This window comes from Lysobacter sp. DMC97, assembly GCF_056313745.1.
In genome coordinates, this window is record NZ_JBQUZR010000001.1 from 403,701 (window position 1) to 461,371 (window position 57,671).

Consider the following 57,671-nt stretch of genomic DNA (forward strand, 5'->3'; position numbering starts at 1 on the left):
CGAGGGCTTCGGGCAGGTTGCGGGGCTGGCGCACGAGGCGGCCGCCCACCACGCCGATGGCGTAGGGATTGAACGCCGACTCCACCTGCACCACGTGGTGCATGACTTCGTTCGGCACGGACAGCCCTTGGCAGCCCATCAGCTCCATTCCCGGCAACAAGGCGCCCCCCTCCCTCCAGCGACTGCATCCATCCTGCAGCGATAGTGATCGATATGACGGGACATGCCCGACGTCTCCATTTCCCCTCGGCAATAGTCCACAGCGCCGGCAGCACTGTCAACGAAACTTGCGAGACAATCATACCTGAAAGCATGCATTGCGTCTCAGATTTGGCTCTCAACGCACGCCGGCGTATCCAAATCGGGCACGACATCGTATGCGCTCGAGACGGTTGCGGCAGCCCCCTGCCGATGCCGTAAGATCGCCTTCCGTCGAAAGGGGATGCACGGCATGGCGCGGGCGCTGGAAACGGTTGCAACTGAAACGATTCCGCGCACGGCCTCGCCTTTCCGTTTCCGCTTCGGTCGGACGCCCCTTCCCGACGGCCGCGCAGGGGCGGAACGCCGCCCGATGACGCCCTCGTCCCGGTCCGCCGGACACCGCCGCCCTTCCCTCTTCCGGATCCCTGGGTCTTCGCAGGACGCCACGCCGTGAGCAACGACTCCTCCAACACCAAGGCCAAAGTGGCCTTCCTCGGCGTCCTGCTGGTCGCCGCCATCGCCATGGGCCTCTACCTGTCGGGCTACATCGTCCTGATGATGCTGAAGCTCCATGGCAGCAAGCCGCACTGGAACACCTGGCTGACCTACTTCCAGGCCATCCACCAGCCGCAGGTCCTGCCCTACGCCAAGAAGATCAAGATGGCCGGCGCGATCGGCTTCGGCCTGCCGATCGGCGGCTGGCTGGTGCTGACGATCATGGCCCTGATCCCGAAGCAGCGCGCGCTGCACGGCGACGCCCGCTTCGCGACCGGCGGCGACCTGGCCGCGAAGGACATGTTCAAGCCGCACAAGAACGGCATCGTCGTCGGCAAGTTCGGCGGCAAGCTGGTGCGGCTGGGCGGCCAGCAGTTCGTGATCCTCGCCGCGCCGACCCGCTCGGGCAAGGGCGTGGGCATCGTGATCCCGAACCTGCTGGACTACCAGGAATCGATGGTGGTCCTGGACATCAAGCAGGAAAACTTCGACCTGACCAGCGGCTGGCGCGCCAGCGTCGGCCACGAGATCTTCCTGTTCAACCCGTTCGCCGAGGACCGCCGCAGCCATCGCTGGAACCCGCTGACGTACGTCTCGAACGACCCGGCGTTCCGCGTGTCCGACCTGATGAGCATCGCGGCGATGCTCTATCCGGACGGCGCCGAGGACCAGAAGTTCTGGGTGAGCCAGGCCCGCAATGCGTTCATGGCCTTCTCGCTGTACCTGTTCGAGAAGTACGACGACGACCAGAAGATCGGCTTCCCGTTCTCCAAGCCGCCGACCATCGGCGCGATCTATCGCCTGTCCGCCGGCGACGGCAAGCAGGAACTCAAGCCGTTCCTCAAGGACCTGTCGCAGCGGCCGTTCCTCAGCAGCCATGCCAAGACCGCGTTCGCCGGCATGCTGTCGCAGGCGGACGAGACCTTCGCGTCGATCCTCGGCACCTTCAAGGAGCCGCTGAACGCCTGGATCAACCCGATCCTCGACGCGGTGACCAGCGCCGACGACTTCCTGCTCACCGACGTGCGCAAGAAGAAGATGACGATCTACATCGGCATCCAGCCGAACAAGCTGGCCGAGAGCCGGCTGATCATCAACCTGTTCTTCAGCCAGCTCATCAACATCAACACCAAGGAGCTGCCGCAGAACAACAAGGAGCTGAAGCACCAGTGCCTGCTGCTGATGGACGAGTTCACCTCCATCGGCAAGGTCGACATCATCTCCACCGCGGTCTCGTACATGGCGGGCTACAACATCCGCCTGCTGCCGATCATCCAGAGCATGTCGCAGCTGGACGCGACCTACGGCAAGGACCTGTCGCGCACGATGATCACCAACCATGCGCTGCAGATCGTCTACGCACCGCGCGAGCAGCAGGACGCCAACGACTACTCCGAGATGCTCGGCTACACCACCGTGCGCAAGGACAGCTTCACCCGCGGCCGCGAATTCAGCCGCAGCGAGTCCGAGGAACGCCGCGCGCTGATGCTGCCGCAGGAACTGAAGGCGATCGGCTTCGACAAGGAAATCTTCTTCTACGAAGGCATCCCGTTCCCGGTGATGTGCGACAAGATCAAGTACTTCCAGGACAAGTACTTCACCCAGCGCCTGCTGCCGGCGGTGAAGGTCGCGCCGATGGAAATCAAGCTCTGACGGTACCGGTTCCGGCACCGTCCGGATGCGGGCGCCGGTCGCGCCGCGACCGGCTATGATCGCGGGATGTCCTCCGGGAGTCCCGCCATGCCTCGTTCCCCTCTCGCCGGCGCGCTCGCGCTGGCCTGCGCCCTGGTTCCCGCACTCGTCCCCGCCGCCGCGTCCGCCGCGGATTCGACGACCGACTACGCACTCGACTGCGGCCAGGTCTTCGACAGCCGCAGCGGCAAGCTGATCGGCCCGCGCACGATCGTCGTGCGCGCCGGCAAGGTCGCGGAGGTGCTGTCGGGCCGCACCGAACCGGTGTCGAACGCGACCCGGATCGATCTCTCCGGCCAGACCTGCACGCCCGGCTGGACCGACCTGCACGTGCACCTCAGCGACCAGTCCAGCCCGAAGAGCTACGAGGAGGAATTCCGGCTCGACGAGGTCGACTTCGCGCTGCGCGGCGTGGCCTTCGCCCGGCGCACGCTGATGGCGGGCTTCACCAGCGTGCGCGACCTCGGCGGCACGCCGGCGCTGCACATCCGCGACGCCGTGAACCAGGGCCTGATCCCCGGCCCGCGCATCTGGGCCGCGGGCACCGCCATCGCCACCACCGGCGGCCACGCCGATCCCACCAACGGCTACAACGCGACGCTGTCGCACCTGGTCGGCCCGCCGGGCCCCACCGAAGGCGTGATCAACTCCGTCGACGAAGCGCGCCAGGCCGTGCGCCAGCGCTACAAGGACGGCAGCGACGTCATCAAGATCACCGCCACCGGCGGCGTGCTCAGCTACGCGCGCTCCGGCGACGCGCCGCAGTTCACGGTCGACGAGATCCGTTCGGTCGTCGAGACCGCGAAGGACTACGGCTACCGCGTCGCCGCGCACGCGCACGGCGCGGAAGGCATGAAGCGCGCGGTGCTGGGCGGCGTGACCAGCATCGAGCACGGCACGTACATGAACGACGAGATCATGGCCCTGATGAAGCAGAAGGGGACGTGGTACGTGCCGACGATCACCGCCGGCCGCTTCGTCGCCGACAAGGCGAAGATCGACGGCTATTTCCCCGACGTCATCCGCCCGAAGGCGGCGCGCATCGGCGCGCTGATCCAGGACACCGCGGCCAAGGCCTACAAGGCCGGCGTGAAGATCGCCTTCGGCACCGACATGGGCGTCGGCCCGCACGGCGAGAACGCCCGCGAATTCGGCTACATGGTCGATGCCGGCATCCCGGCGTCGTACGCGCTGCAGTCGGCCACGTTCTACGCCGCGCAGGTGCTGGGCGTGGACGACCAGGGCGTGATCGAACCGGGCAAGCGTGCCGACATCGTCGCCGTGCCGGGCGACCCGCTCGCCGACATCTCGGTGACGATGAAGGTCGACTTCGTGATGAAGGACGGCGTGGTCTATCGCAACGATGCCGACGCCCGCGGCGCGGAGGCGCGCTGATGTCGATGGAATGGGCCGGCTACCTCGCGGCGACGCTGACCACGCTGTCGTTCGTGCCGCAGGCGGTGAAGACCATCCGCAGCCGCGACACCCGCGGGCTCTCGCTGGGCATGTACGTGGTGTTCACCGCCGGCGTCGCGATGTGGCTGGTCTACGGCATCGCGCTGCACTCGATCCCGATGATCCTGGCGAACGTGGTGACCTTCCTGCTGTCGGCGACGATCCTCGGCCTGAAGCTCAAGCACGGCTAGGCGCAGCGCGACCCGGAAAACCGGTCGCCCACGCGATCCACGCCAGCCACAGGCCGAACGCGAGGCGTTCGGCCAGCGCCGGCGGAACCACCCAGCCGCCGGCCACCGCGATGACGGGCACCAGCACGGCGGCGATCAGCGTGACGCCGCGCGCGGGCACGCCCGGCGCCGTCGCCCGCAGCAGGCCGCCGACGCCGAACGCCAGCCACCACGATGTCCAGGCGATCCCGTGCAGCCCGGTCGCGAGGCCGTCCGGCTGGCGGGGATCGAGCGGCCACGCGCCCTGCGCCGCGAACGCCAGCGCCGACAACCACAGCAGTTGTGTGCCGATCCGCGCCGTCCAGCGCGCCGGCGACGGCAGCGACGCGCGCAGCGGCCACAGCGCGATCGCCGCCAGCACGCCGCACAGCCCGAAACCGAGCACGTTGAACCAGGTCGCCGCAGGCATGCCGATCGCGCCCAGCCAGGCCAGCGGATGACGCGACTGCGTGAAGCCCGTCGCACGCACGGCAGGCAGCGCGCCGCAGGCCAGTGCCACGGTCGCGAACACCGGCAACGCGGCACGGCCGGCGAAGACCGGCCAGCGGGACGAGGGCGACATCGGAACTCCGGTCGAAGGACGCCGCGCACGCGCCGCGACGGGCCGGCAGTATAGCGACGCGCCCCCGGCCGCCCGCGACGCTGCACCGTCGGCGTGCCATGCTGCGGCCTCGACCGACGCCCGCCTTCCGGCCACCGATGTCCGCCTCGCCCGCTCCGCCGACGCTGCCCGCCCTCGCCGTTTCGCCCGCACTCGATCGTCCACGCTGGCGCAACGCCGCGCTGTATCTCGCCGCCGGCTGGAGCGGCTGCTTCGTGATGGGCGTGGAACTGCTGGGCGGACGGCTGATGGCACCGTACTTCGGCAGTTCGATCTTCGTGTGGGGCGCCCTCATCGCCGTGTTCATGGCCGCGCTCGCGGTGGGCTACCTGCTGGGCGGGCAGCTGTCGCTGCGGCGACCCTCCATCACCGGGCTGGGCCTGCTGCTGATCGCCGAGGCCGTGCTGTCGCTGCCGATCGTGTTCTGGAGCGACGCGCTGTTCGATGCGCTGTCCTACGCCATCGACGATCCGCGCTACGGCGCGCTGCTGGCCTCGCTGCTGATGTACACCGCACCGACCGTGGTCTGCGGCATGGTCTCGCCGTACGCGGTGCGCCTGCTGGTCGACGACGTGGCGCGCTCGGGGCATTCGGCCGGACGGCTGTATTTCGCGTCGACGCTCGGTTCGGCCGCGGGCACGCTGCTGACCACGTTCTACCTGGTGCTGCTGTTCGAGATCGACACCATCGTGCTGGGGCTGATCGCGGTGTCCTGCGTGATCGGCGCCGGCCTCTGCGCGGGCGATCGGCGGCGTGCGCGCTGAGTCGCGCCGCCTGCCCGCGCTGCTGGCGCTGGTCGCGCTGCTGCTGGCGGGCTGCGGCCCGCGCGGGCTGCCCGACGGCGGCCACATCGTGCATCGCGAGAAATCGATGTACCGCGACATCATCGTCGCGGAGACCGGCGGTTACCGCTGCCTGTCCTTCGCCCGCCGCAACGGCATGCAGACCTGCGTCTACAAGGGCGCGCCCGACCTGCTGGCCGTGCCCTACACCCGTGCCGTGTTCGCCGGGCTGATGGCCCGCCCCGGCGCGAAGCGGGTGCTGATCATCGGCGCGGGCGGCGGCGTGATCCCGCGCGCCATGCACCGCTTCGACCCGACGCTGCAGATCGACGTGGTCGAACTGGACCCGGCGGTCGTCGCAGTCGCAAAACGCTGGTTCGGCTATCGCGAGGACGCCCGGGTGCGCACCCACATCGGCGACGGACGGACGTTCGTGCGCCGCAGTGCGCGCGCGGGCGTGCGCTACGATCTGGTGGTGATCGACGCCTACGAGCGTGTGTACGTGCCCGAGCACCTGCTGACGCGCGAGTTCCTGTCGCAGGTGCGCGATGTCCTCGCGCCACGCGGCGTGGTCGCGTCCAACACCTTCGCCCGCGGCGCGCTGGCGCCGTACGAGGCCGCCACCTACGCCGCGGTGTTCGGCCCCATCCAGCGCGTCGACGTCGAGATGGGCAACCGCATCCTGCTGGCCGGCCGCGACGGGCTGCCCTCGCCCGCCGCGCTGCACGCACGCGCCGAGGCGATGCAGCTGCGCCTGCTCGCCCTCGGCGTGCTGGTCGACGAACTCCGGTCGCGTCCGCAGGCGCCGCCGCAGGGCATCCGCCCGCTGACCGACCAGTACGCGCCGGCGAACCTGCTGTTCCGCGCCCCCGAATGACGCGGCGCGGGTCGCCGCCGCGCCTTGGAATCCCGCGCCGCCGCCGCCATGATGACGGCCCCCGCCGACGGAATTCGCCATGACCGCCCTCCACGTCTTCGACGCCACCGCACAGAACTTCGAGGCCGAAGTCCTGCAGCGCTCCCTGCAGACGCCCGTGCTGATCGATTTCTGGGCGGACTGGTGCCAGCCGTGCAAGACGCTGGGTCCGATCCTGGAGAAGCTGGCCGAGGAATTCGGCGGCGCATTCCGGCTGGCGAAGGTCGACGTGGAGGCCGAGCAGGAGCTGGGCGCGGCGTTCCAGATCCGCTCGATCCCGACCGTCGTGCTGGTGAAGGACGGACAGCTCGTCGACGGCTTCCAGGGCGCGCTGCCCGAGGGCCAGCTGCGCGAGTTCCTGAAGCACCACGGCATCGAGCCCGGCGCCGCCGCGCTGGTCGAGGAAGAGGCCGCGGAACCGGCCGCGGTCGACCCGCAGGCCGAGGTCGCGCGCCTGCGCGAGGCCGTCGCCGCCGAGCCCGACAAGGGCGAACTGAAGCTCGACCTCGCCCTCGCCCTGCTCCAGGCCGGCGTCGCCGACGAGGCCGAGCGCCTGCTCGACGCCCTGCCCGCCAACCTCGCCACCGACGACCGCGCCGTGCGCGCCCGCGCCCGCCTCGGCTTCGCCACGCTGCTGAAGGACGCGCCGTCCGCGGATGCGCTGCAGGCCGCGATCGACGCCGACGCCGGCGACCTCCGCGCCCGCCACCTGCTGGGCGTGCGCCACCTCGTCGCCGGCCGCTCCGAGGAAGGCCTGGAGCAGTTCATCGAGATGCTGCGCCGCGACCGCACCTTCGACGACGGCCTGCCGCGCAAGACGCTGATCGACGCGTTCCGGGTGATCGAGGACGAGGATCTGGTCGGCCGCTACCGCCGCAAGATGTCGTCGCTGCTGCTGGTCTGACCGGCGATGCCGCGGGCACTGACGCCGCGCACCCTGCGGCGCCTCCTCAATCTCTGGCCGCCCTACCTCTTCGCCGGCGTGCGCGTGCGCAGCATCGGCGAGGACTGGCGCAGCGCCGAGGTCGAACTGCGCGCGCACTGGTGGAACCGCAACTACGTCGGCACCCACTTCGGCGGCAGCCTGTTCTCGATGACCGACCCGTTCTGGATGCTGCTTGCGCTGCATGCGCTGGGCCGCGACTACATCGTCTGGGACCAGGCCGGCGAGATCGTGTTCCGCAGGCCCGGGCGCGGCACCGTGCGCGCCCGCTTCGCGCTGGACGACGCGGCACTCGACACCATCCGCGCCGCGACCGCCGGCGGCGGGAAATACCTGCACTGGTTCGACACCGACGTGGTCGACGCCTCGGGCGAGGTCGTCGCCCGCACGCGCAAGCAGCTCTACATCCGCCGCAAGCCGCGCGAGGCGGACAAGGCACAGGCCGCGACGGCTGATTAACGCGGCGTCTGGAAGTACGGCGGCAGCGGCACCCGCCAGCAGACGTCGTCGGGGCGGACACGATGGTTGTCGAGGCATAGCGCGCGGCCGTCGTCGACGAGGCGCAGCTTGCGCGACGCTGCGCCGATCTGGGCATGTCGCGCTTCAAGGCGCTCCAGTACCGATCCGGTCTCCGATGTCGCCGCGCGCAGGCGCAGCAGTTCGGCGATCAGGCGGATGCGCGCATTCGTATCCTCGATCTGCGCGGCGTAGTCGTTGTCGACGTGTTTCCCGATCTCGCCCAGGATGCAGCCAGCCATGTCCGAGACGCATTCCAGACGCGCCAAGGGAACGGCAATGCCGCTACCCACCACGAACGCCTCGTCCGCGCGGATCTTCAGCGTGGTCTCCGACGCGCAGAACGGGATGAAGCGCATCGCCTGCTCGGCAACGGCCATGCGCCCGTCGTAAGTCAGGGTTTCGTCGAGGGCATCCAGCACGCCGCCAGCACGCCGGTGCACCGACGGCGAGACCCGGGACCGTGCGTAGGCGAACTCGCCGCGGGCGGCATTGCACAGCGAGAACTCGGCGGCCGTCGTCGGCGCGAAGGCCGCGTCGCACGACGATGGCAGCACGAAGTCGCGCGGCACCTGCGCCAGCATCGACAGGAACAGCTCTGCGTAGCTGGCACGGACGTACCCGGCGGCCACGAGGCGCGTGATCAGCGCGTCGCTGTCCGCACCCAGCCGCCGCCACGTCGCGATCGCCCGGCAGGTGCCGTCGAAGGCGGCATCCCGGCGCCCCTGGACGAAGTCGAGCGCGTAGCGGGTGCGCAACTGGCCGCCGAACTGGAGATGGTCCGGCAACGGCATCGCGGAGGGGTAGCCGAACGGGTCACGCAGGCCGGTGTAGGCCGACAGCGATTCGAGCCGGTCGAACCAGTCGCGGTTGCGGGCAACCACGTCGGCGTGGGCCGCGGGATCGGCCTGCACCTGGGCCAGGCACTCGCGGCCGGAGGTGCACAGACGCGCGCGGTCGGCCTCGGACAACGAGGCCGGGTAACGCCCGACCGCCACGCTCGCTGGCTCGGGCACCGCGGCCGGATCCGCGGCGGTGGCCCGCCAGCGGCGCACGTCCTCGGCGAAGACCGCATCCCGCTCGGCGGCCGGGATGGCGTAGGCCAGCTGCCACAGCGTCTGGAACGCGTTCGGCCCGTCCAGCGCCGGCAGGGCCGACAGTTCGGCCACGGCCGCCCGCTGGGCCGGGCTCGGGCCGCGGATCCTCGAGACGGTCCAGAGCAGGGCCAGTGCGAATGTGACGGCCAGCGCGGTGCCGCCCAGGACCATTGCCCATTTCCGCATGCCTCGCTTCCTCGCGTTCGAAAGGATGAGAATCCCGTCATGGATCGGGCGGGAAGGGCCGATTCCCGACGCCGTCCCGGGCGGGTATCCTCGCAGGTGAAACAGGGGAAAATCGAGATGGGATCGACGCGAACGGAGCCTCAGGAGGGCATGCCGGACATCGCCGGGTATCGGCTGATCCGCGTGCTTGGCTATGGCGGCATGTCCACCGTGTACCTCGGCCAGCAGTTGTCGCTGGGCCGGGACGTGGCGATCAAGGTCATGCGCCAGGAGGTGGTGACCGACGAAACCGGCCGTCGCCGGTTCGAGAACGAGGCCCGCACCATCGCCCGCCTCGACCATCCGCACATCGTCCGCATCCACGAGGTCGGCCGCACCGCCGAGGGCCAGCCCTACTACGTCATGCCGGTGTTCCCGCGCGGCCACCTCGGCCGGCGCAACCTCACCCGCGACGAGAGCCGCGTGCGCGAGATCCTCGAAGTCCTGCTGTCCGCGCTGGCCTACGCGCATGGCCGCGGCGTGGTGCACCGCGACGTGAAGGCCGAGAACGTGCTGTTCGACGAAGCCGAGCGGCCGATGCTCACCGACTTCGGCATCGCCCTGCGCCGCGGCTACGGCGCGCGCGTGACCACCGCCGGCGTCGCCGTCGGCAGCACCGCGTACATGGCCCCGGAGCAGGCCCGCGGCGGCGACGTCGACCTGCGCGCCGACCTCTACAGCCTCGGCGTGCTGGCGTGGGAAATGCTCAACGGCAGCCTGCCGTACAAGGCGCACGACGGCCTGTCGATGGCGCTGAAGCACGTGCAGGACCCGGTCCCGCGCCTGCCCGCGCACCTCGCGCAGTGGCAGCGCTTCTTCGAGCGCGCGCTGGCCAAATCGCCGGGCGAACGCTTCACCGACGCCCAGGACATGCTCGATGCCCTGCGCGCCGTGCCGCATGCGCAGAAGCAGCCGCTGCGCGCGGCGTTCGCCCGCCTGCGCAGCCGCACCGGCCCGCGCCAGCTGGCGATCGCCGCGGTGGTCGTGGCGGTGCTGGCGGGCGGCATCACCTGGCTGGTGCGGCTGGACGAGCGCAGCAGCCAGCGCGCACTGGCCGCGATCGCGCCGCCCCAGCAGGGATCGACGACGACGACACCGGCCACCACCGGCCTCGATCCCACGCTCGGCGCGCCGGAGATCGACCCCACCGAATCGCTGCTGCGCGCCGCGCCGGACTCCGCGGCGCAGGGCTTCATCGACGATGCCAAGCGCCAGTTGCAGCAGCGCCGGCTGATCGCACCGGCCGGCGACAACGCCTACGAGAGCGTGATGGCCGCCTGGCACACCGACCCCAGCCACGCCGGCCTGCAGGACACCAGCAACCGCGTCTTCGCCGCGCTGGGCGACGAGGCCGAGCAGCACCTGGGCAAGGCCGAGGAACCGCTGCTGCGCGATCTGATGAGCCGCATGACGCGGCTGGCCGAACAGGACCGCGCGCGCGGCCCGGCGCAGATGACCCAGATGCGCAAGCGGCTGTCGACCACGCTGACGACGCGCCTCGACCAGGCGCAGGCGAAATCCGACAAGCCCGGGGCGCAGCGCCTGCTGGCCTCGGCCCGCACCATCGGCATCGACGGCCCGCAGCTCGCGTCGCTGCAATCGCGCGCCGGCAAGATCGCGCAGCCGGGCGACCGGATGACCGACAACATCGGCGACATGACCCTGGTGCAGGCCGGCGGCAAACTGGTCGCCGTGTCGCGTGCGTCGATCAGCCGCGCCGAATACGCCGAGTTCGCGAAGGCGACCAACCGCGCGGCGTCGCTGTGCCGCGAAAAGGCCTCGCTGCTGCGGGTGCTGGCGCCGCGCACCTGGGATGCCCCGGGCTTCGACCAGAGCACCGGCCATCCCGTGGTCTGCGTGTCCTGGCAGGACGCCGAGGCCTACGCGCGCTGGCAGAGCGGGCGCGGCCGCTACCACTATCGCCTGCCGACCGCGGCCGAGGCACAGGCCGCGGCGCGCAACGACGGCGGCAAGCCGGTGGCCGAATGGCTGAGCGACTGCGCCGGCGGCAGCTGCGTGCGGCGCATGACCTCGGGCCGCAGCTGGCGCGGCGCCGGCGGTGGCCGCCCGCTGGATGCGTCCCGCGGCTACGACGACGTGAGCTTCCGGCTGGTCCGCGAGATGTGATCGCCGCCGCTGCGGTGCCGAGACGGCGGGCCAAGGCCCGCCCTACAATCGCCGCATGTCCACGCCTCCCACGCTCGGCCGCCGGTTGCAGGGCCTGTTCATCGCCGGATTGCTCACCCTGCTGCCGATCTGGCTGACGTGGGTGGTGATCAAGTTCGTGTTCGTGGTGCTGTCGGACCTCAGCCGGCCGTTCATCGACCCGCTGCTGCAAACGCTGGCGCTGTCGTCGCCGAAGACGCTGGGCTGGCTGGCGCAGGCGTGGGTGAAGACCGCGCTCGGCCTGATCGCCACCGTCGGCACCGTGCTGGTCACCGGCTGGCTGACCCGGCGCGTGCTGGGCCAGCGCCTGCTCGGCTGGTTCGAGGCGCTGATCGGGCGCGTGCCACTGGCCAGCACCGTCTACGGCAGCGCGCGCAAGCTGCTCGACATCCTGCAGACCAAGCCCGACGGCACCCAGCGCGTGGTGCTGATCGACTTCCCGCACCACGACATGAAGACCCTCGGTTTCGTCACCCGCGTGATGCGCGAGGCCGGCACCGGACGCGAACTCGCCGCGGTGTACGTCCCGACCACGCCGAACCCGACCTCCGGCTATCTGGAGATCGTGCCGGTGGAACGCATGACCCCGACCGACTGGACCGTGGACCAGGCCATGAGCTTCATCATCAGCGGCGGCGCGGTGGCGCCGGAGACCATTCCCTTCACGCCGCCGGGCGCGTCGCCGGCACCGCAGTCCGCGGCCACGGAGCAAACGCCGGCATGAGCGCGCATCTCCTGCACGACCGCGCGACCCGGCTGTTCATCGCGCTCGCCGCGTTCTTCTGCGTCAACGCCGTGCTGGCCGAATTCATCGGCGTGAAGATCTTCGCGCTGGAAGACACGCTGGGCATCGCGCCGCTGGAGTGGAACCTGTTCGGCCAGACCGGTTCGCTGAGCTTCACTGCCGGCACGCTGCTGTGGCCGATCGTGTTCGTGTTCACCGACGTCATCAACGAATTCTTCGGCACGCGCGGCGTGCGCATGATCTCGTGGATCGCGGTGGCGCTGATCCTCTACGCCTTCCTGTTCGCGTTCGCGGCGATCCACCTCTCGCCCGCCGGCTGGTGGGTCGAGGCGGCGCAGACGCAGGGCGTGCCCGACTACCAGAAGGCCTACGCCGCCGTGTTCGGCCAGGGGCTGTGGACCATCGCCGGCTCGGTGCTCGCGTTCCTGCTGGGGCAGTTGATCGACGTGTCGGTGTTCCACCGCATCCGCCGGCTGACCGGCGAACGCCATGTCTGGCTGCGCGCGACGGGTTCCACGGCGGTGTCGCAGCTCGTCGACAGCTTCGTGGTGCTGTACATCGCGTTCGTGCTCGGCCCGCAGCACTGGCCGATGTCGCTGTTCCTCGCGGTCAGCAGCGTCAACTACCTCTACAAGATGCTCGCCGCGGTCGCGCTGATCCCGCTGCTGTACCTGATGCGCCGCGCGATCGACGCCTACCTCGGCAGGGAACGCGCCGAACAGCTCCGCCACCAGGCCGCACATTGAGCACAGGCGTCGCCGGCCAGACTGCCGGTCGCTTTGCCGGCCTTGGCGTTTCGGGAGCCTCGCGCCCGCAGTGACCTTTGGCCGATGCCGCAACCGGCGTTTCGCGCGACCCTCCCCGGGCTTCTCCCGACCTGCGGCGCCACCGCGCCCGCAGGCGCGTTCCTTCCACGCCCGGAGTCTCCCATGTCCTCGAACTCGTCCGTCCGCCGGCCCGCGCTGCTCGCGCTCGCCGTCGCGGTGGTGCTGGCCGGCGCCAGCGCCCTGCCCGTTTCCGCCTTCGCCGCCGCGCCCGCACAGGCGGCATCCACCGAATCCAGGGCGCAGCAGCTGAACCGCCTCTACGACGAGTACTGGGAAGAAACCCTCAAGCTCAGCCCGCTGCAGGCCACGTTCCAGGGCGACCCGCGCTACAACGACCAGTTGCCGAACTTCCTCACCGAGGACTACCGCAAGCAGTCGCACGACTTCACCGTGCGCTGGCTCAAGCGGATTGAGGCTGTCGGTCCCGCCGGCCTGAGCGGCCAGGATCGCCTGAGCTACGACATCTTCGTGAAGAACGCGAAGGACTCGCTGGAAGGCGAGCAGTTCCCCGGCTACCTGATGCCGATGAACCAGTTCACCAACCTCGCCGGCTTCGCCGCGCAGCTGGGCTCCGGCACCGGTGCGCAGCCGTTCAAGACGGTGAAGGACTACGACGACTGGCGCGCCCGCGGCGGCAAGATGCCGGCGATCTTCGACCAGGCCATCGTCAACATGCGCGAAGGCATGCGCACCGGCGTGGTGCAGCCGAAGGTGCTGATGGTGAAGGTGCTGCCGCAGTTCGACGCGCTGATCAACGACGATCCCGAGAAGACCCTGTTCTGGGGCCCGATCAAGAACCTGCCGGCCAGCTTCTCGGCCGCCGACAAGGCCCGCATCACCGCCGAATACCGCACGATGATCGCGCAGGAGATCATGCCGGCGTTCAAGCGCATGCGCGACTTCATCGCCAAGGACTACCTGCCCGCCTGCCGCGACAGCGCCGGCATGGAAGGCCTGCCCAACGGCAAGGCGTGGTACGCGTTCAACGCCTACCAGAGCATGTCGATCCGGCGCTCGCCGGAGGAAGTGCACAAGATCGGCCTGAGCGAAGTCGCGCGCATCCACGGCGAGATGCGCAAGGTGATGGCGGAGGTCGGCTTCAAGGGCACCCTGCAGGAATTCTTCCAGTACCTCAACACCGACAAGAAGTTCGACTTCGCGTCCGAGGACGCGCTGCTCGCGCATTACCGCAGCATCGAGGCCAAGCTCGAACCCGGCCTCAAGCGCGAATTCCGCCTGATGCCGAAGGCCGGCTTCGAGATCCGCCCGGTCGAGGCGTTCCGCGCGCAGTCCGCCGCCGGCGGCGAATACCAGTCGCCGAGCGAGGACGGCAGCCGTCCCGGCATCTTCTACGTGAACACCTACGACCTGCCCAGCCGCAAGACCTGGGACAGCGAGGACCTGTTCCTGCACGAAGCCAAGCCCGGCCACCACTTCCAGATCGCGATCCAGCAGGAACTCACGGGCATCCCGAAGTTCCGCCGCTTCGGTGGCGAGACCGCGTTCGCCGAAGGCTGGGGCCTGTACTCGGAGACGATCGGCAAGGAACTGGGCATGCTCGACGATCCGTACATGTACGTCGGCATGCTGCAGAACGAACTGTGGCGCGCGATCCGCCTCGTGGTGGACACCGGCTTCCACAGCAAGGGCTGGACCCGCGACCAGGTGATCGCCTACATGCGCGAGAACTCGGCCGTGAGCGAAGTCGACGCCGTCGCCGAAGCCGAACGCTACATGGCCATCCCCGGCCAGGCGCTGGCGTACAAGACCGGCCAGATGAAGATCACCGAGCTGCGCGCCCGCGCCGAGAAGGCGCTGGGCAGCCGCTTCGACATCCGCGCCTTCCACGACGAGATCCTCGGCGACGGCGCGGTGCCGCTGGACATCCTCGACGCCAAGGTCGACCGTTGGATCGAGGCGCAGAAGAAGCAGTGATCGCGACCCGATGATGCGACACGCGAAGGGCGGCCTCGGCCGCCCTTCGTGCGTTCGGACTCGCGACGCGCTCGCGACGGAAACGGAACAGGCTGGGGTACACCTCTCCCCTTGCGGGAGAGGTCGACGCGCATCGCGCGTCGGGAGAGGGGACGCGCGGGAACCGCGCTTCGCATCATGCTTCCCCCTCTCCCCAACCCCTCTCCCGCAAGGGGAGAGGGGCTTTAAGGGCGATCCGACGATGCGGTGACGCGACACACGAAGGGCGGCCTCGGCCGCCCTTCGCGCGTTCGGTTCAGTGCGGTTTGCGATCCGAATCTGGCTTCGACCAGAGGATTTCCTGCGACTCGGCTTCCCCGGGTGACAGCGCGATCCCGGCCGGGCGTTCCGCATTACCGATGGTGACCGTCAGGAAGACCTTGTCGTCGTAGCATCCGGAAAGATTGAACACCACGTCGTCGCCGAAAATGTTGGCGTAGCGCGCACCGATTGACCGCGCCGTGGGCGGGAGCTTCTCGCCTGGCACCACGAAGTCGAGCGCTGCGCTCCGGCGCGCCGCCGCGACCATCGATACCGCTTCCCGATACAGACGCGAGAGCGCCTTTTCGTCGATTTCGCGCGCACGATCGGCCGCCGCCCCGTTTCCGGCGCAACCGATCGATGCCATGTACATCCATGCCGACAGCCAAGACAGCACGGGCACGGCGATGAGGCATCCCGCGATCCCCAGCAACCATTTCGCGCCCCGCGGCATCGATCAATACGCCTTGCTGCCCCGCAGCGTCGACAACCGCTCCGGCGGCGCGAACGTGTCGGGCCGCGCCAGCGTCCAGTAGTCGCGGAACACGGCGTGGTCGCTGATGCGGCCGCCCAGCAGTTCGCCGGGTTCGAGGAAGCGATACAGCACGTTGAGCGAACGCACTTCGGTCGGCGACACGCGGCGCAGGATGTGTTCCGGACCGAGCTGCGACGGATGCTCCAGCCCCGCGGCGCACAGCATCTCGCGCAGCGCCTTGAGCGTGTGGCGATGGAAATTGTGCACGCGCGTCGCCTTGTCGGGCACGTCGAGCTTGCGCCAGCGGCTGGCATCCTGCGTCGCGATGCCGGTCGGGCAGCGATCGGTGTGGCAGCTCTGCGCCTGGATGCAGCCCAGCGCGAACATGAAGCCGCGCGCGGCGTTGCACCAGTCGGCACCCAGCGCCATCGTGCGTGCGAGGTCGAACGCGCTGGTGATGCGCCCCGCCGCGCCGACGCGCACACGATCGCGCAGGCCAAGCCCGACCAGCGTGTTGTGCACCAGCATCAGGCCCTCGTGCATCGGCACGCCGACGTGGTCGATGAACTCCGCCGGCGCCGCGCCGGTGCCGCCCTCGCCGCCGTCGACGACGATGAAGTCCGGCAGCAGGCCGGTCTCCTGCATCGCCTTGGCGATCGCGAACCACTCCCACGGATGGCCGATCGCCAGCTTGAAGCCGGCCGGCTTGCCGCCAGAGAGCGTGCGCATCTTCGCGACGAATTCGAGGAGTTCGATCGGCGTGGAGAACGCCGAATGCCGCGACGGCGACACGCAGTCCACACCCTGTTTCACGCCGCGCGTCGCGGCGATCTCGGCGCTGACCTTCGCCGCCGGCAGCACGCCGCCGTGGCCGGGCTTGGCGCCCTGCGACAGCTTCAGCTCGACCATCTTCACCTGCGGGTCGACGGCGTTCGCGGCGAAGCGTTCGTCGCTGAAGGTGCCGTCGTCGTTGCGGCAGCCGAAGTAGCCGCTGCCGACTTCCCAGACCAGATCGCCACCGTGCTCGCGGTGGTACGGCGAGATCGAGCCCTCGCCGGTGTCGTGGTAGAAGCCGCCGCGCTTCGCGCCGGCGTTGAGCGCGCGGATCGCATTCGCCGACAGCGCACCGAAGCTCATCGCCGAGATGTTGAACACACTGGCGTCGTAGGCGGCGTCGCCATCACCGCCGGCATCACCGCCAATGCGGATGCGGAAATCGTCCGAGTCGATCTTCGTCGGCATCATCGAGTGGTTGATCCACTCGTATTCCTCGCCGTACACGTCCTGCTGGGTGCCGAACGGGCGGGTGTCGTTGACCGACTTCGCACGCTGGTAGACCAGGGCACGCTGCTGGCGCGAGTACGGCACCTCCGCGGTGTCGGACTCGATGAAGTACTGGCGCATCTCCGGGCCGATCGACTCCAGCCCGTAGCGGAAATGGGCGAGGATCGGATAGTTGCGGCGCAGCGTGCTGCGGGTCTGCAGCAGATCCAGTGTGCCGAGCGCGGCGAGTGCGGCGAAAACCGCGAACACCCACCACCAGCCGTCGCCGAACAGCACGGCTGCGGACGCGGACAGCAGGGTCAGGAGCAGGCAAGCGAGATAGGCGGCATAGCGCGACATGCGTGGCGATCCGGGTGCGCGGCGGAGCCGGTGCGGCGCGCACCGCGCGACTGACCTGCGACGCCATCAACGGTGGTGCCCGGGGCGGGACTCGAACCCGCACGACCTGCGTCGGGGGATTTTAAGTCCCCTGCGTCTACCGTTTCGCCACCCGGGCAAGGTCATTGCGGAACGCGAGGCGTCCGCGACCGCCGCAGTATACGCGGCCGGCCGGCGCGTCCCGGCGGCCTGCTCAGGCGTGGCGGGGCGACAGGCCGGACCGCACCATCCGCGCCAGCGACCGCGTCCAGTCGCGCACGTCGCTGCGCAGGAAGGGCCCGGCGCTGTCCGCCTTCACCAGCGGCGGCTCGACCAGCCCGATCCGCAGCGTGTCCGCATCGAGCAGGGCCAGATGGACCGTGTCGCCGGCGGCATCGCCCGGGTGGTCGCCGGCCCGCACGCACAACCGGACCTCGACGGCGCCGATCCGGAAGGCGCGGACCCCGAGCAGGGAAAAGAGATACCAGCAGTCGCCTTCGGGCAGCGGCGCCGGCCGGAGCACGGTGTCGTCCATGCGCAGTTCGACGTGGGCGGGCGCCTGGACACCGAAGGTCACGCGCTCGCCGAGGCGGGCATGGACGGTGATCCGGGTGTCGTCCCCGATCCGGACGGTGCTTCCGACCCGGCAGGACAGAATGAGCATGATGCACCTCCCTGTGAGCATCGGCGGACGGCCATCGCGGGCCGGTAAAGCCTCGGCCGGCATCGCTGGATTGCGCGAAGCGCCGGGGTCGTGCAGGATCGGAAGCGTCTCCGGTTGCCTCCGATCCGGATAGCGAAAGTTAGCTGATAGTTAGCAGAGCGGCAAGCCCTGTCAAGCGCTACGCTATGCTCCGGCTGGGGGCGCCATCACGCGCGACGACGGGAATGGACAAGTACGCACAGGCCTTCGCCGATGCAATGAACGAAACGGGCATGCGCAACACCACGGTGGCGGCGCAGCTGGAGGGCATCGGCTACAACAACGTCTCGCAGTGGCGCACGGGCCGGCGGCCGATTCCGGCCGACCACGCCCCGGCGATCGCCGCCCTGCTCGATGTGCCGCCCGAACGCATCAGCAAGGCGTACGCGCGGCGCATGTACGCCGAATCGGTGCGGACCTCGTCGACCGCGGGCGTGCTCGCCGGCGGCGCCGTTCCCGCCGAGCACGTCGCCCTGCTGCACCTGCCCGGCTTCGGTCGCGGTGACAGCGGCGACCGCATCGTGCTGCCGGAGTTCATCGTGCGTCGCGAACTCGGGCCGACGGCGATCGAGAACGTGCGTTGGGCCGCGCAGTTGTCGCGCGCGATGGAGCCCGAGATCAAGCGCTTCGCGCTGGTGCTGGTCGACACCACCATCACCCGGCACGAAGACGTGGTGGACGGCGGCATCTACGCCTACACGCTCTGGGGAAGGCCCGACATCCGACGCGTGCTCATCCGGCGCGATGCCTGGTGCCTCGTCGGCCAGGGCGGCGGCAGCGAACGCATCGAAGTCGCCGCGACGGATCTGGCGAACATCCGCATCCACGGCGCCGTGACGGGTTGGTTATGATGCACACCGGTCGTCCGGAAGCGACTTGCGGGGTTTGACGAACCTGTTTTTTTGTGCGAATAGCTTCTGCACGGAATGTCTAAGGATGGGATCCCGGCAGGCGACACAGAGGAAACAGGGAGAAGCCATGGAAGCTGCGAAATGGGCCGGCGCGATCAGGGGACTCGCGCTCGGCACCGGGTACTGCATTGCCTACCTGGTGATGCGTTACCTGTCTTTCGACCAGTGGTTCCTGCCGGCTGGGCTTCGTGCCGCCTGTCTGTTGCTGCTTCCCTGGCGCAGCTGGCCCTTCATCATCGCGGGCGACATCGCGGCGCTGCTGGTCATCCGCGTGCCGATGATCGAACGCTACAGCCCGCAGTGGTCTTACCTCAGCCCCTTCCTGCTGATCGGACTCATCTCCCCCGTCGCCGGCGTGGCACGCCGGTTCCTGCCCGATCCCGCAACCATCGCCCGCTGGCTGCCGCTGGTCGCGATCTCGATCGCGCTGTGGTCGTCGCTGTGCAATCTCGGGCTGAACTACTTCCTGCACGGGCCCCGCTCCCTGGTCACCCTGGCCAAGTTCGGCAACTATTTCATCGGCGACTTCCTCGGCATCCTGATGGTCGGCCTGCCGTGCCTGCTGTGGCGACTGCGCGGCCGCGACGTCTTCTCGCCACGCCGGCTCATGCGCGACGGCGCGGTCGCCCTGCTCGCGATCCTCGGGCTCTACGCGCTGATCACGCTGCCCGCACGCATCGACCACGCGCTGCAGCTGTCGCTGCTGATGCTGATGATCCTGCCCGCGGTCTTCCTGACCTTCTTCCACGGCTGGCGCGGCTCGGCGATCGGCGTGGTCGCGGTCAACCTGGCGATCGCGCAGACCCTCACCTACACCGGCATCCCCGGCACCCACGACGAAACCGTGTTCCTCGCGCAGCAGGCGCTGGCGATTTCGGCGGCGGCCCTGCTCATTCTCGGCACCGTCATCTCCGAGCACTACGACACCGCGCGACGCTCCGGCATCGCCGAGGCGCATGCGCTGAAGATGGCGCGCAGCAGTTTCCTGTCGACGGAACGCGTGTTGCGCGAGCAGTTGCTGTACATGGCGCAGATGCAGCTGCTGCTGGACGACGAGCGACGCGACCTGGCCGCGTCGCTGAAGGCGCACGGCAACTACGCCGCGGCGCTGGACCTCAACAGCGACGGGGTCCGCCACCGGCAGGTGTTCGACGAACAGGCACAGGCGCTCTACCCGATCCGCATCGAGGAGCAGGGGCTGTTCGCCGTGGTCCATTCCGAGGCCTTCACCGGCTTCTGGGCCGGCGGCGCGGACGTGATCTACGCCCTGCGCGGGCAGCCGCGCTGGCTGTCGGTGGACCTGCAACTGGTGGCGTACCGGTGCATCTGCAACGCCATGGCGCTGCTGTCCGAATGCGATCCGGACGAATACCGCATCAAGATGCGCGTCTGGCGCGGCCGGAAGTCGCGGGGCATCGCCCTGTTCGTCTCGGCCTCGCCCACCGCGCCCGCACACACGAGCCAGGCGGGTGCCGCCGCGGATTCGCTGCTGTCCGCACGCGTGAAAGCGCATGGCGGCATTCATCGCCGCCATGCGCACCGGGTCTGCGTGCTGCTGTCCGAATCGAACGATCCACCGCCATCCTCTCACTGAGCCGCGACGATCGAGCGGACCAGCCAGCTCGGCTGCCCGTTCGCGTCCAGCTGGAGATCGACTTCCACTTCGGTACTGCGATAGAGCGTGCGCATGCCCGGCGACGGGGCCAGCGGATTGCCTTCGCCCGACGCGCGGACACGTTCCACGTCCGCGCCCATCGGCAACACCCACAGCGTGGCGCCGATGCGGCCGATCGCTGCCCGCACGGTGCCGTTGCGATCGTTGATCTGCAGGTAGCGGATGCCTTCGCGCTCGAATTCGTAGATGCGCCACATCGCGTCCTGGGCGACGAGACCGACCGGCGGAAACGACTGGCCGAGGCTGTGTCCCCCGAGGAGGGGCGTCCCGTGGCCATCGTCGGTGCAGCCGCAGGCGGCCATCGCGGACGGCGCGGCGAACAGGCCGGCGACCAGGGCCAGGACGAGGAACGGGGCATGCAGGGAATGCTTCAACATGGAGTTTCTCCTTGACGTCATCTTTTGTGGTGGCGTTAGCAAATTCATCGGAAAAAACGGCTTTGCTAACGATGTCGGATACCCGTCGGCCACGCCTCCCGGGTCCGTGGACGGTAGCATCCCGCGTCCACGCCGCTCTGCGCGCCGGCGCAAAGCCGGGGCACGCGAGAACGCCGCACGGGCGCGTTCCCGGCACGGGATGACGACATCGGAGAAGGAAGCGCACCGGGGCTCGGCTCGACAGGCGCAATGGCATCGCGCGGGGTGCACACCCGGGAGGACGGATCGATCGACCGCATCGGAATGCACCCGGCGCCGCCCGCGGGCAGCGGCAACATCGCGTCCCGGAGCGGAACGCGGACATCGGCGACGAGAACCGGCGGCGCGAAGGTGAAGGCGATGCCGACGCATCGCGCACCGGGACCGGCGCGGATTCGGATCGTCTGATCGGACCGTCTGAAACGACGAAACCCGCCGAAGCGGGTTTCGCGAGAACTGGAGGCTTGGGTCGGAATCGAACCGGCGTACGCGGATTTGCAGTCCGCTGCATGACCACTCTGCCACCAAGCCAGTGACGGGGGCGACCCGATTGCACATGCGCCGAAACGCGTGGACATCCCTGGGTCTTCACAAAACGAACCCCGGCAAGCCGGGGCACGTCTGAAACTGGAGCGGGAAACGAGACTCGAACTCGCGACCCCGACCTTGGCAAGGTCGTGCTCTACCAACTGAGCTATTCCCGCGAAGAAGTTGAAATTTTAGCGCCAGATTCTCCGGTGTCAACACTCTTTTTTTCATCCGCCATCAATGCCGGCCACGCGGCGATCAGGTACTGCACGCCAGACCACAGCGTGAGCAGCGCCGCGACCGCCAGCATCCAGTCGCCGACATGGAACACCGGGTCGCCCGGCCACGGCACGGGACGCTGTCCGGGCACCACGGAATACAGCAGCGACAGCAGCGCGAGCATCTGCACCACCGTCTTGACCTTGCCGATCATCGCGACCTTCACCGTCGCGCGCTGGCCGATCTCCGCCATCCATTCGCGCAGCGCCGACACCGCGATCTCGCGACCGACGATCACCGCCGCCCAGAACGCCATCCACGGCGTGGGATGGCCCTGCACGATCAGGAACAGCGCGACCGCGACCATCAGCTTGTCGGCGACCGGATCGAGGAACGCGCCGAACGCCGAATGCAGGCCGTAGCGGCGCGCGACCCAGCCGTCCAGCCAGTCGGTCACCGCCGCCAGCGCGAACACCGCCGCGGTGGCGAAGTTGCTCCAGCGATAGGGCAGGTAGAAGACCAGCACCATCACCGGGATCATCACGATCCGGGCGAGGGTGAGCATGGTCGGGATCGTCAATTTCATGGACCTTCCTGGAACTCCAGACCGTGGAGGGCGGCGTAGATGCGCTGGGCGAGTGCGGCGTCGATGCCGGCGACCCGGGCGATTTCCTCGACGCCGGCCGCCTTCAGGCCGCCCAGACCGCCGAAATGCCGCAACAGATTAGCGCGTCGGCGCGGTCCGATTCCGGGAATCTCTTCCAGCTTGCTCGCCGTCCGGGCTTTCTGGCGCCGCCCGCGGTGGCCGGTGATGGCGAACCGGTGGGCCTCGTCGCGCACCTGCTGGACCAGTTGCAGCCCCTGCGAGCCTGCGCCGGGGTGCAATTCGCGGCCGTCCGGCAGCAGCAGGGTCTCGTCGCCCGGCCGCCGCGCCTCGCCCTTGGCGACGCCGACCACCAGGACCTCGGTGATGCCCAGATCGGCCAGCACGGCGTGCGCCTGGGCCACCTGCCCGGCCCCGCCGTCGATCAGCAGCAGGTCGGGCAGCACGGCGGTGGCCGGTGCCTCGCCCTCGCCGGCCTGCGCCGCGGCCTCCGCCGCCTCGGCGGCCTTGCGGAACCGGCGCTCCAGCGCCTGGTGCATCGCGGCGTAGTCGTCGCCCGGGGCCACGCCCTCGATGTTGTAGCGGCGGTACTGGCTGCGCACCGGGCCGTCGGCGTCGAACACCACGCACGAGGCCACGGTCGCCTCGCCCATGGTGTGGCTGATGTCGAAGCACTCGATCCGCCGCGGCACGTCGTCCAGCCCCAGCAGGTCGCGCAGCGCCTCCGCGCGCGCGCGCTGCGCGGCGTTGCTGCCGATCTCGGTCGCCAGCGCCAGTTCGGCGTTGCGGCGCACCAGGTCGACGTAGCCCGCACGCTCGCCGCGCACGCTGGTCTTGAGCTGCACCTTGCGTCCCGCTGAAACGCCGAACGCCTCTTCCAGCAGCTCGCGATCGGGGATGTCGCGATCCAGCACGATCTCGCGCGGCGGCACCTGCTCGCCGTAGTACTGCGACACGAACGCGCCCAGCACCGCCTCGGCGCTGTCCTCGCCGTTGGTCTTCGGGAAGAAGGCGCGGGTGCCGAGATTGCGGCCGTCGCGGAAGGTCAGCAGCATCACGCAGGCCTGCACGCCGCGCATCGCCACCGCCAGCACGTCGAGATCGGCGGCCTGGCCGTCGACGTACTGCCGCGACTGCAGCTTGCGGATGGTCGCAACCAGATCGCGCAGCCGCGCCGCGTCCTCGAAGTCGAGCCGCGCGCTGGCCTCTTCCATCGCCGTGGTCAGCTCGGCCGTGAGTTCGTCGCTGCGTCCGTCGAGGAACAGCGTCGCCCGGCGCACCGCGTCGGCGTAATCGCGCGCCGGCACCAGCCCGACGCACGGCGCGCTGCAACGGCCGATCTGGTACTGCAGGCACGGCCGCGAGCGGTTGCGGAAGACGCTGTCCTCGCAACTGCGCAGGCGGAAGATCTTGTGCATCAGGTTGAGCGTCTCGCGCACCGCCGGCACGCTCGGATACGGGCCGAAGTAACGCCCTGGCAACGAGCGGCCGCCGCGGTGGAACGCGATCCGCGGCCACGCCTCGCGGGTCAGCACGACGTACGGGTAACTCTTGTCGTCGCGCAGCAGCACGTTGTAGCGCGGCTTGAGCGACTTGATCAGCTGGTTTTCCAGCAGCAGCGCCTCGCCCGGCGTGCGCGTGACCGTCACTTCCATGCGCGCGATCTGCGCCACCATCGCCGCGGTGCGCGCCTGCAAGGCCTTGGTGAAGTAGCTGGCGACGCGCTTCTTCAGCGACGCCGCCTTGCCGACGTACAGCAGGCTGTCGTCGGCCGCGTACATGCGGTACACGCCCGGCGCCGGCGTCAGGTCGCGGGCGAAGGCGCGGCCGTCGAAGGGCGGCACTTCAGGCGTTTCGGTGCGTGCCTTGGCCATCAGCGTGGGGCGTCGGAAGCCGCGTAGCGGCGGGTGAACGCGAGCGCGGTCCACAGCGCGGCGCCGATCACGAGGGCGAGCCAGCCGAGGAATCGGGTGAAATCGCGCATGATCAGGAAGCCGGCCGCATCGCCGATGTCGACGATGCTCAGCGCACGCCCGGGCGGCAGCCGATCATCGGTCACCGACACCGTGATCTCGTGTCGCCCTGCCGACAGTTCGAACGGTTCCGAACAGTAGATGGCGATGCCACCCCATGGGTATTCCGAACAAAACCTCAACGCGGGGATGTCGATCTGCTTCGCGTCCCGGCGCGCCGTCGTGACCGAGACGCGCAGCCCCGCAGGCTGCGGCGGCAAATCCGGCAGATGCAGCGAGTCCCGCGCAGCCGCGGGCAACGGCATCTCCATCCGGATTTCATGGGATCGGGATCGCGGGACATCGATCGACGCCTTCACCGCCGCCCCCGGCGCGGGCGAGGGAAAGTTCGCCCGAGCCCCCTCGAATCCGGCTGTCTGCCGTTCGACCCAGGCGAAACAGATCGCCGCACCGACCAGGCACAGCACGCTCACCCACCGCAACCGTTCCAGCGTCCGCGTCCGCATCGGACCGGGCTCACTCACCGATCGGGATCTGCCGCAGGCTGCCGTCGCCGGGGTCGAAGCGCAGGACCGCGTGGGCGTCGGTATCGGCGATCCAGACCACGCCGTTGTGCACGGCGAGACCGGCCGGGCAATGCAGGCGCTGGGGCAGGCTGATGGTGCTCAGCTCACCACCGCCCAGGCGCAGTGTGCGCAACTGGTCGTTGCCGCTGTCGGCGACCCACAACACCGGCGCCTTGCCGTCCAGCGCGATCGCCTGCGGCTGCTGCAGGAGGGCGTCGGTGCGCGAGCCCTCGATGTTGCCGAAGCGCCACGCGCCCTGCCCGACCAGCGTCGTCACCTGGCGGCTGCGCAGGTGCACGCTGCGGATGGCCGAGCCGGCCTCGTCGCAGACGTAGAGGATCTGCTGGACCAGCGCCAGCGCGCCCGGGCCGACGAATCCGGCCGCTGCGCCTTCGCCGTCGACCAGCGTCATCGCGCCGGAGCCGGCGAGCAGCCGCAGCGAGCGGTCGCCGAGGTCGTAGGCCCAGATCCGGTTGTCGCCGGCGGTGGAGATGCAGACGATGTTCGACGGCGACACCGCCACGCCGCGCGGATGGTCCAGCGCCACCGCACGCGGATCGTGCACGGTGCATTCGCTCGGCGTGCCGGGGCGGCCGGCGCCGATCATCGTCTCGACGTCGCCGGTGCCGAGCTTGATCCGGCGCACGGCGTGGTTGCCGGTGTCGGCCACGTACAGCACGTCGCGCTGCAGGCTCAGGCCCTGCGGGTTCTGGAACGCCGCCAGTTCCATCGGGCCGTCGATGAAGCCGGGGCCGCCGCTGCCGAACTGGCGCTGGATGCGCCCGGCCGGCGTGCATTCGAGCACCCGGTGGTGGCCGGAATCGACCACGTAGAGGTACTGGTCGCCGACGGCGATGCCCATCGGGTAACGCAGCGGCAGGTCGGGCTCGCGGGTGCGGCGCACTTCGAAGGGTTCGACCTGGATCGACTGCGGCGCCTCGTCGGCGCGCAGCTTCGCGATCGCCGCCTCGAGGTCGCGGACCGGGGTGTCGCCGACGATCCGGCCGCGGATCGCGCCCTGGCCGTCGATCAGCACGACCGTCGGCCAGGCGTCGATGCCGAAGTGCTGCCACGCCACCCAGTCGGCGTCGTGGGCCAGCGGGAAGTCCAGCGGCTGCCGCTGCAGGCGCCGCGAGGCGCGCTTGGCGTCGCGTTCGTGGTCGAAGCGCGGCACGTGGATGGCGACGACGTGGAGCACGTCGCCGTGGCGCTTGCGCAGGGTGGCGAGGTCGGTCAGCCGCTGCTGGCACCACGCCGAGCCGGCGTTGACGAAGGCCAGGGCCACGATCCGGCCGCGCAACTGCGCCATGCGCAGCGGCGACGCGAGGTTGAGCCATTCCAGCGAAGCGGGAAATTCGGGAGCGAGCGTAGTGTCCATGCGTCGATCAGCATCCGCAGTCCGGGCGCGAGCGTCAACCGCCGTCAGCGCGGCGGCCGGGTCGTGGCGAGGCGTTCGGCGCCGGCGGCGGCCGCGGCGTCGACCATGGCCCAGACCCGACGGAAGTCTTCCGCGCTGCCGGTGTAGGGATCGGGAATCTCGGCGTCCTCGCCCTGCCCGGCCCAGTCCAGCAGCAGCGCCGCCTGCGCACTGGCCTCCGCGGGCGCCATCGCGCGCACGTCGCGCAGCACGCTGCGGTCGGCGCAGAGCAGCCAGTCGAACGCGACGAAGTCGTCCCGGCGCAGCTTCCGCGCGCGCTGGCCGCGGATGTCGACCCCGGCCGCGGCGGCGACCGCGATGCTGCGCCGGTCCGGCGGCTCGCCGGCGTGCCAGCCGCCGGTGCCGGCCGAATCGACCTCGATCCAGTCCAGCCCGCGGCGGTCGAGGTGGGCACGGAACGCGCCCTCGGCCAGCGGCGACCGGCAGATGTTGCCGAGGCAGACCATCAGCAGGCGCATCTCAGCCCCCGGCCGGCTGCGTGGCGAGATGGCGTTCCGCGCGTTCGAGATCCTCGGGCGTGTCGATGCCCGGCGGGAACGGCGCCGGCGTGATCGCCACCGCGATCCGGTGCCCGGCCTCCAGCGCGCGCAGTTGCTCCAGCGATTCGATCCGCTCCAGCGGCGACGGCGGCAGCGCGGCGAACTGCTTCAGGAAGCCGGCGCGGTAGCCGTAGATGCCGATGTGGCGCAGCCACGGGCCGCCCGCCGGCAGCGCGTCGCGATCGCGGGCGAAGGCGTCGCGTGCCCACGGGATCGGCGCCCGGCTGAAGTACAGCGCGTCGCCATTCCCGGCGCGGACCAGCTTGACCGTATTGGGGTCGAACAGCTGCTCGGCATCGGCGATCTCCGTCGCCAGCGTGCTCATCGGTGCGCCGCTGGCGACCAGCGTCTCGGCGACCGCGCGGATGCCCGCGGCCGGCGCGAACGGTTCGTCGCCCTGCAGGTTCACCACGACGGTGGCGTCGTCCCAGCCGGCCTGCGCCGCGCAGTCGGCGAGGCGGTCGGTGCCGGAGGCGTGGTCCGGCGAGGTCATCGCGATGCGCACGCCGCTGCCGGCCAGCGCATCGGCGATGCGCGTGTCGTCGGTGGCGACCCAGACCTCGCGCGCGCCGGCGGCCAGCGCGCGGCGCGCGACGTGCAGCACCAGCGGCTCGCCGCCGAGCAGGCGCAGCGGCTTGCCCGGGAGGCGGCTGGCGGCGTAGCGGGCGGGAATGGCGACGACGAAGTCGGTGGCGGTCATGGGATCGGCGAAGGAAGACGGGAGTGGACGGACGTCACGCGGGCTTGAGCTTCTCGAGCAGCGCGATCCAGAAGGCTTCGGGCAGCGCCGCGCGCACCGGCACGCACCAGGTGCGCGCGTCGGCGAAGGCGGCGCACTTCACCGCGTCCTTCTCGGTCATCAGCACCGGCAGGTCGCTGCCGAAGGCGAAATCCCCGGCGCGGTAGGCGTGATGGTCGGCGAAGGCGTGCGGCACGACGGCGATGCCCTGCCCGCGCAGCATCGCGAAGAAACGCTCCGGGTCGCCGATGCCGGCGACCGCGTGTACGCGCTGGCCGGCGAACGCGGACAGCGGCGCGGTGCGCGCGCCGCGCATCGCGAGCACCGCGTCCGACACCAGCCGCATCGGCCATTCGCCGAAGCCGGCCTCGCCGTCGTCGCCACCGAGGTTCAGCACGCGGAAGTCGCAGCGCGCGCCGCGCGCGGCGGGTTCGCGCATCGGACCGGCGGGGATCGGCAAACCGTTGCCGTAGCGGCGGCGGCCGTCGATCACTTCGATCTCGACGTCGCGCGCCAGCCCATAATGCTGCAGGCCGTCGTCGCAGACGATCACGTCGCAGCCGGCATCGACCAGCGCCTGCGCTGCGGCGGCGCGATCGGTGTCGACCCGCACCGGCACGCCGGTGCGGCGCGCGATCAGCACGGGTTCGTCGCCGCCGAGGCGCGGATCGAGCGCGGCGTCGACCCAGCGCGGCGTGCCGGCGTCGTCGCGGCCGTAGCCGCGGCTGGCGACGCCGGGCGTGAAGCCTTCGGCGCGCAGGCGCTCGACCAGCGCGATCGTCAGCGGCGTCTTGCCGCTGCCGCCGGCGATGACGTTGCCGACCACGATCACCGGCTTGCCGGGATGGCGGCTGCGCAGCCAGCCGCGGCGGTACAGCGCCGCGCGCGCGGCCACGACGCCGGCGTAGACCTTCGACAGCGCACGCATCGTCAGCGGCGGCGCACCCTCGCCGAACCAGTAGCCCGGCGGCCGGCGGCCGCTCACGGCGCGGCGTCCGCGGCGCCCGGTTCGCGGAACTGCATGCGGTGCAGGTGCGCGTACAGCCCGTCGCGGGCCAGCAGTTCGGCGTGGGTGCCGTGTTCGACCAGCCGACCGCGATCGAGCACCAGCACCTGGTCGGCGTGTTCGATGGTCGACAGCCGGTGCGCGATGACCAGCGTGGTGCGATCGGGCATCAGCCGGTCGAGCGCGTCCTGCACCAGCCGCTCGGCCTCGTTGTCGAGCGCGGCGGTGGCTTCGTCGAGGATCAGGATCGGCGCGTCCTTGAGGATCGCGCGGGCGATCACCAGTCGCTGGCGCTGGCCGCCGGAGAGGCGCCCGCCGCGGCTGCCGATGCCGGTGTCGGCGCCTTCGGCGAGGCCGTCGACGAATTCGCTGGCGTTGGCGGCGTCGAGCGCGGCGCGCAGTTGCGCGATGTCCTTGCCGGCGAGTTCGCCGTAGGCCACGTTCTCGGCCACGCTGCCGTCGAACAGCATCACCTGCTGGCCGACCAGCGCGATCTGCCGGCGCAGGTCGGCGAGGCGGTACTCGTCGACCGGATGGCCGTCGAGCAGGATCTGGCCGGCCTCGGGCTCGTAGAACCGCGGGATCAGTTTCACCAGGCTGGACTTGCCGCTGCCCGAGCGACCGACGATCGCGGTCACCGTGCCCGGCTTCGCGACGAACGACACGCCGTCCAGCGCCGCCGCGTTCTGCCCGGGATAACGCGCACCGACGTCGCGGAATTCGAGTTCGCCGCGCGCGCGGTCGAGCGTGCGCGTGCCGGTGTCGCGCTCCTCGGCGGCATCGAGCACCGAGAACAGGCGCTCGGCCGAGGCCACGCCCTTCTGCAGCATGTTCTGCACGTTGGTCAGCTGCTTCAGCGCCGGAATGATCGCCAGCATCGACACCATCAGGCTGATGAAGTCGCCCGCGGTGAGGCGCGCGTGCATCGCCTCGCGCCCGGCGAAGAACAGCAGCAGCGCAAGGCAGATCGAGCCCATCAGCTGGATGATCGCCGAGGTGATGCTGCGCGTGGCCTCGACCTTCATCGCCAGGCGCAGGTTCTCGCCGGCGAGTTCGCGGTAGCGGCCGAGTTCGGCCTCCTGCGCGCCGTAGATCTTCACCTCCTGCTGGCCGCTCAGCGCCTGGTCGGCGGCCTGCAGCAGGCGCCCGCCGCTTTCCTGGATGCGGTGGCCGTAGCGGCGGTAGCGGCGGCCGACGGTGTCCATCATCCACGCCATCACCGGCGCGATCAGCAGGATCGCGATGGTCACGCGCCAACTGGTCCACAGCATGACCGCCAGCATCGCCACGACCTGGAACGACTGCTGCAGCATCACCTTGGCGGCGTCGACCGCGGCCTGCGCCACCTGGTCGCTGTCAGAGCCCAGGCGCATCTGCATCGTGCCCACGGATTCGGTGTCGAAGTGCGCGCCGGGCATGCGCAGGTACTTGTCGAACACGCGCACGCGCATGTCCCGGGCGATGCTGCGCGCCGCGCGGGCCATGAACACGTCGGTGAGGTAACCGGCGAGGCCGCGCACGACGAAGATCGCCACGATCACCAGCGGCATCTTCCAGATCAGCTCCGGGTCGCGGTCGATGAAGGTGCCGTCGACCACCGGCTTCATCATCTTGGTGAACGCGCCCGCGGCACCGGCCTCGACCAGCAGACCGGCCAGCGCCAGTCCCAGCAGCCCGCGGTACGGGCGGGCGTAACCGAGCAGGCGTCGGTAGATCGGCCAGGTCGGCGCGCGCCGTTCCTGCTTCGATGCCTTGTCCTTCACGTGCGGGCACTCACTTGCGCGCTCCCGCCGGCGCGGTCGCGGCCTTCGCCTCGGCGCGGGTTTCCGGCGCGGTGGCGATGCTGATCCGGCGGAAGCCGAGCTGCCCCAGCGCGTCCAGCGCGGTGACGACGGACTGGTGCGGCGTGCGCGCATCCGCGCGCAACAGCACCGGACGGCTGCGGTCGCTGCCGGCGACTTCGATGATCGTGCGCTTCAGCGATTCGACGTCGGTGCGCAGCGCCTCGCGGTCCTGCACGAAGTAGCGGCCGTCGGCGTTGACCAGCACGCTCAGCGACTTCGACGGCGACTCGCTGGCCTCGCCCTGCGCCTTCGGCAACTGCAGCTTGAGCACCGAGCGCGCATCGAAGGTGGTCGTGACGACGAAGAAGATGATCAGGCACAGCACGACGTCGATCATCGGGATCAGGTTGATCTCGGGTTCGTCGTCGGCGCGGAAATCGCGGATGCGCATGGCGTGGACGTCTCGGAAGGGGTCAGGCCAGCGCGCGCTGGAGGCCGACGCCGGCGCCGTAACCCAGCAGCGCCAGCATGGTCAGGAACAGCGCCATCAGCGCCCAGAAGCGGACCGGATGCGTGCCGCGCACGACCACCGACGTGCTGTCGCTGTGCGGCAGCCGGCCGGTGCGCAGGCCGACCACCACGGCATGCCCCACCGGCCAGGCGACGAAGGCCACGCACAGCAGCACGACGGCGACGCGCAGCGCGACCATGGCGTCAGTCCCCGCGCACCGGCGGCACGATGCCGCGGCCGCCGGGCGCGCCCGGGGCGCCGGGACGCACGGGATCGAGGGTGTCCAGCAACTGGATCGCCTCGTGTTCCATGTCGACGATGTAGCCGGCGATGCGGCCGCGGAAATAGCGATGGAAGACCAGCGCCGGGATCGCCACGATCATGCCGGTCGCGGTGCAGACCAGCGCCTTGCCGATGCCGCCGGCGAGCTGGTTCACGTCGCCGATGCCGTTGTCGAGGATGCCCAGGAACATCTGGATCATGCCGACCACGGTGCCGAACAGGCCGAGCAGCGGCCCGGCGGAGGCGATGGTGCCGAGCGCGTTGAGGAAGCGCTCCATGCGATGTACGAGATGGCGGCCGACGTCCTCGATGCGCTCGCGGATCTGGTCGCGCGGGCGCTGGCGCACGTCCAGCGCGGCGGCCAGCAGCGCGCCCAGCGGCGAGGTGCGGCGCAACGACTCGATGTGGGTCGGGTCGAGGTTGCCCCGGGCGGCCCAGGCGCGGACCTCGTCGCCCAGGCCGGGCGGGAGCACGGTCCGGCGGCGCAGGCTCCAGAAACGTTCGAGCACGATGCCCACCGCCAGGACGGTCAGCAGCAGCAGCGGAATCATGGGCCATCCGCCCGCCTTCACCAGTTCCAGCACGTCGCATCCTCCGGCCCGTGGCCGTCATCGATGGGGGTCGTCGTCACGGCCATAGGATAGCCCAGCGGCAGGACCCCCACCGAGCCGCCGTCGGCGCAACGCGGCGGCGTCCCACAGCCGCGGATGGCGGCCGCGCTCGGTCGCGAGCGACACCCCGTCGGCCGCCAGCCGGAAGCGCAGCGCGCCGGCGTCGGCGGTCAGCGGCGTGCGGGCGCCAGCCTCGCGCCAGCGCGCCACGATCTGCGGCCGCGGATGGCGGAAGCGGTTGCCGTGGCCGGCGGAGATCGCCGCGAACCGGGCGCGGGTCGCCTCGACGAACGCGAGGTCCGACGAGCCGGCGCTGCCGTGGTGCGCGACGAGCACCAGATCGGCCCGCAGCGACGCCCCCGCCTCCCGCACCAGCCGCCGTTCGATCACGTCGCCGATGTCGCCGGTCAGCAACGCCGCGCCATGCATCGTTTCGACCCGCAGCACGCAGCTCGATTCGTTGCGCAGGTACGGGAAATGGACCGGCGGATGCAGGAAGCGGAAACGCACGCCGTCCCAGGTCCAGCCATCGCCGCCGCGGCAAGCGCGGAAGCGCCCGAGTTTCGTCTCCAGCCCACTCTCCGACGGCGCGAACCGGCGGGCGATCGGGAACTCGGCGGCCACCGCGCCGAAACCGCCAACATGGTCGTTGTCGCCGTGGCTGACGATGGTCGCGTCGAGCGCGGGCACGCCGAGCGCATGCAGCGCCGGCGTGATCGCGCGTTCGCCGGCATCGAAGCCATCGGGCTGCGCCGGGCCCATGTCGTACAGCAGCGCGTGGGTCCGTGTGCGCACCAGCACCGACAACCCCTGCCCGACGTCGAGCACGACCACCTCGGCTTCGCCGGGCTGCGGCAGATGGCGATCCGGCCACAGCAGCGGCAGCCACAGCAGCAGCGCGAGCATCCGCCCGGGCACGCCGCGCGGCAGCAGCAGCCAGAACGCGGACAGCAGCGCGAGCGGTGTCGCGAACGACGCGGCTTCCGGCAGCCACCACAGCGCCAGCGGGCCGTCGGCCAGCCACGCGAACAGTCGCCAGCTCGGCTCGAAGCAGGCCGCCGCCGCGCGCCACAGCGGCCCGCCCCAGCCGGCATGCAGCGCCTCCAGCGCGGTGCCGAGCAGCGACAGCGGCACCACGACGAGGCTCCACCACGGGATCGCGACCGGATTCGCCAATGGCCCGACCAGCGACGCCTGCCCGAACAGCGCCACGCCCAGCGGCAGCAGCCCGAGCGTGGCGACGCCCTGCGCGGCGAAGAAGGCGCGGACCGGTCGCGCGTCGCCCTGCGGCAGGCACCACAGCAGCCAGGCGACGCCGCCGAAGCTCAGCCAGAACCCGGCGGTCAGCGCCGACAGCGGATCGAACAGCAGCACCGCGATCGCGGCCAGCGCGAGGCTGTCGACGGGCCGGCTCGCACGCCGAGACAGCCGCCCGGCCGCGACGACCGCGATCATCAGCACGGTGCGCACGGTCGGCAGCGCGAAACCGGCCAGCGCCGCGTAACCGAGCGCGCCGAGCACGGCCGCGAGCGGCATCGCCTGCGGGCGCGGCCAGCGCCGCCCGAGCGCCGGCCACAGCCACCACAGGCCGCGCACGAACCACGCGGCCGCACCGGCAACGAGGCCGACGTGGAAGCCGGAGATCGCGATCAGATGCGTCAGTCCCGCCGCCCGCAGCCGCGCCCAGTCGGTGTCGTCGAGGCCGCGGGTGTCGCCCAGCGCCAGCGCACGGATGAAGCGCGCGCCCTCCCCCGGCACGGCGGTGGCGATCCGCGCCGACATGCGCTCGCGCCAGGCATCGAGCCCGCGCGGCGGCGCGATCCGTCGCGCTTCGGCTTCGTCGCGAACATGACCGGTGGCGACGATGCGGTCGATCAGCAGCTGCTTCTCGACGTCGGCCGTGCCGGGATCGCGCAGGCCGCGCGGCGCGCGCAGCTTCACCTCGAAACGCCAGCGGCTGCCGGCGGCCACGCGATAGCGCGGCGCCCGCGGCGGGAACGGCGGGGCGTCGTAAGCGTCGTACCACGACAGCCGCAGGCGCCGGCCGCGCAGCGCCGGCGATTGGTCCACAGCCTCGTCGACGACGAACGCGAAACGCGTGCGGCGCGGCTCGTGCGTCGGCAGGTCGACCACGGTGCCGCGCACCTGCGCGACCTGCGCTTCCATCTTCGGCGGCAACTGTCGCGACAACGCAACCTCGGCACGCACGCCGGCCAGCACGAAGCCGGCACAGCACACTGCCAGCCACAGCGGCGCGCGCGGCCGCGGCCAGCGCAGCAGCACGGCCACGCACGCGAGCCATGCGAGCACGCAGGGCCGGGGCGGCGCGGGCAGCCACAGGCAGGCCAGCGTGCCCGCGAGCAGCGCCAGCGCGAATCGCGGATCGAGCACGGAAGCATCCTTCGCAGGAGAGGCGCTCAGGATTCCGCGCCGACGCAGCCCGGCCCATCGGCGGACGACGCATCCGGATGTCGGAAAAATCCGAACGCAACAGCCGAAACCCGCGAAACCGTTTTCCGCCTGCAAAACGCGATCAAGCCGTGCATTTCGCCTGAGGCGTGGCTAAACGCAGGGCTTTCGCGGGCGCGGAGGCGTTAAGAATTCAGCAATCCGTTATCCCGTGCCCCCTACGGTGCGGGTCGCGCCATCCCGGCGTCCGGAGTCCACCATGCCTCGCATCGCCGCCACGATCCTCGCTTCCGCCCTGATCGCCGCCACCGGCCTCGCTTCCGCCCAGACGCGCGCACCGGCGCCGGTGCAGGACCGCTACAGCGCCGAGGCGCCCTATTACGACTATGCCCGCGTGGTGCGCGTGGATCCCGTCATCCAGCAGACCACGCCGACCCGCGTCTCGTCGGGCCGCTGCTACACCGAAGGCAGCCAGTACGCCGCCAACGACGGCTACGGCGACGATCGTTACGACGACGGCTACTACGGGAATGACGGCCACGGCAGCGATCGCGGCTACGACGACAGCTACGGCGAGCGTCGCTACGGCACCGAGACCGGCCGCAACGTCGCCACGGTGATCGGCGGCATCGTCGGTGCCGCGCTGGGCAGCAAGGTCGGCGGCGGCTCCGCCCGCTACGCCACCGCGGCGGTGGGCTCGATGGTTGGCGGCATGGCCGGCCGCGGCGTGTACGAACAGGCACAGCGCAACAAGCAGCCGCCGCGCCGCGCCGTGGTCAGCGTCTGCGATCCGGTCGACGCCCGCGACGACGGCCGCTACGCGCCGACCAGCATCACGATGTACGACGTGACCTACGAATACGCTGGCCGCCAGTACGTCACCCGCACCGACCACCACCCTGGCGACCGCCTGCGCGTCCGCGTCGACGTGCGTCCGGAGTGATCGCCGCAGTGCGTTGAACGATCACGCAAATCGGATGCGGCGCCATCATCACGAGCGCCGATCCGGTGACGGGGCCCTGCACGGGGCCCCGTTTTTTTGTGCCCGCGAGGTGCCGATGCGTCAGTGCGAGGTCGCGCCGGCGCTGGGATGCGCCGACGGATACGGCGACAGGTGCGCGGCTTCCTGACGGCGCAGTTCCTCGTACAACTCATTGGCGATCGCGATCACCTGGTCCGACGTCAGCCCGTGGGGCGGCGACGCGATCGGCGTCGGGAACACGCCGTCGTGGACGAGCAGGTTGATGTTCTCGATCGGATCGAGCGCGAGGTTGTACAGCTCCCACTGGTCCGGCACCGGGCGTTCGCTCCACGGATCGCAGTAGCGCACCAGCTTCCACGCGCCGCTGCGCAGCGCACGCACGTGCGCCGGCTGCATCACCGCGCCGGCCGCGAGATCGGGCAGATAGGCGTGCGGCGGCGCGCCGTCCGCCGGCGGCGTGCGCAGCAGATCGACCGTCGCCGCATAGACCGCGTACTGCTGCCACGATTGCACGTTGTGCGGATCGTCGTCGCGCGGCAGCGGCTCGGTGATCATGTCGTCGGTGACGAAGAGCACGCCCTTGCGTTTGCGACCATCCGGACCGATCACCGGCGCATTCGGATCGTGCAGCAGCGGTTTGAGGTTCGCGCCCGGCAGCGGCGCCGCGGCGTGGGTCTTGGACAACGCGCGGCGGGCGCGTTCGATGTGCGCGTCGGTGGCGTCCGCGAGTTTCAGCAGCGTCGGCAGCACGTCGATGTGGCTGGTCTGCGCGGTGACCACGCGGGTGTCGATCCGCGACGCATGCGACTTCGGACAGCTGATCAGCAGCGGCACATGCACCACTTCCTGGTAGGCGCCGTGCCACTTCTCGATCTGCATGCCGTGCGCGGCGCCGTACTCGCCGTGGTCGGATGCGAACACCACAATGGTGTCCTTGCGCAGGCCGCTGTCCTCCAGCGCCGTCAGCACCTTCAGGATGTGCCGGTCGACCATCGAGATCATGTAGGCGTAGTACTGCAGGAAGCCGGTCGCCGCGTCGTCGGGCTCGCGCTGCAGCTGGAACGGGATGGTGACGCCCAGTGTCGCTTTCACCGAGTTCGCGAGCACGGTCGCTTCGTCACCACCGATGCCCTGCCCGACCGCCAGGCCGGTCTTCGCCGCCAGCCCCAGCGCGACCTTGTACGAGGTGTCGTACTGCGCGCGCGGCTTGTTGTTGGTCAGCAGGTTCTCGTCCTGCGTCGGCGACGGTGTGGCGCATTCCTGCGGCAGGCCGGTCGGGTTCAGCGGGACGTGGAACGTGCCTTCCGTGGGCGCGATGCTGACGCTGCCCTGCGGCGGGATCGGCACCGCGCCGCCGGGACCGATCGTCGGGATCGTCGTCTGGTCGTCGCCGGGGAAACTCGGCTTCAGCCCGCGCGGCAGCGCCGGATAGGTCGCGATGTCGTGCGGATTGGTGAACGAGCACACCGCGAAGAACGGTGCCGTCTGCGGCTTGCGCGTGTCCAGCGGCGCGTCCATGCCCTGCTGCGACAGCGCGCGGTTGTACGGCACGCCCAGCCCGCGGCAGTGCAGGAACGTGCAGGCGAGATCGGCGAACTGGTAGTCGCGGAACGTGCCGAGGTTGTTGATCGACGCCCCGTGCGGCTCCGGCCACGACAGCTCCCAGTCGCCGAAGCCGTACTGCTGCAGCGTGTGTTCCGGTGGCTCGCTGACGTGCCACTTGCCGAAGTAGTGCGTGGTGTAGCCCAGTTCGCGGAACCAGTCTCCCGCCGTCGGCGTGCCGTTCGGCGGCAGCCACGGGAAGTTCTGCGCATCGCCGCTCTTGAACAGCCCGTCGGTCTGGGTCACGCCCGTGCGCGGCCCGTACTGCCCGGTCATCAGGCTGGCGCGGCTGGGGATGCACGCCGATTCGGCGATGGTGTGGTCGGTGAACACCGTCGCGTGTTCGCGCAACTTGCAGAACCCGGGGAAGTGCTTCGCCCACGGATTCGTCTCCGGATCGATGTCGCCGACGAAGTCCAGTACCTGCTTGATCCCGTTCGCGAACCCCGCGTCGCCGTACCCCGGACCCGGGTAGTACAGCTGGTCGACGAGGATCATCAGGATGTTCGGCCGCGCATCGCGCGCCGCTTCGATCGATTGCACCGCATCGCGGATCGGCTGGTCGCCAGCGTCCCCGCCCTGCCCGTTCGTTCCCTGCCCTGTCACTGCCGTCATGGCCGTCTCCGTGTCCGTTGGGAATGTCGCGCCCGGCGTCGTGCCGGACGGGTGTCGATGATGCCCGGATCGGGGCGGGTGTGCAGCAGGGGCGAAGTCGGCGTCAGTCGCCCAGTGATGCGATCGCCTGCTCGATCACCGCGAGATCGCGCTGGAACTGCGGATGCCCAGGCCAGCGTTCCACCAGTGCGTGCAGAATGCGTCGTGCCTCTATAAAGTGCGTATGCGCGCCGGTCTCATCCTGCAGCGCGTGACACAAGACTCCCAGCTTGAGCCGGCTCACCATCAGATCGCGCTGCCAGCCAGCGTTCCCCGGATCGCGTGACGCAAGCGCCTCGGCGATCCGCAGATCTGTCTCGTAATGCTGCTGCGCGCCCGCCAGATCGCCCTGCTCCTGCAGCACATTGCCCAGCTTGCTTTCGCCCACGCTCAAATGACGCTGTAATCTTGTATTTTCGGGATCGCGTGACGCCAGCGCTTTAATGATCCTCAGACTGGTCTCATAACGCTGCTGCGCACCCACCAGATCCCCCTGCGCCTGCAGCACATTGCCCAGCTTGTTTTCGCTCACGCTCAGATGGCGCCACAAGTCATCGTCCTCCGGATTGCGCGCCACCAGCGCCTCGTTGATTTGCTGACTCATCTCGTAACGCTGCTGTGCTCCAATAAAATCCCTTTGGGCCTGCAGCACATCTCCAAGCCTCTCAAAACTCACACCCAGATCACCCTGCCAGCGCACACTTTCCGGATCGCGAAACGCCAGAGCCTCGCTAATCTGCAGACCGGCCTCGTAACGCCGCTGTGCCTCCACCAGATCCCCTTGTGCCTGCAGAACATCGCCCAACTTATTTTCGCTAACGGCTAAATCGCGTTGGTAGCCGACATGCTCCGGATCACGCAACACCAGTGCCGCACTGATCTGCTGAGCCGCCTCGTAACGCCGCTGAGCTCCCACCACATCACCCTGCACTTGCAGTACGTCGCCCAGCAAGTTATGAATCGCACATGCTTCACGCCGCCATTCGACATCGTTCCGGACGTTTTCGGGTAGGTGCAGCCACCAAGTCTCGACCAGACTGATCGCCATCGCACGCTCGCCGAGACGGCCCAGCGCTTCGAGCCTGCCCTCATGGGCATACAACAAGTTGCAGACAAGTGGCCACCACCCCCGTGGCGGTTCGACCGCCGGCAACAACGCTTCAGCATGGCCCAGCGCCCGCGCCGGCGCATTGGCAGCCAGTTCCGCCCGCAAGCGGCCATTGGCCCAGACCATCAGTCGATCCAGCATCCCCTCACGCGCCACCGAATCACCCTCGTCGCCCAGCGCCCGCGCAAACTGGTAGCCCAGCGCGTGACCGAAGCGCCAGTGATCCGGCAACTCGGCATCGTCCATGGGCATCAGGAGGCGACTCTGCGCGCACTGGCGCAACACCTGGCGCTGCCGGTCGGCATTGAGACCGGTAGCGGCGCACACCGCTTCCGCAGGGAACGGCGCATGCGCGAGCAGACCGGCGGCCGCCAGCGTCTCGCGCGCGGCGGCGTCGAGCAGGCGCACGCTGCGCAGGAACAGCCAGTGGAGGGAGTGGCGGGCATCCTCGGGATCGTGCAGGTTGCGCGCCGGCTGCTGTCGGAACTCGGCGACCAACTCCGCCGGCCGCAGGCCGCCTCGCTGGAGCAGACCGCCGGCCCAGGTCAGCGCCAGCGGATGGCCTTCCATCGAATCCAGCAGCGCCTGCCGATCCGCGTCGCTCAAGCGCATCGGCGCATCCTGAGTGAGATGCGTCAGCAGATCGCTTGCCTCCTGCTCTCCCAGCGGCTCGTTCAGCGCGATGTCGGGTCTGGGTGAGGTCGGCGTCGGCCGGGTCAGCCAGAGCACCATGCCTTCCCACGCCAGTAGATCGAGCAAGCTGCGCCGACTCGGGCGTTGCGCGCCGTCGGGACGCGGGCCACCATCCGCTTCCTCGCCGCCCTCGACGATCAACAGCAGGCGACGGCCACGGCAGGCTTCCCGTGCACGGACTTCCTCCGGTTGATCCTGCAGGAAGCCGGCGCCGCCGACGGCATCCGCGATGCGCTTCCAGCACATCCGAGGCTGGTCCTTCTCCGAGTACAGATCGACGTTGACGATGCCGTCCGGAAACGGCGTTTCGGGCAGACGCGCCGAAGGCCGATCGCCCAACACCTGGCGCAGCGCCTCCGCCGCCAGCGCGGTCTTGCCGAGCCCGGCAGCGCCGGCGACGACGGTGTTGCGTCCTTCGCGCAGGCGCTCAACCAACGTATTCAGCGCATCGGCGCGACCGAAAAAGCGCGACGCGGCGTCGGGGAGGATGCAGGGGATGGCGGGGGGCTGGGCGGAAGCGGGTTGAGGGACATGAACATGTACTTCGACCGGAGAAACCTGCGCATGACCGGATGGCACCGTCGGAGTGTCGGCACCTGAACTTGTCCCCGTCATCCCACCCGGATCACGACCGATGACAGCGGAAACGAGCCGTCGCAAGTCCTTGCAGACATCCGCGTCCGGCTTGCACGGCTTCGAGATCGACAAATGATCTTCGTCCTGCGGGACCGGCGTGTGCCCCAACCCAAGGCGTGCACTGTCCTCGTCAACCACACGCAAACCCAGCGTGTCCCGGGTTTCGAAATACACCAGGTTCTCGGCATCCGACATGTTGTTGACATACCAGTTCCCGAGGTTGCGGAGATAGGGATCATTGGCCTTCAGGCCATACAGACTGGGGTTGGCTCGAAGCACCTTTCCTGCCCGGTTGATGGCGGTCGCCAATCGCGAACCTGCGTGCGGCGTGCTGAGGAACATCACCGCAGCGGTGCTCTCACGCACGGCCTTCCAGCCCGGCCTGCCATCGTCGCTCGCGGAGCGCAGGACTTGCTTGGCGAGCAATCCACCCAGGCTGTGGCAGACGAAGATCAATGGCCGTTTACCCAAGTCGGCGAGCACCAATCCGTTGAGGACCTCTACGCCACGATCGGGCAAGTGCATGCTGTGCCCGGTATCGCGATCCGCGTGTCGATAGAAGCCACGGAGACCCGGAACCCAATGCAGCGGCAACCGCTTCAGCCATCTGAACCATGCGCTGGGACTGGCTGCGTATGACAGGGTCCAGACCCCGACGTCCGGGAAGTCCGCGGCCAACTGCTCCGGCCAGAAACCATCCTTGCGATCGCCATCGCGCCACGTGAGCACGTGGTCCCCGCCTAACCCATGCACGAACACGACATCCGCCCTGCGCGTGTCCCGCCGCGCCGGGTCCTTGCAGATGTCGGAAATCGGATGCAACTCGGACACGTCCTACCCCCTGTGCTGCCGTGCACGTCCTCGCCGGATCATGCCATGCAGGCCCGGCGGCCGGTCCTGTCGCAGATGACAGGCGAGCCGGCGGGCGTCACCTTCCTCATGTGCCCGCTCGGCGCCTGCCATCGGCCGGCTGGCGGTGATGCGCCCACCCGCCAAACCGACGACGCCCACGCCCCGCATCGTCGGATCGACGGGGCCGGACGCGGGTTTCGCGGGGGTGCCGGGGGCCGGCCAAGCCTGCGATAATCGCCGCTTCGGCCCCGTAGCTCAGCTGGATAGAGCGGTCCCCTCCTAAGGGACAGGTCGCACGTTCGAATCGTGTCGGGGCCGCCAGTTGCCGGAGTGTCCGTTGTCTGCCTGTTCGCTTCGCATTCCCTTCCGTTCGATGCCAGCGCCCCTGATCCGGGGCGGTCGGCCAGCACCCCAGGAGTTCCCCCGATGACCCATCCCGTCCTGTCCGCCCTCGGCCTCGGTGCGAGCGAATCCGGCACCTACCTCGGCCATGGCGAATGGTCGAAGACCACCGATGCCGGCGTGCTGGAGCCGGTCAATCCGACCACGGGCGAGGTGCTGGGCCGGGTGCATGCGTCCTCGCAGGCCGACTACGACCTGCTGATGGAACGCGCGCAGGCCACGTTCAAGGTGTGGCGCACCACCCCGGCCCCGCGCCGCGGCGAGGCCATCCGCCTCTGCGCCGACGCCCTGCGCACGCACAAGGACGCGCTGGGTTCGCTGGTCGCGCTGGAGATGGGCAAGTCGAAGCCGGAAGGTGACGGCGAGGTGCAGGAGATGATCGACATCGGCGAGTTCGCCGTCGGTCTGTCGCGCCAGCTGTACGGCCTGACCATGCATTCCGAGCGCCCGGGCCACCGCATGTACGAGCAGTGGCACCCGATCGGCCTGGTCGGCATCATCTCGGCCTTCAACTTCCCGGTCGCGGTGTGGGCCTGGAACAGCTTCGTGGCCGCGATCTGCGGCGACGTCTCGATCTGGAAGCCCTCGCCGAAGACGCCGCTGTCGGCGATCGCGGCCATGAAGATCTGCAACGACGCGCTGAAGGCCGGCGGCTTCCCGGACCTGTTCTATCTCTTCAACGACGCCGGCAGCGAGCTGGCGCAGCAGTTCGTCGACGACAAGCGCGTGCCGCTGGTCAGTTTCACCGGTTCGACCAAGGTCGGCCGCATGGTCGGCGAGCGCGTCGCGCGCCGCATGGGCCGTTCGCTGCTGGAACTGGGCGGCAACAACGCGATCATCGTCGACCCCACCGCCGACCTGAAGCTGGCGATCCCGGCGATCGCGTTCGGCGCGGTCGGCACCGCGGGCCAGCGCTGCACCACCACCCGCCGCCTGATCGTGCACGAAAGCATCTACGCCGACGTGCTGGCCAAGCTCATCGCCGCGTACAAGCAGGTCGAGACCAAGATCGGCGACCCGACCGACCCGAAGAACCTGATGGGCCCGCTCAACAGCAAGGACGGCGTGGATGCCTTCCTCGACGCGATCGCCCAGGCCAAGGCCGCCGGCGGCACGGTCGAGACCGGCGGCACTGCGATCGACGGCCCGGGCAACTTCGTGCGTCCGGCGATCGTCACCGGCCTGACCAACGACGCCGAGATCGTGCAGCACGAGACCTTCGCGCCGATCCTGTACGTGATGAAGTATTCGACGCTGGACGAGGCGATCGAGATGCAGAACGCCGTGCCGCAGGGCCTGTCGTCGTCGATCTTCACCACCAACCTCAAGGCCGCGGAAGCGTTCCTGAGCGCGGCGGGCAGCGACTGCGGCATCGCCAACGTCAACATCGGCACCTCGGGCGCCGAAATCGGCGGCGCGTTCGGCGGCGAGAAGGAAACCGGCGGCGGCCGCGAGTCCGGTTCGGACGCGTGGAAGGCGTACATGCGTCGCCAGACCAACACGATCAACTACTCCGACGCGCTGCCGCTGGCCCAGGGCATCAAGTTCGACCTCTGACCACGACCAGATGCGAATCGCGGCCATCTCGGACGTCCACGGCAATCTCGACGCACTGTCGGCGGTGCTCGCCGACATCCGTCGCCGCGGTTGCGATCTGGTCGTGAATCTCGGCGACATCCTCTCCGGGCCACTGCAGCCGGCAGAAACGGCGGACCTGCTGATGTCGCTGGATCTGACGACGATTCGCGGCAACCACGAACGGCAGTTGCTGGAAACGCCACCGGAGCGCATGGGCGAATCCGACGCCCATGCCTACGCCGAGCTGCAGGCGACGCATCTCGACTGGCTGGCGCGACTGCCGGCCGCGCGCGCCCTGGACGACGAGGTGTTCCTGTGCCACGGCACGCCGCGCGACGATCTGGAGTACTTCCTGGAGACCGTCGAACCGGATGGCCTGCGCGCCGCGACCGAGGAGGAAATCGCCGAACGGATCGGCGATTGCACCGCCGCCGTAATCCTCTGCGGGCATACGCATGTGCCGCGGATCGCACGGCTCTCGAGCGGCACGCTGGTCGTCAATCCGGGAAGCGTCGGCCTGCAGGCGTATCACATGGACGTGCCGTACCCGCACGACGTCGAGAACGACGACCCGCGTGCCCGCTACGCCGTGATCGAGCGCGTCGCCGGCGTCTGGCAGGCAGAATCGGTCGCCGTCGCGTACGACCACGAGGCCGCCGCGGCCCTCGCTGCGGGACACCGGCGCCCCGACTGGGCCCATGCCTTGCGGACCGGCCGCGTCCTGCCCTGCAAGGAATCCTGATGTACGGACTCGCCCGCACCCTGCTGTTCCGGATGGACGCCGAGCGTGCGCACACGCTCGGCCTGTCGATGCTGGAGACCGCGTACCGCACGGGCATGAACCCGCTGCTGTCGCGCGGCACGCCTGCGTTCCCGGTGAAGGTCATGAACATGACCTTCCCGAACCCGGTCGGTCTCGCTGCCGGGCTGGACAAGAACGGCGCGCACATCGATGCGCTGTTCGCGCTGGGGTTCGGCTTCGTCGAGATCGGCACGGTCACGCCGAAGCCGCAGCCGGGCAATCCCAAGCCGCGCATGTTCCGCCTGCCGGAACACAAGGCGATCATCAATCGCCTCGGCTTCAACAACGAAGGCGTGGACGCGCTGGTGCGCAACGTCGAGAAGGCCAAGCGCAAGGGCGACGGCAAGCTCGGCATCAACATCGGCAAGAACAAGGACACGCCGAACGAGGACGCGTCGGTCGACTACCTGCGCTGCTTCGAGAAGGTGTATCCGCTGGCCGACTACGTGACGATCAACATTTCGTCGCCGAACACCGCCGGCCTGCGCGAATTGCAGGAAGAACAGCAGTTGCGGCGCCTGATCGGCCACCTGCGCGAGGCACAGGAGCGGCTGTGGACACGCCACGGACGCCGCGTGCCGATGCTGGTGAAGGTCGCGCCTGACCTCGCCGACGAGGACATCGACGTCACCGCGCGCGTGCTCGGCGAAATGCAGGTCGACGGCGTGATCGCGACCAACACCACGGTGTCGCGCATCGCCGTGCACCAGCATCCACTCTCGAAGGAAGCCGGCGGGCTGTCGGGCGAACCGCTGATGGCGAAGTCGACCGCCGTCCTGCGCAGGCTGCGCACGCGGCTGCCGGAGCAGATTCCGATCGTCGGCGTGGGCGGCATCCTCACCGGCGCCGACGCGGTGAAGAAGATGGCCGCCGGCGCCAGCCTCGTGCAGTGCTACACCGGCCTGATCTACCGCGGCCCGGCGCTGATCCACGAATGCGTCGACGCCATCCGCCGCCGCAAGGAAGCGCCCAGCCGCGGCCACCTGCCCCCGACGACATGACCGTCCGCATCACCGAGCGCGCGCCGCTGCGCAACACCTTCGGCCTCGACGCGCACGCCGGTGCGCTGCTGGACACCGACGATCCCGCCGACCTGCCGGCACTGTTCGACGACACCCTGCGCGGCACGCTGCCGCTGGTGATCGGCGGCGGCAGCAACCTGCTGATCGTCGAGAACCCGCGCGTGGCGCTGCGCTTCGGCGGCGAGACGATCCGCGTGATCGAAGACCACGACGACCGCGCCGTCGTCCGCGCCGAGGCCGGCGTCGAATGGCACGCGTTCGTGCTGTGGACGCTCGAACAGGGCCTCGCCGGACTGGAAAACCTCGCGCTGATCCCCGGCACCGTCGGCGCCGCGCCGATCCAGAACATCGGCGCCTACGGCGTGGAAGCCGGCGAGCGCATCTGCGCAGTGGAAGCCTTTGATCGCATCGACGGCGGGCTGCGCCGCTTCACGCACGCGGACTGCGCGTTCGCCTATCGCGACAGCGCGTTCAAGCGCGACCTCGACCGCTGGCTGATCGTGGCGGTGGAATTCGGACTCCCGCGCGCATCGACGCTGCCGGACGATGCGCTGAAGCTCGACTACGCCGGCATCGGCGACGAACTCAAGGCGATGGGCGTGGCGAAGCCCGGCGTGCGCGACGTGGCCGAGGCGGTGATCCGCCTGCGCCGGCGCAAGCTGCCCGATCCCGCCGTCGTCGGCAACGCCGGCAGCTTCTTCAAGAATCCGATCGTGCCCGCCGGCCAGGCCGAGGCGCTGCAGATCCTGCATCCGGGCCTGCCGGTGTTCCGCGGCGACGCAGCGGACACGCGCAAGCTGTCGGCCGCGTGGCTGATCGAGCAGGACGGCTGGAAGGGCGCGCGCAGCGAGGACGGCTCCGGCGATGCCGGCGTCTCCGATCGCCACGCACTGGTGCTGGTGAACCACGGCCGCGCCACCGGCGCCGAACTGCTCGCGCTTGCGCGGCGCATCGCCGCCGGCGTGCAGACACGTTTCGGCGTGGCGATCGAACCGGAGCCGCGCCTCGTCGGCGCCGTCTGGTGACCGGCGCGCAGACACCGCACCTGCGCGCTGCGCTGCTGATGCTCGGCAGCACCCTATTGTTCGGCTTGATGACGATCGCGATCCGGCTTGCATCGGCGACGCTGCACACGTTCGAGATCGCGTTCTTCCGCAATCTGTTCGGCCTCGTGGCCGCGCTGCCGCTGGTGGTGCGCCACGGCCCCGACCTGCTGCACACCACGCAGTGGCCGCGCTACCTGTTCCGCTGCACCGTCGGCGTGATCTCGATGATGGCCGGCTTCTGGGCCATCGGCCACCTGCCGCTCGCGCAGGCAGTGGCGCTGTCGTATTCGACGCCGATCTTCGTGACCATCGCCGCGGTGCTGTTCCTGCACGAGCAGGTGCGCACGCGACGCTGGGCCGCGGTGGCGCTGGGCTTCGTCGGCGTGCTGGTGATCGTGCGCCCGGGCACGGACGGGTTCAGCGCGGGCACGCTGGTGGCGCTGACCGCGGCGGTGCTCAGCGGCGTGGTGTCGATCCAGATCAAGCAGCTGTCGAAGGTCGATCCCGCCGATCGCATCGTCGTCTTCACCACGTCGCTGTGGGTGCCGATGTCGCTGCTGCCGGCGCTCGCCGTGTGGCGCTGGCCGGAAGGCATCGCCTGGGTGTGGGTGGTCGCCGCGGGTTTCCTCGGCACCGGCGGCCACATGCTGTGGACGCGCGCGCTGAAGCTCGGCGACGTGTCGGCACTGACGCCGATCAGCTTCATGCAGTTGCCGCTGGTGGCGGCGGCCGGGTGGCTGCTGTTCCAGGAACCGGTGGATCGCTGGACCGCAACCGGCGCGGGGATCATCTTCGTCGCCAATGCCTACATCGCGCATCGCGAGGCGCGACTGGCGCGCACGGCGGGCACGCACGCGCCGGTGGAGGCGGCAAAACCCGGCGAATGAGGCCGCGGCAGACGTCCGCTGCATGCGTGTCGCATGCGTGTCTCATCGCCTTCGAACGACCGTCGAACGACCATGCAACGATCGTCGCGCGCGATTCAAACGATCGCGTTTCGTGCTTCGCAAACGAATGCAGGATGGCCGCCGGATGTTGCATTCGCCGTTGGATTGCCGCGGCGCGCATTGACCCGGTCATGCCGGCGTTGTACACCGGCGCGACGGTTCGCGACACGCGGACCGCGCGGCACGGCACAGGGGACGTCGCCGCAACGCAATCCCACATCATTCCAACGTTTTGCCGTCCCAAACCGAAAAGGAGCATCGGAGCATGACCGCACCACGATCCACACTTCCGCGACAGCGTGCCACCCTGGCCGCAGCGCTCGTCACCGCGCTGTCCGGCATGCTGGTCGCCGCGCCCTCGCACGCCGAGGAGGGCGATTACACCGCCTGGGAAACCTTCGTCAACCTGATCTCGCCGCCCAAGGCGGACAATAAGGTGACTGCCGCGCAGCGCACCGGCAATTACCCGCTGCTGGCCAATCCGTCCGGCTTCACCGACGGCTTCAGCCCGGGCCGCTACGAAGAGTGGCAGACCGTGCAGCTGGCCCCGGAAACCGGCGCCATCTGCGGCAACGGTTCGCCGTACAAGTTCTTCGTCAACCGCGTCGCCAACACGCGCAACACCATCATCTACATGGAAGGCGGCGGCGCCTGCTGGGATTACGCCAGTTGCAGCGGCCAGAGCGGCATCCGCGGTGCGCGCAATCCCAACGGCATCCCTGACGACTACATGAGCCTGCTGAATCCGGGCGCCAGCCTGGTCAGCCCGTTCGTCACCCGCATCAGCCCGTTCGAATCGGTGAAGACGCAGCAGTGGAACATGATCTACGTGCCCTACTGCACCGGCGACATCTACAGCGGCGACAAGGTCGCGGTGTATCCCGATCCCACCGGCGCGCACACGCCGCTGGTGTGGCACCACAACGGCGTGCGCAACGTCCGCGCGGTGGTGGGCTGGCTGAAGGACAACCTGCCGCGGCCGACCCAGATGCTGTCCACCGGCTGCAGCGCCGGCGGCGCCGGCAGCCTCACCAACTACGCCACGCTGCGTCGCGACATGGCACCGACCCGCGGCTTCCTGATCAACGACTCCGGCCCGATCTTCGACGCGCCGGTGAACGGCGACCCGCAGGTGTGGCCGCAGGTGCCGCTGCAGAACCATATCCGCCAGGCCTGGGGCCTGTCGCGCGCGAACGGCCCGCTGTCGTACATGGCCGCCAGCCTGCCCCAGCTCGACCAGAACCAGCTCGGCACGCTGTACAACGCGCTGTCGGCGAAGTACCCGGGCGACCGCATGGGCCAGACGCACTTCTGGCAGGACCTGAACTACTCGTCGTATTCCTACGAGCGGTTCTTCTCCGACATCGCGAACGCGCCGGACCAGGCGACCAAGGAAGCGCTGATCCACGCCCGCTGGGGCACGGACACCGCCCGCCTGCGCGATCGCCTGAACGGCCTGGGCAACTTCGGCGGCTACTTCCCGCAGTACCGCGCGCTCAATGAAAGCCACTGCACCACGATCGTCGATTTCAAGAACGGCGACATCCAGACCATGAGCCTGGAACTGCGCAACTTCATCGACAGCGTGATGGTCGGCTCGGGCAACGTGCTGGACGCGTCCGAGACCAGCGACGCGGCCGACCGCGCCAAGCCCTTCAACCTGCTGTACTGGCTCGTCGACCAGCTGGTCTGAGCCCCGCGCCGGACGGGCCCGCACAGGCCCGTCCGGTGTAGCCTATGCCTGCGCCGTGCGGCGCGTTCCGCGGGACTGAATCCTTCCATGAAAATCCGCCTGGTCCATGTCGGTCTCGGCCTGGCCGCGATGGCGACCCTCGCCATCGTGATCTCCGTCCGCATCAAGCAGGAAGCGGTCGACCGCGAGCTCGCCGCGACACCGGCCAAGCCCCCCGCCGCGGCCGCCCCCGCGCCCGCCACGACGCTCGCGTCGACGCCCGAGGCCCGCGCCTACCAGGCCCGCCTCGCCTTCGAGAACGAGACCCGCACGTTCCTGCGCGATGCGCCCAAGCTGGACGACCAGACCCGGATGCGGCGGGCGCAGGCCCTCAGCCGCGAGATCGACCAGCGCGAACAGAACCGCGAAATGTCCGCGGACGAAGCGATGATGCTGCGCATCGGCCTGATCCACGCCGCCGTGAAGGACGAGATGCAGCGCGTCGCGCAGTCGCAGGAAGTGGTCGACCGCTATCGCAAGCAGACCGCGGAACGCCAGGCCGCCTTCCTCGCCCAGCAGAAGCAGGACGCGCACTTCCAGGCCTACAAGGCCGCCGAGGCGCGGATCGTCTCCGAGGTGCTGGCGATGCCGAGCTATCCCGGCGGCCTCAGTCGCGACGACTACCTCCGCCTGCGCCTGCAGGAAGCGCGCGAGACCATCTACCGCACGCCGGTGCAGGTGCCCGCGCCGGCACCTCCGACACCCTGATCCCGCACGCCCTGGTTTCGCACGCCCTCCGCCCCCGACCTTCGGCACTGGCCGCCGCGACGCCACGCCCTACCCTGCGGGTTCGACCGTTTTTCCGGACGCCGCATGAACAAGACCCTGCTTTCCCTGAGCCTCGCCTTGGCCTCTTTCACGCCGGCGGGCTTCGCCGACGACGCGCGCACGCCGCAGCTCGGCACCTTCGGCATCGAGCTGCAGAACCGCGATCCCGCGGCGAAGCCCGGTGACGACTTCGCCCGCTACGCCAACGGCCACTGGCTCGACACCTACCAGCTCAAGGACTACGAGACCCGCTTCGGGTCGTTCAATGCGCTGGCCGACCGCGCCGAACTGCAGACGCGCGAGATCGTCGAGGGCCTGCAGGCGCGCACCGACCTCAAGCCCGGCAGCGAAGCACGCAAGATCCGCGACCTCTACGCCAGCTACATGGACACCGCCGCACGCGATGCCGCCGGCATCGCGCCGCTGCGCCCGACCCTGGACCGGATCGCGAAGATCGATTCGTACAAGGCGCTGACCGACGCCTTCGGCCGCGCCGATCTCGACGGCACCGAAGCGCCGGTCGGCGTCGGCATCGCGGTCGACCGCAAGAATCCCGACCGCTACCTGGTCAACCTCGGCGTCGGCGGCCTCGGCCTGCCGGACAAGGACTTCTACCTCAGCGCCGAGCCGCGCTTCGTGAAGATCCGCGAGGCCTACCTCGACCACATCGCGACCATGCTCGGCTTCGCCGGCGTGCCGGCCGCCGACGCGAAACCGCGCGCCGCGGCGATCCTGGCGCTGGAAACCGAGCTGGCGAAGCAGCACTGGGATCGCGCGCAACTGCGCGACCGCGACAAGACCTACAACCTGCGCACGTTCGCGCAGCTGCAGTCGGAATTCCCCGGCTACGACTGGGCCACGCATTTCGCGGCCGAGGGCATCGCCCATCCCGGCGACGTCAACGTGGTCACGCCCAGCGCGATCGCGCCGGTGCTGGCGATCACGCAGCAGACGCCGCTGGCGACGTGGCGCGATTACCTGACCTTCCACGCCGTGCGCAACCAGGCGCCGCTGCTGAGCACCGAGATCGACGAGGCGGCGTTCGCGTTCACCGGCAAGGTGCTCAACGGCCAGAAGGCGCAGAAGGACACCTGGAAGCGCGGTGTCGCGCTGGTGGGTGGCCGCATGGGCCTGGGCGACGCGGTCGGCAAGCTGTACGTGGCCCGCCACTTCAAGCCCGAGGCGAAGGCCGCGATGGACGCGCTGGTCGCGAACCTGCGCGCGGCGCTGCGCCGGAACATCGCCGGCCTCGACTGGATGGGCGACGCCACCAAGGCCGAGGCCTACCACAAGCTGGAGACCTTCAATCCGAAGATCGGCTATCCGAAGAAGTGGCGCGACTACGGCAGCGTGAAGATCGTGCCGGGCGACCTGATGGCGAACATGGCGGCGCTGCGCAAGTACAACCGCGACGACCAGATCGCCCGCCTCGGCCGCAAGCCGGACCGCGACGAGTGGTTCATGACGCCGCAGACGGTCAATGCCTACTACAACGCCTCGTTCAACGAGATCGTGTTCCCGGCGGCGATCCTGCAGCCGCCGTTCTTCGACGTGAACGCCGATCCTGCGGTGAACTACGGCGGCATCGGCGGCGTGATCGGCCACGAGATGGGCCACGGCTTCGACGACCAGGGCTCGAAGTCGGACGCGTCCGGCATCCAGCGCAACTGGTGGACCGACGAGGACCGCGCCCGCTTCGACGCGCGCACCAAGGCGCTGGGCGCGCAGTACGACGGCTACTGCCCGATCGAGAAGCAGTGCGTGAACGGCCAGCTGACGATGGGCGAGAACATCGGCGACCTCGGCGGCCTGTCGATGGCCTACACCGCCTACACGCTCAGCCTCGGCGGCAAGCCGGCGCCGGTGATCGACGGCCTGACCGGCGACCAGCGCTTCTTCCTGGCGTGGGCACAGGTGTGGAAGGCGAAATACCGCGACGAGGCGCTGGTGACGCAGCTGAAGACCGATCCGCATTCGCCGCCGCAGTACCGCATCAACGGGCCGCTGCGGAACCTCGACGAGTGGTACGCCGCGTTCGACGTGAAGCCCGGCGACAAGCTCTACCTGCCGCCGGAGCAGCGCGTGCGCATCTGGTGACGCGACGCCGGCATCGCCGGCGACACGATGATCGACCGACACGGCCGCCGCAGGGCGGCCGTGTCGTGTCCGGCGGGCGTCATCGCCGCGACAGGCGCTCCGCGTACAGCGCGGCTTCCTGCGCCGGCACGAGTTCGCGCAGCTGCTGGTGCGCGATCGCCTTGTTGTGCCACAGCGCGTGCAGCAGCTCGCGCAGGTCGCCCGCGTCGTCGCCCCGCCGCTGCGCGGCCAGTGCGCTTTCGTACCAGACGATCGCGCCGCGGGCGTTGCCCGCACGCAGGCAGGCGTCGCCGCGCGCGAGGCGCTCGCGCAGGAATGCGGCGACGTCGCCGCGGGCGTCGTCCGTCGAAGGGTCGGTCATCGGAAGGCTCGTGGCGTGCGGACCTCCGGGGTCCGCGATACGGCAGACAACGACGGACGCGACGCATCCCGGCCATCGACGCGGCCGGCTTCGCGCGACGCGCGCATGCGATCGCCCGCGACATGCGCGCGCGGGGACCTCAAAAAGAACGGGGCCCGGATGTCCGGGCCCCGTCGGGATCACGCGCGATCACCTGCGATCGATCTTCTCTCTCGTCGATCGCGCTCGCGATCGTTGCGATCGATCGCGATGCGCCTCGCTTACGGCGGGTTGGTGACCGTCAGCACCACCGGCACCGCCGTACGCGGCGTCACCGGATCGTTGCTGGCGATGCACACGTTCGCGCGATAGGTCGCGGCCGCGAGCGACGCCGCCGAGAGGATCGAGTGGTGCGTGCGGGTCTCGGTCGGGAACAGCGAACCCGACGCCGGGAACGGTGCACCGATCCACGGCGCACCGCAGTTCACCAGGCCGCGGACCTGGATCGACAGGCCGGCGAACGCGGTGTTCGTGGCCCACGCGCCGGTGCCGTTGGTGGCGACCGTGATCGTGGCGAACGAACCGTTGCCCGTGGCCGAGCCGAAGTGCGCCCAGCGGTTGGCGAAGGTGCTGCGGGTGTTCACGACCAGCCAGTACTTGCCGGGCGGCAGCGTGACGTTCTGCCCGGCGGCGACCAGATCGAGGCGGATGGTGCCGGCCGCGTCGGTGCTGACGCCGGCGGCGGTCGGCGACGCGGTGTAGGTCCACAGCGCGGCTGCGGCGGCCGACTGCGGATTGCCCGCCGGCAGGCCCGCGGCATCGGGGTAGATGCTCCACGTGAGGTTCGTCGCCACCGCGCTGAGGGCCGAGCCGCTGACCACGAAGCCGTCGGCGGTCACGGTGGTCAGCTTGGTCGACTCGATCACGTCGAAGTCGTCGGCCGCGAACTGGGCCGCGCTGCCGGCCGTGGCCGGGTCGGTGTAGATGGTGTTGCGGAAGCCCGAGCTCACCGCACCGCGGGTCGCGTTGTAGACGCTGGCCGCACCCTGCCCGGTGGTTTCGACGGTGTAGTTCAGCGCCGAACCGCCGGCATTGCCGATGGTGAACGCCGCATCGACCGTACCGCCGGTCTGCGCCGTGCCGCTGGCCGGGCTGACCACGTTGACCACCGGCGGCGGAACCGCGACGGCGACCGGGAGATGCAGCTCGGCGGTGGGATCGACCACGCCGCCGGTGAGGCGCGGCATCAGGCTGACGCGACCGAAGTTCCACGCGCCGTCGGCCGGGATCAGCCACGAGAAGATCGTGAACTTGACCGAACGGGTCTGGCCGGCCGGCACCCACAGCAGCGGGGTGCTCGGCGCACCCGGCACGCCTTCCAGCGTCACGCGCCAGAGCGTGCCGCTCGTGCCCGGGTTGCGGAAGGTGCGGGTGAACTCGCAGATCGGGAAGCAGCGGCCGTTGGCCAGGCTGGCGAGGTTGAGCGCAGACGGATCGCCGCTGCTGGCCGGGTTGGCGGCCTGGAAGCGCGCGGTCGTCTCGTCCAGCACCAGACCGGCGCGGACGGCGCGGTCGATGCGGATGCGGCCCGCGCCGCGGGCGTACGGATTCGCCGGGGTGACCTGGTCTTCCAGCAGCACCTGCTCGGTCGAGGTCATCATCAGCGCCGACTTCACCTCGGCGACGGTCCACGTCGGACGCGCCTGGCGGACCAGCAGCGCGGCACCGGCATGGTGCGGCGTGGCCATCGAGGTGCCGTCGTACAGGGCCAGCGCATTCTCGGAACCGGTCAGCGCCGTGCCGGAGACCGCGGCGAGGATCTGCACGCCGGGCGCGGTGACGTCGGGCTTGATCAGGTCGAAGCCGGACACCGGGCCGCGCGAGCTGAACGCGCCGAGCGCATCCGGCGTGTTCGGCAGGCCGACCGCCGGGAAGGTGATCTGCGCCGTGGTGACGCCCGGATTGGCCAGGCCGAAGTTGCGCAGCGCAGTGCCGTCGGTCTGGAGCACGGCGAAGGTCGGGACGGTCGTGGCCGGCACGGACGGGATCAGGCCACCGGCCGCATTGTTGGCGATGACCACCGCGACCGCACCGGCGGCCGCGGCGTTGTTGACCTTGATCGCGAAGCTGCAGGTGCCGCGGCGCACGAGGGCGATGCCGCCGGCGAACGTGTTCGCCGGGAAAGCCGCGCACGCGTCGCTGGTGGTGTCGTAGCCGGGGCTGACGATCAGCGGCGTGGTGCCCGGGATCGTCGCCGACAGCGCGGTGCCGCCGGTGCCTTCGTTCATCGTCACCGGCTGGAGGTTGGCCGGGACCGGCGCCGGGCCGGTGACCTGCATCAGGATGGCGAAACCGCCGCGGCCATGCTGCGCGGCCGCCGTGGTGGCGACCCACGGTTCGACGTGGCCCAGCGTGGATGCGGCCGGGCCGCTGTTGCCGGCCGAGGCGGCGACGTAGATGCCGGCGTCGGTGGCGCTGAGGAACGCCTGCGACACCGACTCGGTCCACGGCGCGGTACCGCCGCCGATCGAGTAGTTGATCGCGTCGACGATGCCGTCGGCGATGGCCTGGTTGATCGCCGCCACCGCCGAAACGTTCGGGCACAGGCCCTGGCCGGTGCTCGTGTTCGTGTAGCAGATGTCGTAGGCGATGATGTTCGCGCGCGGGGCCACGCCGGAGATGCGCAGCGGCGCGCCGCTGAAGACCACGTCGCGGCGGTTGCCGGCGGCGGTCGAGGCGGTGTGGCTGCCATGGCCGTTGGTGTCGCCGAAGCCCGGCTCCTCGCGCACGTTCGCGGTGCCGCAGGTGTTGCCCGGGGCGCCGCAGACGAAGTCGTAGCCGCCGATCAGCTTGCTGTTGCAGCGGCCGGCATCGACGCCGCCCGCGGCGCAGGTGCCGAGGTAGTTGCCGTCGCCCAGCGGGTTGACGTGGACGTAGCCGTCGACCGGGTCGGTGGCGGCGAACGACGGGGCACCGAAGTTGACGCCGGAGTCGAGCATGGCGATGACCATGCCTTCGCCCTTCACGCCCGGCGCACCGCCGGGTTCACCGGCCGTGCCGGCCCAGACGGTCGGCGCACCGATCAGCGTCGGGCCGACGTCGGTGTCCATCCTGTATTCGCGGTAGGCCTCGACCAGGCGCACGCCGCTCATGGCACCGACGCGCGCGGCCTCGGCGGAGGTCATGTCGGCGACGATGCCGTTGACCGCGTGCTGCATGCGGCGGCGCACCTGCAGCGGGCGCTGGATCAGGCCGGACATCCGGCGCTCCATCTGCTGCTGCTTGCGCTGCAGGTAACCCACGTATTCCTGCGCGGCCTGGCTCTTGACGTCCAGGCGCGGACGGCCGAGCACGCCGACCTTCGTCTGCGCGATCGGGATCCCGGCCACTTCGCCCTTGTAGGCGGCCAGCGGGGCGTCGGTGAACAGCACCAGGTAGGTGCCGCGATCGCCGCGCAGCGCCGCCTTTGCGGCGTGCGCCGGCGTGCGGATGTCGCCGCTGCCGGCGTTGAATTGCTCGATCACCGGATAGCGCGACGTCGGCACCATCGTGAACGCGCGTTGCGGCACGGCGGCGGCATCGGCGCGCGGCGCGACGGGCGCGGCGCGACCCGGGCGGGCGAGCATTTCGCGCCACGACGCGGCGCTGGCGAGCGCCGCGACCGCGCAGAGCGCGATGGCGATGCCCCACTTTCTCGAAATCGGCATGTTGGGTTCCCCGGTGTGATCGACTGGCGCAAGGAAGCCGGACGCTTCCCCCCTGCAACGCGATCCGCGCCCCAGCGCGGCCTGCCCCCGAGCGACCGCGGGCAGTGTCCGGAGTCTAGGGCTTTTCGCAACGCAGCAGCTAGTGCTGCCGCGCGGGACTTGGAAGACAACGCCGCGGCGGGCACGGCAGCGGCCGTGCCCGCCTGCGGTCAACGCTGGCCGGCGGGCCGGCGCTGCGTGACGGACAGGCCGCCGGCGACTTGCGAAATGCCCGGATAGAACGGCTGCGACGCGAACGCCACGGTCCGGATCACGCCGATCGGCAGGTGCAGCTCCGAGGACAGGTCGGTCATCCGGCCGGTGAACATCTCGTACATCACCAGCTTGCCGAAATGCCAGTTGCCGTCGGCGGGCAGCTGGGTGGCGTCGACGGTGACCGTCACCGGCAGCGTGGCGCCGGCCGGGAACCAGACCAGCGTCGGCGCGGTGGCGGTCAGGCCCTGCACCGAGACCGCCCACAGCGCGCCGTAGGTGCGGGTGTTGCGGAACGTCCGGGTGAAGGTGCACGACGGCGGGTTGCAGGTCATGTCGACCAGGGCCGGCAGGTTCAGGCCGACCGTGCTGCCGCCGCTGCTCGGGTTCGCGGCCTGGAAGTTGGCCTTGGTCTCGTTGAGGACGAGGCCGGCGTTGACCGCGCGGTCGACGCGGATGCGGCCCGAGCCGCGGTTGTTCGGATCGGCCAGCGTCACCGAGTCTTCCATGTAGACCTGGTCGGTCGAGGTCATCATCAGCGCCGACTTGGTCTCCATCGGCGTCCAGTCCGGATGGACCTGGCGCACCAGCAGCGCCGCGCCGGCGTTGTGCGGCGACGCCATCGACGTGCCGTCGAGGATCTCGATGGCCTGCTCCGAGCCGGTCAGCGTGGTGCCCGAGACGGCGGCGAGGATCGCCACGCCCGGCGCCGCGATGTCGGGCTTGATCAGTTCGTAACCACTGGGGCCACGCGAACTGAACCCGGCCAGCACGTCCGGCGTGTTCGGGAGGCCCACCGGCGGATACGGCAACTGCGCGGTGGCGTTCGACGGATGGGCCACGCCGAAGTCGCGGATGGCGTTGCCGTCGGCCTGGGTGACCGAGAACACGGGGATCGTGGCCCCCGGGACCGAGGGAATGACCGTGCCCGTCTGGTTGTTGGCGATGATGACCGCGACCGCACCGGCGGCGGCGGCGTTGCTGGCCTTGGTCGTGAAGTTGCAGCTGCCGCGGCGGACGATGGCGATCGCGCCGCTGAAGGTGTTCGCCGGGAAGGCCGCGCAGCCGTCGCTGGCGGTGTCGATGCCGGAACTGATGCGCAGCGGCGTGGTGGCCGGGATGGTGGCGCCGAAGGCGACGCCGCCGCTGCCCTGCGAGGCGATGATGCCGGTGACGTTCGCCGGCACCGGTGCCGGGCCGGTCGCCGAGAACAGCACCGAGAACGCACCGCGGCCGTGCTGCACCGCGGCCGTCGTCGACACCCACGGCTCGTTGTGGCTGACGCTGCCGGCGGTGGGGCCGTCGTTGCCCGCGGCCGCCGCGACATAGATACCGGCGTCGGCAGCGTTGAGGAACGCCAGCGACACGCTGTCGGACCACGGGTTGGTGCCGCCGCCGATCGAGAAGTTGAGCGCGTCGACCACGCCGTTGGCGATGGCCTGGTTCACCGCCGCCGCGGAGGACGTGCTCGGGCACAGGCCCTGACCGGACGTCGTGTCGGTGTAGCAGACGTCGTAGGCGATGATGTTGGCGTGCGGCGCCACGCCGGAGATGCGCAGCGACGCGCCCTCGTAGGTCACGTCGCGGGTGTTGCCCGCCGAGGTGGAGGCGACGTGGCTGCCGTGGCCGTTGGTGTCGCCGAAACCGGGCTCCTCGCGCACGTTGGCCACGCCGCACTTGTTGCCGGGCGCGTTGCAGACGAAGTCGTAGCCGCCGATCAGCTTGCTGTTGCAGCGGCCGACGTCGACGCCGCCGGTGGCGCAGGTGCCCGCGTAGACGCCGCTGCCGAACGGATTGGCGTGGACGTAGCCGTCGACCGGACCGGTGGCGGCGAACGACGGCGCACCGAAGTTGATGCCCGAGTCGATGATGCCGACGACCATGCCTTCGCCGCGATGGTTGCTGCTGCCGGCCGGGGCCTGCCCGTTCCACACCGGCACCGCGCCGATGAAGGTCGGGCCCACGTCCGTCGCCTGTTTCTCGTCGCGATTGGCTTCGACCAGCTTAACGCCGGGCATCCGCGCCACGCGCGCCGCCTGGGCGGGCGTCATGTCGACCACGATGCCGTTGAGCGCGTGCTGCATGCGCAGGCGCACCGGCAGCGGCGTGCCCAGCGTCTGGCCGATGCGCTGCTCCATCGTGCGCTGGCGGCCCTGCAGGTAGTCGACGTAGGCGACGGCGCTGGCGCTCTTCACGTCCAGACGCTCGCGGCCGCCGGGCGAGACCATGCGCTTGGGCATCGCCAGGCCGGCGACGCCGCCGCGGTAGCTGGCCAGCGGCTCCTCCTCGAACAGC

46 protein-coding genes and 4 tRNA genes (2 of these 50 cut by a window edge) are annotated in these 57,671 nt (G+C 69.9%); 23 read left to right on the top strand and 27 right to left on the bottom strand.

Features of this window, described 5'->3' with window-relative positions; translation table 11 throughout:
- Positions 1-148 carry the start of a lytic transglycosylase domain-containing protein gene (locus ACT53Q_RS01325; protein ID WP_476185155.1) on the bottom strand. Its footprint begins 779 nt before the window's first position, so the window shows 148 of its 927 coding nt (coding positions 1-148); it begins with the start codon at positions 146-148; its stop codon lies beyond the left edge, outside the window.
- Between the two features lie 575 nt (positions 149-723).
- Here ACT53Q_RS01325 and ACT53Q_RS01330 point away from each other — a divergent pair.
- The 3 genes from ACT53Q_RS01330 (at position 724) to ACT53Q_RS01340 (ending at position 4,034) form a co-directional block, all read left to right on the top strand.
- Positions 724-2,349, top strand: a complete 1,626-nt coding sequence (locus tag ACT53Q_RS01330; protein ID WP_476185156.1) for a type IV secretory system conjugative DNA transfer family protein — start codon at positions 724-726, stop codon at positions 2,347-2,349.
- Positions 2,350-2,436: 87 nt separating this feature from the next.
- Positions 2,437-3,783, top strand: a complete 1,347-nt coding sequence (locus ACT53Q_RS01335; protein ID WP_476184860.1) for a metal-dependent hydrolase family protein — start codon at positions 2,437-2,439, stop codon at positions 3,781-3,783.
- Entirely contained in the window at positions 3,783-4,034 is a 252-nt protein-coding gene (locus ACT53Q_RS01340) for a SemiSWEET transporter (RefSeq protein ID WP_476184861.1), read from the top strand. The genes ACT53Q_RS01335 and ACT53Q_RS01340 overlap by 1 nt, the downstream gene beginning before the upstream one ends.
- On the opposite strand, the gene ACT53Q_RS01345 is transcribed toward ACT53Q_RS01340, so the two are convergent.
- A complete protein-coding gene (locus tag ACT53Q_RS01345; protein WP_476184862.1) occupies positions 4,021-4,635 on the bottom strand; it encodes a DUF998 domain-containing protein in 615 nt (204 codons plus the stop codon). The genes ACT53Q_RS01340 and ACT53Q_RS01345 overlap by 14 nt on opposite strands.
- Positions 4,636-4,772: 137 nt before the next feature.
- Between ACT53Q_RS01345 and ACT53Q_RS01350 the strand changes: the two genes are divergently transcribed.
- The 4 genes from ACT53Q_RS01350 (at position 4,773) to ACT53Q_RS01365 (ending at position 7,774) form a co-directional block, all read left to right on the top strand.
- A complete protein-coding gene (locus ACT53Q_RS01350; protein ID WP_476184863.1) occupies positions 4,773-5,438 on the top strand; it encodes a fused MFS/spermidine synthase in 666 nt (221 codons plus the stop codon).
- Complete coding sequence (locus ACT53Q_RS01355) at positions 5,428-6,333, top strand: spermidine synthase (RefSeq protein WP_476184864.1); 906 nt, start codon at positions 5,428-5,430, stop codon at positions 6,331-6,333. The genes ACT53Q_RS01350 and ACT53Q_RS01355 overlap by 11 nt, the downstream gene beginning before the upstream one ends.
- 79 nt (positions 6,334-6,412) lie before the next feature.
- On the top strand, positions 6,413-7,276 hold the full coding sequence (gene trxA / locus ACT53Q_RS01360; protein WP_476184865.1) for a thioredoxin: 864 nt from the start codon (positions 6,413-6,415) through the stop codon (positions 7,274-7,276).
- Between the two features lie 6 nt (positions 7,277-7,282).
- Entirely contained in the window at positions 7,283-7,774 is a 492-nt protein-coding gene (locus ACT53Q_RS01365; protein WP_476184866.1) for a DUF4442 domain-containing protein, read from the top strand.
- Here ACT53Q_RS01365 and ACT53Q_RS01370 read toward each other — a convergent pair.
- Entirely contained in the window at positions 7,771-9,114 is a 1,344-nt protein-coding gene (locus tag ACT53Q_RS01370) for a hypothetical protein (RefSeq protein ID WP_476184867.1), read from the bottom strand. The two genes, ACT53Q_RS01365 and ACT53Q_RS01370, sit on opposite strands and share 4 nt — an antisense overlap.
- 150 nt (positions 9,115-9,264) lie before the next feature.
- Here ACT53Q_RS01370 and ACT53Q_RS01375 point away from each other — a divergent pair, with 150 nt between their 5' ends.
- The 4 genes from ACT53Q_RS01375 to ACT53Q_RS01390 all read left to right on the top strand — a co-directional run bounded on the left by ACT53Q_RS01375 (position 9,265) and on the right by ACT53Q_RS01390 (position 14,826).
- Entirely contained in the window at positions 9,265-11,280 is a 2,016-nt protein-coding gene (locus ACT53Q_RS01375; protein WP_476184868.1) for a bifunctional serine/threonine-protein kinase/formylglycine-generating enzyme family protein, read from the top strand.
- 55 nt (positions 11,281-11,335) lie between these two features.
- A complete protein-coding gene (locus ACT53Q_RS01380) occupies positions 11,336-12,043 on the top strand; it encodes a DUF502 domain-containing protein (RefSeq protein ID WP_476184869.1) in 708 nt (235 codons plus the stop codon).
- Entirely contained in the window at positions 12,040-12,810 is a 771-nt protein-coding gene (locus tag ACT53Q_RS01385) for a queuosine precursor transporter (RefSeq protein WP_476184870.1), read from the top strand. The genes ACT53Q_RS01380 and ACT53Q_RS01385 overlap by 4 nt, the downstream gene beginning before the upstream one ends.
- A 183-nt stretch (positions 12,811-12,993) precedes the next feature.
- Positions 12,994-14,826: a DUF885 domain-containing protein gene (locus ACT53Q_RS01390; RefSeq protein WP_476184871.1), complete on the top strand. Its 1,833-nt coding sequence runs from the start codon at positions 12,994-12,996 to the stop codon at positions 14,824-14,826.
- A 295-nt stretch (positions 14,827-15,121) separates the two neighbouring features.
- Here the strand turns inward: ACT53Q_RS01390 and ACT53Q_RS01395 are convergent, their stop codons facing one another.
- The 4 genes from ACT53Q_RS01395 to ACT53Q_RS01410 all read right to left on the bottom strand — a co-directional run bounded on the left by ACT53Q_RS01395 (position 15,122) and on the right by ACT53Q_RS01410 (position 17,906).
- Positions 15,122-15,580: a hypothetical protein gene (locus ACT53Q_RS01395; protein ID WP_476184872.1), complete on the bottom strand. Its 459-nt coding sequence runs from the start codon at positions 15,578-15,580 to the stop codon at positions 15,122-15,124.
- Between the two features lie 3 nt (positions 15,581-15,583).
- Positions 15,584-17,224: an FMN-binding glutamate synthase family protein gene (locus tag ACT53Q_RS01400; protein ID WP_476184873.1), complete on the bottom strand. Its 1,641-nt coding sequence runs from the start codon at positions 17,222-17,224 to the stop codon at positions 15,584-15,586.
- A 73-nt stretch (positions 17,225-17,297) separates the two neighbouring features.
- Positions 17,298-17,381 (bottom strand) — tRNA-Leu (locus ACT53Q_RS01405).
- Between the two features lie 75 nt (positions 17,382-17,456).
- Complete coding sequence (locus ACT53Q_RS01410) at positions 17,457-17,906, bottom strand: carbon storage regulator (RefSeq protein WP_476184874.1); 450 nt, start codon at positions 17,904-17,906, stop codon at positions 17,457-17,459.
- Between the two features lie 224 nt (positions 17,907-18,130).
- Between ACT53Q_RS01410 and ACT53Q_RS01415 the strand changes: the two genes are divergently transcribed.
- Both ACT53Q_RS01415 and ACT53Q_RS01420 read left to right on the top strand, forming a co-directional pair.
- Entirely contained in the window at positions 18,131-18,796 is a 666-nt protein-coding gene (locus ACT53Q_RS01415) for a hypothetical protein (RefSeq protein WP_476184875.1), read from the top strand.
- A 127-nt stretch (positions 18,797-18,923) separates the two neighbouring features.
- Positions 18,924-20,450 carry an MASE1 domain-containing protein gene (locus ACT53Q_RS01420; protein WP_476184876.1) on the top strand — a complete coding sequence of 509 codons (1,527 nt, stop codon included), beginning with the start codon at positions 18,924-18,926 and terminating at the stop codon, positions 20,448-20,450.
- On the opposite strand, the gene ACT53Q_RS01425 is transcribed toward ACT53Q_RS01420, so the two are convergent.
- From ACT53Q_RS01425 to ACT53Q_RS01495, 15 genes are all read right to left on the bottom strand, one after another.
- Positions 20,444-20,908, bottom strand: coding sequence for a hypothetical protein (locus tag ACT53Q_RS01425; protein WP_476184877.1), 465 nt, complete (start codon positions 20,906-20,908; stop codon positions 20,444-20,446). The genes ACT53Q_RS01420 and ACT53Q_RS01425 overlap by 7 nt on opposite strands.
- A gap of 496 nt (positions 20,909-21,404) precedes the next feature.
- A tRNA-Cys gene (locus ACT53Q_RS01430) sits at positions 21,405-21,478 on the bottom strand.
- A gap of 97 nt (positions 21,479-21,575) precedes the next feature.
- Positions 21,576-21,651, bottom strand: a tRNA-Gly gene (locus ACT53Q_RS01435).
- Complete coding sequence (pgsA, locus tag ACT53Q_RS01440) at positions 21,642-22,280, bottom strand: CDP-diacylglycerol--glycerol-3-phosphate 3-phosphatidyltransferase (RefSeq protein ID WP_476184878.1); 639 nt, start codon at positions 22,278-22,280, stop codon at positions 21,642-21,644. Before pgsA ends, ACT53Q_RS01435 begins: the two co-directional genes overlap by 10 nt.
- The gene (gene uvrC, locus ACT53Q_RS01445) at positions 22,277-24,172 is read right to left on the bottom strand and encodes an excinuclease ABC subunit UvrC (protein WP_476184879.1); all 1,896 of its coding nucleotides are present in this window, start codon (positions 24,170-24,172) and stop codon (positions 22,277-22,279) included. Before uvrC ends, pgsA begins: the two co-directional genes overlap by 4 nt.
- Complete coding sequence (locus ACT53Q_RS01450) at positions 24,172-24,744, bottom strand: hypothetical protein (protein WP_476184880.1); 573 nt, start codon at positions 24,742-24,744, stop codon at positions 24,172-24,174. The genes uvrC and ACT53Q_RS01450 overlap by 1 nt, the downstream gene beginning before the upstream one ends.
- 43 nt (positions 24,745-24,787) lie before the next feature.
- Positions 24,788-26,215, bottom strand: a complete 1,428-nt coding sequence (locus tag ACT53Q_RS01455) for a thioredoxin-like domain-containing protein (protein ID WP_476184881.1) — start codon at positions 26,213-26,215, stop codon at positions 24,788-24,790.
- 44 nt (positions 26,216-26,259) lie between these two features.
- Positions 26,260-26,733 (bottom strand): low molecular weight protein-tyrosine-phosphatase, encoded by a 474-nt coding sequence (locus ACT53Q_RS01460; RefSeq protein WP_476184882.1) that lies wholly within the window; start codon positions 26,731-26,733, stop codon positions 26,260-26,262.
- Position 26,734: 1 nt separating this feature from the next.
- Entirely contained in the window at positions 26,735-27,514 is a 780-nt protein-coding gene (kdsB, locus tag ACT53Q_RS01465) for a 3-deoxy-manno-octulosonate cytidylyltransferase (protein WP_476184883.1), read from the bottom strand.
- A gap of 34 nt (positions 27,515-27,548) precedes the next feature.
- The gene (gene lpxK / locus ACT53Q_RS01470) at positions 27,549-28,481 is read right to left on the bottom strand and encodes a tetraacyldisaccharide 4'-kinase (protein ID WP_476185157.1); all 933 of its coding nucleotides are present in this window, start codon (positions 28,479-28,481) and stop codon (positions 27,549-27,551) included.
- Between the two features lie 53 nt (positions 28,482-28,534).
- Entirely contained in the window at positions 28,535-30,322 is a 1,788-nt protein-coding gene (msbA, locus tag ACT53Q_RS01475; RefSeq protein WP_476184884.1) for a lipid A export permease/ATP-binding protein MsbA, read from the bottom strand.
- Between the two features lie 10 nt (positions 30,323-30,332).
- Positions 30,333-30,794 carry an ExbD/TolR family protein gene (locus tag ACT53Q_RS01480; protein ID WP_476184885.1) on the bottom strand — a complete coding sequence of 154 codons (462 nt, stop codon included), beginning with the start codon at positions 30,792-30,794 and terminating at the stop codon, positions 30,333-30,335.
- Between the two features lie 22 nt (positions 30,795-30,816).
- Positions 30,817-31,053, bottom strand: a complete 237-nt coding sequence (locus ACT53Q_RS01485; RefSeq protein ID WP_476184886.1) for a hypothetical protein — start codon at positions 31,051-31,053, stop codon at positions 30,817-30,819.
- Between the two features lie 4 nt (positions 31,054-31,057).
- Positions 31,058-31,720: a MotA/TolQ/ExbB proton channel family protein gene (locus tag ACT53Q_RS01490; protein WP_476184887.1), complete on the bottom strand. Its 663-nt coding sequence runs from the start codon at positions 31,718-31,720 to the stop codon at positions 31,058-31,060.
- A 24-nt stretch (positions 31,721-31,744) separates the two neighbouring features.
- On the bottom strand, positions 31,745-34,138 hold the full coding sequence (locus tag ACT53Q_RS01495) for a DNA internalization-related competence protein ComEC/Rec2 (protein WP_476184888.1): 2,394 nt from the start codon (positions 34,136-34,138) through the stop codon (positions 31,745-31,747).
- A 277-nt stretch (positions 34,139-34,415) separates the two neighbouring features.
- On the opposite strand from ACT53Q_RS01495, the gene ACT53Q_RS01500 reads away from it, so the two are divergent.
- Positions 34,416-35,099, top strand: coding sequence for a glycine zipper 2TM domain-containing protein (locus ACT53Q_RS01500; protein ID WP_476184889.1), 684 nt, complete (start codon positions 34,416-34,418; stop codon positions 35,097-35,099).
- Positions 35,100-35,219: 120 nt separating this feature from the next.
- Here the strand turns inward: ACT53Q_RS01500 and ACT53Q_RS01505 are convergent, their stop codons facing one another.
- Together ACT53Q_RS01505 and ACT53Q_RS01510 are read right to left on the bottom strand one after the other, a co-directional pair.
- Positions 35,220-37,355 carry a sulfatase-like hydrolase/transferase gene (locus tag ACT53Q_RS01505; protein ID WP_476184890.1) on the bottom strand — a complete coding sequence of 712 codons (2,136 nt, stop codon included), beginning with the start codon at positions 37,353-37,355 and terminating at the stop codon, positions 35,220-35,222.
- 103 nt (positions 37,356-37,458) lie between these two features.
- A complete protein-coding gene (locus ACT53Q_RS01510; RefSeq protein ID WP_476184891.1) occupies positions 37,459-40,662 on the bottom strand; it encodes a hypothetical protein in 3,204 nt (1,067 codons plus the stop codon).
- A gap of 265 nt (positions 40,663-40,927) precedes the next feature.
- Here ACT53Q_RS01510 and ACT53Q_RS01515 point away from each other — a divergent pair.
- The 9 genes from ACT53Q_RS01515 to ACT53Q_RS01555 all read left to right on the top strand — a co-directional run bounded on the left by ACT53Q_RS01515 (position 40,928) and on the right by ACT53Q_RS01555 (position 51,077).
- Positions 40,928-41,004 (top strand) — tRNA-Arg (locus tag ACT53Q_RS01515).
- A gap of 105 nt (positions 41,005-41,109) precedes the next feature.
- Positions 41,110-42,642 carry an L-piperidine-6-carboxylate dehydrogenase gene (gene amaB, locus ACT53Q_RS01520; protein WP_476184892.1) on the top strand — a complete coding sequence of 511 codons (1,533 nt, stop codon included), beginning with the start codon at positions 41,110-41,112 and terminating at the stop codon, positions 42,640-42,642.
- 10 nt (positions 42,643-42,652) lie between these two features.
- Positions 42,653-43,405 (top strand): metallophosphoesterase family protein, encoded by a 753-nt coding sequence (locus tag ACT53Q_RS01525; RefSeq protein ID WP_476184893.1) that lies wholly within the window; start codon positions 42,653-42,655, stop codon positions 43,403-43,405.
- Positions 43,405-44,466 carry a quinone-dependent dihydroorotate dehydrogenase gene (locus ACT53Q_RS01530; protein ID WP_476184894.1) on the top strand — a complete coding sequence of 354 codons (1,062 nt, stop codon included), beginning with the start codon at positions 43,405-43,407 and terminating at the stop codon, positions 44,464-44,466. The genes ACT53Q_RS01525 and ACT53Q_RS01530 overlap by 1 nt, the downstream gene beginning before the upstream one ends.
- On the top strand, positions 44,463-45,512 hold the full coding sequence (murB, locus tag ACT53Q_RS01535; RefSeq protein WP_476184895.1) for a UDP-N-acetylmuramate dehydrogenase: 1,050 nt from the start codon (positions 44,463-44,465) through the stop codon (positions 45,510-45,512). The genes ACT53Q_RS01530 and murB overlap by 4 nt, the downstream gene beginning before the upstream one ends.
- Positions 45,509-46,420 carry a DMT family transporter gene (locus ACT53Q_RS01540; protein ID WP_476184896.1) on the top strand — a complete coding sequence of 304 codons (912 nt, stop codon included), beginning with the start codon at positions 45,509-45,511 and terminating at the stop codon, positions 46,418-46,420. The genes murB and ACT53Q_RS01540 overlap by 4 nt, the downstream gene beginning before the upstream one ends.
- 325 nt (positions 46,421-46,745) lie before the next feature.
- Positions 46,746-48,173 carry a pectin acetylesterase-family hydrolase gene (locus tag ACT53Q_RS01545; RefSeq protein WP_476184897.1) on the top strand — a complete coding sequence of 476 codons (1,428 nt, stop codon included), beginning with the start codon at positions 46,746-46,748 and terminating at the stop codon, positions 48,171-48,173.
- Between the two features lie 87 nt (positions 48,174-48,260).
- Positions 48,261-48,920 carry a hypothetical protein gene (locus ACT53Q_RS01550; protein ID WP_476184898.1) on the top strand — a complete coding sequence of 220 codons (660 nt, stop codon included), beginning with the start codon at positions 48,261-48,263 and terminating at the stop codon, positions 48,918-48,920.
- Between the two features lie 105 nt (positions 48,921-49,025).
- Positions 49,026-51,077: a M13 family metallopeptidase gene (locus ACT53Q_RS01555; RefSeq protein WP_476184899.1), complete on the top strand. Its 2,052-nt coding sequence runs from the start codon at positions 49,026-49,028 to the stop codon at positions 51,075-51,077.
- Positions 51,078-51,156: 79 nt separating this feature from the next.
- Here the strand turns inward: ACT53Q_RS01555 and ACT53Q_RS01560 are convergent, their stop codons facing one another.
- The 3 genes from ACT53Q_RS01560 to ACT53Q_RS01570 all read right to left on the bottom strand — a co-directional run.
- A complete protein-coding gene (locus ACT53Q_RS01560) occupies positions 51,157-51,438 on the bottom strand; it encodes a hypothetical protein (RefSeq protein ID WP_476184900.1) in 282 nt (93 codons plus the stop codon).
- A 260-nt stretch (positions 51,439-51,698) separates the two neighbouring features.
- The gene (locus ACT53Q_RS01565; RefSeq protein WP_476184901.1) at positions 51,699-55,124 is read right to left on the bottom strand and encodes a S8 family serine peptidase; all 3,426 of its coding nucleotides are present in this window, start codon (positions 55,122-55,124) and stop codon (positions 51,699-51,701) included.
- Positions 55,125-55,333: 209 nt separating this feature from the next.
- On the bottom strand, positions 55,334-57,671 hold the 3' portion of the coding sequence (locus tag ACT53Q_RS01570) for a S8 family serine peptidase (protein WP_476184902.1). Its footprint extends 281 nt past the window's final position; only the last 2,338 of its 2,619 coding nucleotides appear in the window; its start codon lies off the right edge, out of view; the stop codon is at positions 55,334-55,336.

Coding starts and splice junctions, on each gene's coding strand:
- ACT53Q_RS01330 (WP_476185156.1), top strand. CDS start 724: ATGGGCCTCTACCTGTCGGGCTACATCGTCCTGATGATGCTGAAGCTC.
- ACT53Q_RS01335 (WP_476184860.1), top strand. CDS start 2,437: ATGCCTCGTTCCCCTCTCGCCGGCGCGCTCGCGCTGGCCTGCGCCCTG.
- ACT53Q_RS01340 (WP_476184861.1), top strand. CDS start 3,783: ATGTCGATGGAATGGGCCGGCTACCTCGCGGCGACGCTGACCACGCTG.
- ACT53Q_RS01345 (WP_476184862.1), bottom strand. CDS start 4,635: ATGTCGCCCTCGTCCCGCTGGCCGGTCTTCGCCGGCCGTGCCGCGTTG.
- ACT53Q_RS01350 (WP_476184863.1), top strand. CDS start 4,773: ATGTCCGCCTCGCCCGCTCCGCCGACGCTGCCCGCCCTCGCCGTTTCG.
- trxA (WP_476184865.1), top strand. CDS start 6,413: ATGACCGCCCTCCACGTCTTCGACGCCACCGCACAGAACTTCGAGGCC.
- ACT53Q_RS01365 (WP_476184866.1), top strand. CDS start 7,283: ATGCCGCGGGCACTGACGCCGCGCACCCTGCGGCGCCTCCTCAATCTC.
- ACT53Q_RS01370 (WP_476184867.1), bottom strand. CDS start 9,114: ATGCGGAAATGGGCAATGGTCCTGGGCGGCACCGCGCTGGCCGTCACA.
- ACT53Q_RS01375 (WP_476184868.1), top strand. CDS start 9,265: ATGCCGGACATCGCCGGGTATCGGCTGATCCGCGTGCTTGGCTATGGC.
- ACT53Q_RS01380 (WP_476184869.1), top strand. CDS start 11,336: ATGTCCACGCCTCCCACGCTCGGCCGCCGGTTGCAGGGCCTGTTCATC.
- ACT53Q_RS01385 (WP_476184870.1), top strand. CDS start 12,040: ATGAGCGCGCATCTCCTGCACGACCGCGCGACCCGGCTGTTCATCGCG.
- ACT53Q_RS01390 (WP_476184871.1), top strand. CDS start 12,994: ATGTCCTCGAACTCGTCCGTCCGCCGGCCCGCGCTGCTCGCGCTCGCC.
- ACT53Q_RS01395 (WP_476184872.1), bottom strand. CDS start 15,580: ATGCCGCGGGGCGCGAAATGGTTGCTGGGGATCGCGGGATGCCTCATC.
- ACT53Q_RS01400 (WP_476184873.1), bottom strand. CDS start 17,224: ATGTCGCGCTATGCCGCCTATCTCGCTTGCCTGCTCCTGACCCTGCTG.
- ACT53Q_RS01410 (WP_476184874.1), bottom strand. CDS start 17,906: ATGCTCATTCTGTCCTGCCGGGTCGGAAGCACCGTCCGGATCGGGGAC.
- ACT53Q_RS01415 (WP_476184875.1), top strand. CDS start 18,131: ATGGACAAGTACGCACAGGCCTTCGCCGATGCAATGAACGAAACGGGC.
- ACT53Q_RS01420 (WP_476184876.1), top strand. CDS start 18,924: ATGGAAGCTGCGAAATGGGCCGGCGCGATCAGGGGACTCGCGCTCGGC.
- ACT53Q_RS01425 (WP_476184877.1), bottom strand. CDS start 20,908: ATGTTGAAGCATTCCCTGCATGCCCCGTTCCTCGTCCTGGCCCTGGTC.
- pgsA (WP_476184878.1), bottom strand. CDS start 22,280: ATGAAATTGACGATCCCGACCATGCTCACCCTCGCCCGGATCGTGATG.
- uvrC (WP_476184879.1), bottom strand. CDS start 24,172: ATGGCCAAGGCACGCACCGAAACGCCTGAAGTGCCGCCCTTCGACGGC.
- ACT53Q_RS01455 (WP_476184881.1), bottom strand. CDS start 26,215: ATGGACACTACGCTCGCTCCCGAATTTCCCGCTTCGCTGGAATGGCTC.
- ACT53Q_RS01460 (WP_476184882.1), bottom strand. CDS start 26,733: ATGCGCCTGCTGATGGTCTGCCTCGGCAACATCTGCCGGTCGCCGCTG.
- kdsB (WP_476184883.1), bottom strand. CDS start 27,514: ATGACCGCCACCGACTTCGTCGTCGCCATTCCCGCCCGCTACGCCGCC.
- lpxK (WP_476185157.1), bottom strand. CDS start 28,481: ATGCGTGCGCTGTCGAAGGTCTACGCCGGCGTCGTGGCCGCGCGCGCG.
- ACT53Q_RS01480 (WP_476184885.1), bottom strand. CDS start 30,794: ATGCGCATCCGCGATTTCCGCGCCGACGACGAACCCGAGATCAACCTG.
- ACT53Q_RS01485 (WP_476184886.1), bottom strand. CDS start 31,053: ATGGTCGCGCTGCGCGTCGCCGTCGTGCTGCTGTGCGTGGCCTTCGTC.
- ACT53Q_RS01500 (WP_476184889.1), top strand. CDS start 34,416: ATGCCTCGCATCGCCGCCACGATCCTCGCTTCCGCCCTGATCGCCGCC.
- ACT53Q_RS01505 (WP_476184890.1), bottom strand. CDS start 37,355: ATGACGGCAGTGACAGGGCAGGGAACGAACGGGCAGGGCGGGGACGCT.
- amaB (WP_476184892.1), top strand. CDS start 41,110: ATGACCCATCCCGTCCTGTCCGCCCTCGGCCTCGGTGCGAGCGAATCC.
- ACT53Q_RS01525 (WP_476184893.1), top strand. CDS start 42,653: ATGCGAATCGCGGCCATCTCGGACGTCCACGGCAATCTCGACGCACTG.
- ACT53Q_RS01530 (WP_476184894.1), top strand. CDS start 43,405: ATGTACGGACTCGCCCGCACCCTGCTGTTCCGGATGGACGCCGAGCGT.
- murB (WP_476184895.1), top strand. CDS start 44,463: ATGACCGTCCGCATCACCGAGCGCGCGCCGCTGCGCAACACCTTCGGC.
- ACT53Q_RS01545 (WP_476184897.1), top strand. CDS start 46,746: ATGACCGCACCACGATCCACACTTCCGCGACAGCGTGCCACCCTGGCC.
- ACT53Q_RS01550 (WP_476184898.1), top strand. CDS start 48,261: ATGAAAATCCGCCTGGTCCATGTCGGTCTCGGCCTGGCCGCGATGGCG.
- ACT53Q_RS01555 (WP_476184899.1), top strand. CDS start 49,026: ATGAACAAGACCCTGCTTTCCCTGAGCCTCGCCTTGGCCTCTTTCACG.
- ACT53Q_RS01560 (WP_476184900.1), bottom strand. CDS start 51,438: ATGACCGACCCTTCGACGGACGACGCCCGCGGCGACGTCGCCGCATTC.
- ACT53Q_RS01565 (WP_476184901.1), bottom strand. CDS start 55,124: ATGCCGATTTCGAGAAAGTGGGGCATCGCCATCGCGCTCTGCGCGGTC.